The organism is Vibrio sp. 1874 (assembly GCF_033344395.1).
GTDB lineage: Bacteria > Pseudomonadota > Gammaproteobacteria > Enterobacterales > Vibrionaceae > Vibrio > Vibrio alginolyticus.
Window position 1 is genome coordinate 57,672 of the sequence record NZ_JAWPOR010000003.1, and the last position, 57,671, is coordinate 115,342.

Below are 57,671 nucleotides of genomic sequence, written 5' to 3' on the forward strand. Positions count from 1 at the left end.
TGTGCGTCAGCAAACGGCAGTTTAGCAACTGAAGTTAGTGATGCTACAGCACCTTTCTCGTCACGACCGTGCATTGGGTTTGCACCTGGAGCAAATGGAGCACCAGCACGACGACCGTCAGGCGTGTTACCAGTTTTCTTACCGTAAACCACGTTTGAAGTGATAGTAAGAATTGACTGAGTAGGGATTGCATCACGGTAAGTCTTAAGCTTACGGATTTTGCCCATAAATACAGAAACAAGTTCACATGCAATGTCATCAACGCGTGGGTCGTTGTTACCGAATTTAGGGTAATCGCCTTCGATTTCGAAGTCGATTGCTAGACCGTCTTCGTCACGAATTGGCTTAACTTTTGCGTATTTAATTGCAGATAGTGAGTCAGCCGCAACAGATAGACCAGCAATACCACAAGCCATAGTACGTTTAACGTCACGGTCGTGTAGAGCCATTAGTGCCGCTTCGTAGCTGTACTTATCGTGCATGAAGTGGATAGCGTTTAGTGCAGTCACATATTGTTTCGCTAGCCAATCCATGAAGTGGTCCATTTTCTCCCACAGTTCATCGTAGTTAAGAACATCGCCTTCGATCTTAGGCATTTGCGGGCCAACTTGGATTTTTAGCTTCTCATCCACACCACCGTTGATGGTGTAAAGCATTGTTTTCGCAAGGTTCGCACGAGCACCGAAGAACTGCATTTGCTTACCAACAACCATTGGAGATACACAACATGCGATCGCGTAGTCGTCAGAGTTCATGTCTGGACGCATTAAGTCGTCATTTTCGTACTGAATAGAAGAAGTATCGATAGATACTTTCGCACAGAACTTCTTGAAGCCTTCAGGTAGTTGCTCAGACCAAAGAACAGTGATGTTTGGCTCTGGAGAAGGACCCATAGTGTATAGTGAGTTTAGGAAACGGAAGTTTGTACGAGTAACTAGCGTACGACCGTCAAGACCCATACCACCCATAGACTCAGTTGCCCAGATAGGGTCGCCAGAGAATAGATCATCGTACTCAGGAGTACGTAGGAAACGAACCATACGTAGTTTCATTACGAAGTGGTCGATCATTTCCTGAGCTTGTTCTTCAGTTAGCTTACCAGCCGCGATATCACGTTCGATGAAGATGTCTAGGAACGTAGAAGTACGACCTAGAGACATAGCCGCACCGTTTTGAGATTTAACAGCAGCTAGGTAACCGAAGTAAGTCCACTGAATAGCTTCTTGCGCAGTTTCAGCAGGACGAGAAATATCACAACCGTATTTTGCAGCCATTTCTTTGATTTGACCTAGAGCACGGTGTTGCTCTGCGATCTCTTCACGGAGCTGCATTGTCATTTGTAGGTCTTCGCCGTTCTCAAAACGCTCTTGTAGAGAAGAGAACTGCGCGAATTTATCCTTCATTAGGAAGTCAATACCGTATAGAGCAACACGACGGTAGTCACCGATGATACGACCACGACCGTATGCATCTGGAAGACCAGTCAGTACGCCAGATTTACGACACGCCATGATTTGAGGAGTGTAGATATCGAAAACGCCTTGGTTGTGAGTTTTACGGTATTCTGTGTAGATTTTTTTAACTTGTGGGTCTAGCTCGCGGTCGTAGGCTTTGCATGAACCTTCAACCATGCGGATACCACCGTTAGGGATGATCGCACGTTTTAGAGGAGCGTCAGTTTGAAGACCTACGATAGTTTCTAGGTCTTTTTCGATGTAGCCTGCATCGTGAGCAGTGATGGTAGAGATAACTGAAGTATCAAAATCAACAGGAGCGTGAGTCGCGTTCTCTTGTTTGATGCCTTCCATTACCTTAGCCCAAAGCTTGTTAGTCGCTTCAGTACCTTCAGAAACTAGGAAAGATTCGTCGCCTTCGTACGGAGTGTAGTTCTTCTGAATGAAATCACGAACGTTTACTTCGTTTTGCCAGTCGCCTGCAGCAAAACCTTCCCAAGCTTTAGCAAATTGCTCTGCCATGACATACCTACCTTTTTAGTAGAAAAAAATACGTACTGCTTCGCCGTTGAGCCAGCTATCCCCAGATAAAAGAGGGGAACAGTACACTCTTATGAATAACAATATTTATAGTCTTAAATTTACGTATTCGATTTACAAAACTATAAATATTGTCACTAGTTTTAACGTTTCTCTTTTTAAGCAACAGTTAGAGGTTAAACTAAAATTTTTTTGCAAACCTTAAACTAAATCAATAAATCCTCAAAAATTTCGATAAAAATGGGGTAGCGACGAGCGCTACCCACAAATTTCTGGACTGCTAGCTTATAGCCAAGCTTGGATGCCATACTGGCCTTCAAGCATACCAACTGCAAGCATAGCAACTAAACAGATAACAAGTACGCTTACTGGGATCACAATCTTGTCTACAAATGATAGGCGAGACGCGCGCTCTTTATCTCCAATTAAACCGTTGTTATCTAAAAGCATAGTTAGTGCCCAAGCTAGAACTGGGTTAACAACGGCAGAACCAAAGATACAGATACCTGCTGCTTGTGAGTCTTTCGAGTCCTTCACCATCTGCATGCCAGCTTCAAGCAGTGGTAGAGATACACCAACGAGAAGAGCAACGCGCATAACTGGAGGCCATACTGCAACGTCCATAGGAAAACCAAGGATTGCAACAATAATACATAGAGAGCCTAGTAAGATGGCACCAGCAGGAATAGGGCGTTTCGCGATTGCAGCAGGGATCATGTAAGTCCCCCAAGATGATGTGATGTTACCACCACCCACTGCAGTACCGACCATTTGGCGAACGGAACACATTGTCATTGTGTCATCAACGTCCATCAGCACTTTCTCACTCTTACGTGGGTAGTTCATCTCTTGGAAGATACGGTGACCCAAGAAGTCAGGTGACCACATTGCTACCGCAAGAATGGCGAATGGTAGAGAAGCGATGAAGTGTTCCATATTAGGAAGACCAAGCATCCAACCTTCTTCTGTTGAACCCCACCAGTAGATTGGATTTAGGTTTGGAAGGCCTGTCTCGGTTACGAATTTAATATCGAAGCCTGCGCCAAGAGCAAGTGCGATTGCAAGCCCAGTGAAGGCACAAACAGGGATCGCTAGCCAGCGTTTGTTCACTTTAGCAAGGAACGCGTATAAGCCAATGGTAACCGCAAGAACAATTAGACCGATGTAACCCATGCTACCAGCGGCAACCGTATCGGATTGCAAACCAACAGCCCAAGCTTGAATAGAGTTAATTTGGCTCATGGTTCCGGTTAAACCTAAGAAAATAAGAAGGCCACCAGCCGTACCTTCAGAGGTGAGGTTAACCAGTTTTGACCCACCTTTTAAGAGGCTCAAAATCAAACCAAACACACCAATGAGAATTGCTAATGCAAGAGGGTGAGCACCAGCAAGAGCGATGGTACCAATAAGAGGGATCATTGGGCCGTGGTTGCCTGCTAGATTGGCTTTAGGGTTAATAAAACCAGAGGCAAGTACACAGAAAAGAAGTGCAGGGATGAGCATTTCTACACGCGCAACTTCGATAGCAAAGTCCTTGCCTAAGTTTACGTGGTCCCATGCTGCAGTAAGACCTTCAGCCCAAGACATCATTACCGCAGAGTACATTGCGATAATACCGATAGTACCAGCAAGTGCTGGAACAAGGTCTTCAAGCTCAAAGCGGAAGTCACGACCTGGCAAGTTCAAGCCAAAACGACGTGGCTTCATAATTTGTAGTTCGTGGTCTAGGTAGTCTGAACGGCTTGCGAACTCAGATGCTGGACGATGAAGCTCACGGTAGCTCTTGGTCTCGATATCTGAATCAGAGTGCGTTTTGTTAACTGCGTCTGACATAGATTCCTCATATATTTAAAAGTTATGAATTCTTCATTCAATTGTGTTAATCCGCATCCTGCGGCACGCTTATGCTAGCTATTGTTAGATTTGTTACACGTCGACACTGTGCCTAAGCATAGCTAATAACTTATTGTGTTGAGGCGCAAAAAAAAGCCTCATCTTTTGGCAGGAGTCTAGCAAGATAGCCATTTAGGGTGATTGATTTAGATCACTTTAAGAATGGTTGTGAAATAAAACTACAGAAAGTTTCTGGCATGCGAATGAGATGCGGAGATCTTGTGTAATTTCATTACACAAGTTGCATAAAATTAGAACTTTTTGTCCTTTTGCACGAGATGCAGATTAAATGTCAATATTCACGGTGATTATATAAAGCTGGCTTTATTCTTGCTTTGGACAGAGCAAAGACAATTTTTTGGCTAATCATTGCCGCTCAGTTTAGGAAAAAGACATGAAACAGCTTAAAGTACTGCCACTAGTGGCAATCATCTCAGGGTTAATGGTCGGTTGCGGCGGCGGTGGCGGCGGTGGCGGTGGTGCAGCGCCGAAAACTGCCTTTACTTTTGATTTTGCTATACCAGCAACAATGACTGAAAGTGAAGCAACTACGAAAGGTTGTACTGTATATGACCACAAAACTGAGCTGAACGGCGATAAAACGGTTTTAACCTATAGTGCAGCGTCAAAAGAGCAAGTGACCAACTATGTTATCGGTTACTACTCTGATGCCGATGGCAAAAGATCCGGAGACATTATCAAACCTACCACTGATAACTTTAAGTTTTATCTTGAAGATATCCCTGACGGCGGCTTTGTAACGTTTCAAGCAATAGAATTTAACGGCAAAGAAGCTCGCGTAAACACGTTTTCAAAAGAGTTCTTGCAAGATAAGAAACTACGTAATGCTACTTTTGCACTAAACCGAGACTCTTTGAACAAATGCTTTACTGGCGGTAACTTAGCAAGCAATAAGTTTACTAACTTAGATTACCGAAACGCTGAATCAGGTGGCGGAGATTACAACTTTGTCTCGCAAACCGATATTTTCACGTCTCCGAACCCTGATATGTTGCCTACTGATGAACTGATGGGGCTTAAAGGTGAACCAACGGCATTGTTTCAGTATGAATCAGGTTCAAGCGACAAAGCGCTTTACCAGTATGGTATTGGTTCGTGGGGAACTGGTGAGATAGCCTTAGTTAGAGCGGATAATACGTCAAACATTTATTCGTCTTCTGACTATACTTACGACTCGCTCAACATTGGCTTTGTTACTAACGGCTTTGCATATGACGCGTTGAAGCTGGATAAAACGGCCGTTGAATATAATCGCCCTAGTGCAACGAATAAAGAAACTTGGGTATACATGGCGTTCTCAGAGAATCAAGTTAATGGTTGGGAGTCTCTACTTAACGAAACGATCTCTGACGGATGGGATATTGACGTTGATCCGAGTGCTTACTTAAATATTGATAACCTGCCGAACACAAAACCAAGTGTATCAACGCAAGGAAGTGCAGAGTCCGTGATTGATCTGGACATGGGCTTAACATCGTCTACTGAAGGCTTTACTCGTGTCGCTTACTTTGCAACTTCAGGCGACTACAGGGTCACACATCGCATTTTCACAACAAGTGATAGTGATTCTGTTGTTGTTCCAGAATTGCATTACTACAACTTCCCAACATCGGCCGTTAACGGTTTGAAAGTTTCAGCTTCGGACGATTTTAATCGCACTGCTTTGGTAGTGAATGAAGATAGTAATATTGATTCTAAAGTTTTCATGAGCTTCTTCTCCAATGGTGAAGCGTCAGAGCCTGAACTAGATGAAGACCTAGATGGCATCATTACTTCTGAAAAAGAAGGCTTAGAAAATGAGGTGACATTACGTACTTCAAACTCGTTGGTAGTCAGTCGTTTTAATTAATTCATTGCGACCTCGAATAGGTTTCAATTAACACTTTTGTAAATTTACTAAGCCCCTTTGAAAGGGGCTTTTTTATATTTAATATTCAACTTTTGAAGAATATGTTGCTATATATTGCATATTAATTTGTCTATAGTATCTTTCTATTCGAATTATTTAGGTTAATAATTTGTTGCAAGTTTCAAAGGGCGGTGCTAATTTGTTCCGAATTAGAGAGGGCGGAGTCCCTTAATGGCAGTGACAAAAACACAGGGAGTAGGGCGCATGAATGATGTACCAGCGCTAGATATAAAAGACCTGCACAAAACATTTGGACAAAATGAAGTTTTAAAAGGCATTTCACTTGCCGCGCACAAAGGAGATGTTATCTCCATCATTGGCTCTTCCGGCTCAGGTAAGAGTACCTTTCTCAGATGTATCAACTTGCTAGAAACGCCTACCGCGGGCGAAATTTGGGTAAATGGTGAATTAATCCAAATGAAGAACAACAGAGCAGGTGAATCTGTTCCTGCTAATGAAAAGCAAGTCCAACGTATTCGCTCACGCCTGGCAATGGTTTTCCAAGGTTTCAACCTCTGGTCTCACCTAACCGTACTAGAAAACGTGATTGAGGCGCCTGTTCATGTCTTAGGCGTGCCAAAAGCTCAAGCGATTGAAAATGCAGAAGTCTTGCTTAAGAAAGTAGGCTTGTATGAGCGTAAAGATTATTACCCTGGGCACTTATCTGGCGGCCAGCAGCAACGTGCAGCTATTGCCCGTGCGCTAGCAGTTGACCCAGAGGTGATGTTGTTTGACGAGCCAACTTCTGCGCTTGACCCAGAACTTGTAGGAGAAGTTCTGGGGGTAATGAGAGATTTGGCAGATGAAGGGCGAACTATGCTGGTGGTCACGCACGAAATGGCGTTTGCGCGTGACGTATCAAACCATGTGATGTTTTTACATCAAGGCTTAGTGGAAGAACAGGGAAATCCAGCTAAGCTATTTACAAACCCGGATTCAGAACGATTACAGCAGTTTATCTCATCCATTTACTAATATTTGTTAGGCGGCAGACTATTGCCTCCTAAGCCAACACAACAAACAAAACGAAATAAAATAGCAATCACAGGAGTATGGAAATGAAAAAGTGGTTATTAGCAGCAACGATTGCTGCAACGGCAGTATCAGGTGTTGCCCAAGCGAAAGAATGGAAAACAGTTCGCTTTGGTATCGAAGGTGCTTACCCTCCGTTTAGCTGGACAGAAACTGATGGCTCAATAAAAGGCTTTGACGTAGACATGGCAAATGCACTCTGTGAAGAGATGCAAGTGAAGTGCAAAATCGTCGCTCAAGATTGGGATGGTATTATTCCTTCTCTGCTTGCACGTAAGTACGATGCCATCATCGCAGCAATGTCTATCACTGAAGAGCGCAAGAAAAAAGTCGATTTCACTGGCAAGTACGCACAAATTCCAAATAAATTTATCGCTAAGAAAGGTGCTGGTCTAGATTTTGATAATCTTAAAGATGTCAAAATTGGCGTGCAACGTGCGACGACACATGACAAGTACTTAACTGACAACTACGGCGATGATGTTGAAATTGTGCGTTATGGCTCTTTTGATGAAGCGTATCTTGATCTAGAAAATGGTCGAATTGCTGCTGTTTTAGGTGATGCTTCTGCTCTAGAAGAGGGTGTGATCAACAAAGCAGGTGGCGAAGCTTATGAGTTTGTTGGACCATCGTTAACCGATCCAAAATGGTTTGGCGAAGGTATGGGTATCGCTGTTCGTAAACAAGACAAAGATCTAACGAAGAAACTCGACGCAGCAATTATTTCACTACGTGAGAAAGGTGTTTACCAAGAAATTGCTGGTAAATACTTTAACTACGATGTGTACGGTGAATAAACCGTAATTAAGCGACCGTTGGCTTGTTCCTAGAAGTAGTCAACGGTCGATTTTTTGAGTTTAGGGATTAGGAACTCACCTATGCTAGATTTACAAGGATACGAAGCTTCGATTTTGAAAGGAGCTTTAGTAACAATAGAAGTTGCAGTGCTTTCACTCATTCTCGCCATGGTCTTAGGCATGCTTGGCGCATTAGCTAAGTTAGCACCTTACAAATGGGCAAGGGCGATTGCCATTCTTTACACCACCGTCATTCGCGGCATTCCAGATTTGGTTCTGATGATGCTAATTTTCTTTGGTGGACAAATACTTTTAAATAACAGCCTTTACTCCATCAACGAAACGCTCAACGAGTGGTTTGCCTCGAGTGATCCAAACCATGAATGGACGTCTTACTTACCTGATTATATTGATGTCAGCCCATTTATAGCTGGTGTACTCACGATTGGTTTTATCTTTGGCGCCTACATGGCGGAGACTTTTCGTGGAGCGATCATGGCGGTGGACAAGGGTGAATTAGAAGCGGCGAAAGCTTATGGGATGAGTTCTGCTTTATCGTTTAGAAGAATCTTACTTCCTCAGATGATTCGTCATGCATTACCTGGATTTGGTAATAATTGGTTAGTGTTACTTAAGACCACAGCGTTAGTTTCCATTATTGGTCTGGATGACATGGTGAGAATGAGCTCATTGGCAGCAGGTACAACGAAAATGCCGTTCACCTTTTACATGGCTGTCGCGCTCATCTTTCTATTTTTTACCAGCGTTTCGACCGGGCTACTCAAGCTTGTTGAGCGTAAGTTCAGTATTCATGCGAGGTAAGTTATGGACTTTTCTTTGATTATTGAAAGCTTTCCAACTTATCTTCAGGGACTTTGGACAACAGTTTGGTTAGTGGGATTAGCGTTGGTTATTGGCTTGTTTGTCTCTATCCCATTAGCCGTGGCACGCAATAGTACCAATTACGCTCTAAGCTTACCTTCTTGGGGATTCATTTACTTTTTCCGTGGAACGCCGCTATTGGTTCAGCTGTATTTGATTTACTACGGCATGGATCAGTTTTTCCCTGTGAAAGATACCTTGTGGGAGAACGCTTGGTTCTGTGCTTTGGTCGCTTTTATTCTGAATACATCGGCTTACACCGCAGAAATTATTCGTGGTGCGATTAATGGTTTGCCGAAAGGTGAGGTGGAAGCTGCGAAAGCATATGGCATGAGTAAGTTTATGACATATAGACGTATTATCTTGCCGAGTGCATTGCGTCGAGCATTACCAGCTTATTCAAACGAGGTCATATTTATGCTGCACGGAAGTGCAGTCGCGGGCATCGTTACCATCATGGATTTAACTGGTGCTGCGCGTCTAGTTAACTCGCGCTACTATGCACCATTTGAGTCTTTCCTGACGGCGGGGCTGTTCTACATGGCACTGACGTTTATGATCTTGTGGTGTTTCAAAGTGGCAGAGAAGCGTTTCTTAGCTTATCTACGTCCTTTAAGCTAATTATCAATAGAGGTAATAGCACCGGAATGGGTGCTATTGCTTTTGATAATTTTGTTATCTTCATTCCTATTTTTCCAGCCGATGTAAAAGACTCTTTCTTATTATTCATTAACTTACATTAACATTCGGTAAACTCATTGTTTAGTAAGTAAAAATGAAAAAAACAATTCTATCGTTGGGCATTGCCGCCTTAGCCACAGGATGTGGTGGGGGAGAGAGAGAATCACAACCTAATGCTCAAGCAAAACCAACGCCAGCTCCAGTTCAACAAGCTCTGGAAACTGGTAATGCACTGCTCGTTTCTGACCCGAGCGATTTCATTCGTAAAAGTCATCAGGTTGTGGAAGCTCACAAGATGCAGTCGAATACGATCAAGTCTGCAATTGCGAAAAACCTTTCAGGTCTTTATTGGGATCCAACCCATGATGCCGCGATCTTGGCACCTCAGTATGGCTTCAACGACACCATCTTGATGACCAATAAGGCCATGGCAAGCGGTTACAAAGATCAAGCTCTGTCAATTGGCGTTGCCGGGGAAAAGTCTAATGGTCAACGTTACGCACTATTAGGTAGTAACCCATTTAGAACGGCACAACGTTTTCCCGACTCTTCCAACGCAGCGATGACGAAATGGTTAAGTAACCTGGTCACTTGGTTGTCGGGCGGAGTTACTTCAAACGTCGTCATCGCGCAAATGGATCAGTCTTATTACTTTCCGGATGAGCAAGCGACTCGGAATTGGCTGAAAGACAATGTTTCACAAGAGTTGGCGTTTAACGAGGCCAACCTATGCGATGGTTCGAAGCTACTTAGCTGCTTGCAAACCAATACTCCAAACTTATTGATCTTGTCACAGCATCTGCAATCTGGAGATACCAACAAACCAGTACTCGAAGCTTTGGAATACGCTGAGCAAGCCCAAATTCCTGTTCTATACCTGCATTGGGATGGAGGACTAACTGATCTTGGCCAAGACATTTTGGAAAAATTCCATGTTGATTATGTGGGAGATAACTATTGGCGTAAGTTAGGCTTGGTCGACTGGGAACCTTCATCGTTGATGAACGTTGTGCCGGACTCTGTCATCACACAACAAGCGCTGTTGTCTCGTTTTGAATCTCAAAATTTCAACGTTGACTTGTCAAAGTGTGATGACAAATCCTGCCCTGACACTGCGAATATGGACAGTCAATTTTATGCAGGGGCAAACAGCATTCGCCATTGGTTGCAAAAGCTTGATGAACAAAAAGTAGATTTGTTTAATCAAAACGGCTACCAATACGAAAAACTCATGGTATTGCTGGCTGATCATTATCGTCAAACGGTTGTCTTCCCGATGGACAAACAATCAACCCAAACGACCGAATTCCTAAAGTCGTACTTTGCCGATTACGTGCAATACAACAGCCGAAGCGTAAACCCAAAACAACCAAATATGGGGAACTTCAGCCGTAGTGAGTTTAGCCCTGACATAAAGAGAATCAGTGCAACGATTAATATGGAATCAAAGCGTAACTTCCGTTCGGCTGGTGTGTATGCGCTTCCTGGGGAAACCTTTACGGTTAAACGTAATGACAGCAATGATGTGGCGACTAAGATTGTCATCAACACTTTAAGAAGTGGTGCAACTCATGAGTTCAGCAAAGATGGATACACGCGACCAAAACTGCTGACTTCATTCGGCTATGAAGTGAAGCCGGGTGAAACCATCACGCTGACTTCTCCTTATGGTGGTCCAGTACAGGTTCACTTTGACAAAAATGATGTTCCGGTTGAACTGAAATTTAATCATGTGGCACAGCATCCAGTTTGGAGAAGTGAGAAGGACAACGACGCTTTTATTCAACAGTTAGAAGCCAATTTATTCGATTGGGCTGAGCTGATCACTCCTGGGTTTGAAGTACACTCAAAGCGCGACAAAATGTTGGAGTCGGTCAACGATGAAATGTGGTCTACCCCTTCGGAAATGGCGCTTGCAACAGAAGAATATGTTCACAACTACCCGCATGTGCTGGCAGGTTTCCAAGGGCCGGGCATAGATGAAGTGCCTGAAATTATTCAATACGCCCAAAACCAAGGTTGGGAAATCGCCAATATTGATATAGTGAAGCACATGAACGCTGACCAAGCGACGTGTGGTTATGGTTGTTCGGGTAACCCTTACGATGCTTATTGGTCATTCAGCCCACTCGGTCACGGTGATTTACATGAGCTTGGTCATGGTTTAGAAAAAGGTCGATTCCGATTTTCAGGCTGGGAAGGGCATTCAACGACCAATTACTACTCGTATTACAGTAAGTCTCGTTTCTTCCAGAATACGGGAAAAGTTTCAACTTGCCAAAGCTTGGATTTCAAAGGCCAGTTTGAATTATTGCAAGCTAGCCGAACTCAAGCGGATCCAAACGCATACATGGCTGCGCAAAATCAAACCAGTTGGAGTTGGGGCGCTCGTGTTTACATTCAAATGATGATGGCGGCGCAGCATGAAGGTGTGCTTAAAAATGGTTGGCATTTATTGGCGCGCTTGCACCTGATTGAACGTGAGTTTAACCGCTTAAAATCGGACGATGCGCTTTGGGATGAGAGACGATTGAGCATTGGTTTCGCCAACTACTCTCGGGAAGAAGCAAATAGAATCTCGAACAACGACTGGTTGCTTATTGCTCTGAGCTACATCTCTCAGCGAGATATGACTAACTATCTCGATATGTGGGGGTTCTCGTTCACAGAAAAAGCGAAACAGCAGGTTGTGGCGCTGAATCTACCGCCGATGCCGCTCACTTACTTTGCAAGTAGTAATACAGGCTACTGTCTGAACGAATTTGCTCAAACACCGATAACTATTGATGGTCAAACGGTTTGGCCGCTGAATCAGTGATTAACTGGTAATTTGTATGAAAAAGGGAGACTGAGTCTCCCTTTTTATTGGACTAAGCTTAGCGTTGAGTCTCGCTTATAGCTTTGCAATATATTACTTAAATGTTGACCAGATTGGTGCGTGATCTGAAGGCTTCTCGATACCACGAAGCTCATAGTCGATACCAGATTCAATACACTTTTCCGCTAGAGAAGGGGTTGCCAAAATGACATCAATTCGTAGGCCACGGTTATCATCAAAACCGCGAGAACGGTAGTCAAACCACGAAAATTGATCGTTCACCTCTGGGTATAGCTTACGGAAGGTGTCCACAAAGCCCCAGTCTAGTAAGGTTTTCAACCATTCGCGCTCTTCAGGTTGGAATGAACATTTACCTGTTTTTAGCCAGCGTTTACGGTTTGGCTCGCCGATACCGATATCTGCATCAATAGGGCTGATGTTGATGTCACCCATAACAATCAATTGCTCGTCGTTATTGTGATGATCGTTTAGGTAGGTCATCAGATCTTTATAGAATTGGCGCTTGTATGGGAATTTGGTTTCGTGGCTGATGTTATCCCCTTGAGGGAAATAGCCGTTTAGCACAGTGACCTTTTCGCCGTTTTCATTTAAAAACGTTGCCATGATCATGCGCTTTTGATGTTCCTCGTTATCCGTCGGGAACCCTTTTTGTACGTGTAGAGGCTCTTGCTTACAAAGCATTGCTACGCCGTAATGTGCTTTTTGACCATGAAAATACACTTTGTAGCCCATGGCTTCGACAGCTTCAATCGGGAATGCTTCATCGTGAACTTTAATTTCCTGAAGACCAATCACATCAGGTTGGTGTTTGTCGATTAGCGCTTGGAGTTGGTGCAGTCGCGCACGTAGTCCATTGATGTTAAAGCTGATTACTTTCATTATTTATCCTTTTGGGGGCGTACTTTTTTATGAATAGTATCATTGTGTAAGAGCACTGAAAATGAGTCTCGGTGAAAGGATTGAAACGCTCTGAGCTACTTTGCTTTTAATTTGTTTTCTAAGTCGTTTTGCACGATCTTTAAAGCGTTAAGCGCAACTTCTGGATCTATCTCATTGCTCTCAAGCAAATAGATTAAATCGACAGCCAGTTTGATCTCTTCAGGTGCGTCATCTAAAGGCGAGGTTGGTTGATCAGCCATTATTGATGTTTTTCCCTATGTGTAATTTGGTTCTCTAGCTTAAGAAGTGCTGCTTCACAACGCGCTAAACGTTGCTCGGTTGCTAGTAATACTTTTTGAGCGTCGGCACGCATAAAACTCGGAGCGCTTTCGACAGCACGTTCTTTTTCTAACACCATCTCGCGCAAGCGTCTTGCCCACTCTTGGTGTTGAGCGAGTTCCTGATAAAGCACGTTGATAGGCTTGCGGAAATAGCTGCTATGTTTGATTTCATTCTTACGAATTTTAGTGGTAGAAATCTCGCGTTGAATTGCACCGATTTGCGCCACTAACCGTTCAGTGAGGTACTCAGCACGCAAAGCGGTGAGCTTACCTTCATTTTGCTCACGCACAATCGCATCCAGCGTGGCTTTTGCTTCTTTTACGCAAGGAGTAAGTAAGCGAGAGCGGCAACCAAATAAACGCTCATCAAAAAGCGGAACATGATGTTCGCCTCTTTGACGGTCAAGAACAGCGGCTTGCTTCGCCATTTGTTCTAGATTTTCCTGGAGTTGAGAAATGTTCATGACAAACCTACAAACCATGCGTCATAAGCCAATTTAATGGCTAGTATGCTGACGGCAGTAACAAATACAGGACGAATGAATTTAGAACCAAATCTAATAGCGGAGTGCGCGCCAACAAAAGCACCAGCCATTAAACATACTCCCATTGTTAAGCCTAGCACCCAGTTGATATGTCCGAGGAATGCAAAAGTGATCAAAGAGGTAAAGTTACTGGTAAAGTTCATTGCTTTTGCTAAGCCAGAGGCGAGCAAGATATTCAGCCGGTACAGCGCCATTGAACTTACTGTCCAAAAAGCCCCAGTTCCAGGCCCTGCGAGTCCGTCGTAGAATCCTATGGATAAGCCTTGCATGTACTGTTTTTTATGAAGTTTTGGGCAAGGCTCGGGTATTGGACTTTGATGAGCAGAGTGGGGGGTTTTATGAAAAACGGTATACAACGCTGCCGCCAAAATAACAAGCGGCAATCCTTTTTCCAGCCAATCCGTACTAATCGCATCTACAAATAGCGTACCTAATGTCGCTCCGACGAGTGTTGCCACGAATGCACGCCTCCAGCATTGAGGTTTGAATAGACGTTTTTTGTAGTACGTAAATGCTGCAGTAGAAGAAGCAAAGGTAGCGGCAAGTTTATTGGTGCCTAGTGCAATATGAGGCGGCAAGCCTAGCGAAAGTAGAGCAGGTACGGTAAGCATGCCACCACCACCGGCAACTGCATCAATAAATCCTGCGACAAAAGCGACAAGCGCCAACACCAACAGCATGGTTGGCTCAATCATTTCCATAAATGGTGATTCTTCTAATATTCTATTTTACGTTTAAATGGAGGTAGTGAGTCGATTAAGGCTTGTCCGTATCGCTTAGTGACTAGGCGTCGATCAAGAATCGTTACTCTACCAGAATCTCTCTCTTTACGCAGTAAGCGACCTACGCTCTGGATCAGCTTTTTGCTTGCGTCAGGTACAGTTATTTGCATAAACGGGTTTCCTCCTTTTTTCTCGATGTATTCGGAGTGAGCCTGCTCAACAGGGGAGGTTGGAACACCAAATGGAATTTTTGTAATCACCAAGTTTTCAAGTAATTCGCCAGGTAAATCTAGCCCCTCAGAGAAACTGCCAGTACCAAATAAGATGCTGGTTTTATTTGATTCTATTAGCTTTTTATGTTTTTTTAGAATTTCTTGACGTGAGCTTTCACCTTGAACTTGCAACGCCCAGCCTTTTTTTATGAACTCCGAAGAGAGTGCCTTCGCGACTTGGTTCATCTGCCAATAGGATGAGAATAATACTAAGTTGGCTTTCTTGTCTTCCAAGTACTTAGGCAAGATCTCAATAAGATATTCAGTAAATTGAGGCGCTGGTGGTTCATATTTCATCGCAGGGATGAGTAATTCTGCCTGGTTTTGGTAATCGAATGGTGACGCAAGCGCTAAAAACTGTGTGCCTGATTCTGGCTTGCCATCAATACCAACCTGATGGCAAAAGTAATGGAAGGAGTTTAATGCACGCATCGTTGCGGAAACCAAAATGGCGCCAATACATCTGCTCCAAATCTGTTGGTCGAGTTGCCATCCAATTTCAAGTGGCGAAACACTCACAATGAAATCACCCTCGCGATCGGGGTGGGTTTCTAACCAGCGAGCTAAAGGCGCACCTTTTTCACGAGCTGGTTCAGCCATTAAATGCCATACTTGCGCTAGGTTTTCTAACCTTTGAATGTAGAAACCGAGCTCTGCAAGCGCTGGTTCAGCCAACCTTGTCGCAAGCTCCCCGTCTTTTACTCTTTCCGCAATAAGATCGGCAATTTTTGCCACACTCTGATTTGCTTTTTTACTGAACTGTTTTAGTTCTTTGGATTGGTTCTCTAGCCACTCCGGTAGTTCACCGTGTTCGAAGCGGTAGATACCCTCTTCAAATTGAGCTGGGTCGAACTGTTTGGGCAATTGAGTCAGTGCCGGTATCAAGTTCTGAACCGCGTCTTGAAGGTCATTGCGAAATCGAGCTACGCGTTTCTCGTCTGCGAGTGATGAAAACTTACTAATCGACTGATTTAACTTCTCAAGCCATGCTGCCGCACCTTTTAAACTCGCAGATGCTGAAGCATGGTCACGAGCGACGTGAGGTAAGTGATGTGCCTCGTCGAAGACGTATATCGTGTTTTCTGGCTCAGGTAAAATCACGCCGCCACCTAAATCTGCGTCTGCCATGACGAGAGAGTGGTTAGCAATGATGACATCGTTTTTATCCAACTCTGAGCGCGCTTTTTGGAATGGGCAGCCGCGGTGGCCTGGTAAACTGTTATTGCAACTGTGTTTATCACTGACAATCAGTTGCCAAAGCTTATCATCGATGGTTTTAGGCCAAGAATCACGGTCACCGTCCCATTTCCCTTGCGCAAGAGAGCGATGCATTGTTTCCAACAGCTCTATATCTTTTTGCTTAGGTTTGGTTTCAAACATGGCTAACTGGCCACCATCAGCACCGCTAGCAGTGGCGAGCTTTTCAGCGCAACAATAGCGTTGACGGCCTTTTGCCAAAATAAAAGAAAACTCGCGGTCAGTAATCCGACGAAAAAGAGGGAGGTCTTTATTTATGAGCTGCTCTTGCAGAGCGACGGTCGCCGTTGAGATAACCACTTTTCTATTATTATGTACAGCCACGGGAATGGTCGCCATTAGATAGGAGAGCGATTTACCAATTCCAGTCCCTGCTTCTGCAACGAGTATTCGGTTAGATTTGTGATACTGACCGCACAGCGTTTTTGCAATCTCTGCAACAAGGTAGTTTTGTGCTCTTCTAGGCACAAAGTTATCAAGTTGATCTTGAAGGTTTTGATAGCTATTACGAATCGATTTTTGAATGTTACTGGTCAGCATACGGGCCTCAAATGCGTTGGAGGCGAATAGTAGCACACATCACTAGTTGTACAGTAGTTCACAAAACGGAATGCTTTTATAAGGAATGTAGATCTCCTTCACAAAAAAATATTGAACCTTATCTTAATGAAATTAATTTCATTATATGAAAAATATAAAACTCCAACTTGGTCTGATTTGTGGGTTTTTATTCTTTTTTTTGTTTTTTTAAATTTACTTATTGGATTAAAAAACCATTTGTTAATAATTTTGTAAATTACAAATAATAATGGAGATTGGTTAGATGTTCGTCGAATAAATAAAGGTAAACTTATCAAGTTATTGTTTTATAATGGTATTTTGTTTTTTTTACATTGGTATTTAGAAAATTTGACAGCCAGAATAATCTTTTGCACTCTTAGCTCCAGATTTTGAGGAGGTGCTGTATAACGTTTTGTTAACGCTCTACCTCAAACATATAAAAAAAGGGAACCGGACAAGGATATCCCGAACTAAGAAAAGGCAGTGGATTAATTATGAAAAAAACTCTATTAGCACTAGCTGTAGTTGCGTCTGCAACTTCAGTGAACGCAGCTGAAGTATTCAAATCTGAAGAAGGTTCTGTAGATTTCTACGGTCAGCTACGTCCAACTCTTCTATTCACAGAAAAAACTGATCACACAGCAGAGCTAAACACTAGCTCTTCTCGTACTGGTGTGAACGCGGTTTACGTTGTTGACGAAAGCCTAAAAGTTCTGGGTGAAGTTGAAATCGGTGTTGCTCTAGGTGACAACTACGACGCAGGTGCTGATTCAAGCGAGCGTACAGATGACTCTGTATACGTACGTCGCCACATCATCGGTTTTGATATGGGTGATATGGGTACTCTTCGCTTCGGTAAAGAAGGTACTTGGGCTGATGACGTATACTTCGCAGATTACTCTTACTTCTTCGGTGGTAACGCAGCGGAAACTGCATACGGTCACGCTTGGAACAACGATTCTCAAATCAAATACGCTTACGAAAATGACGCGTTCTGGCTAAAAGCTGGTTACGCGCTAGGCGAAAAAGATTCTAACGAAGAAGTACTAGAAGTATTCGTTGGTAAATCTTTCAACGACCTATCTCTACACGCTGGTGTACTTACTGCGAACAACGACATCAACGTAACTAAAGAGAAAAAACTAGTTCTTAATGGTGTAGAGCAAACAGTTTCTCACACAGAGCGTACTGATAACGAAAACCTATCTTTTGAAGTAACTGCTGAGTACGCACTAAACGAGCACACTCTAGGTGCTACGTACTACTACAACGAAAACGAAGATAAGCTAGGTAAATCAACAGTTGATTCACACTACATCGTTGTAGCTGGTATGTTCGCTGTTGCTCCTAAAACAACTCTATACTCTGGTTACGAGTACCTAGCTCAGTCTACTGACGAAGCAGGTAAAGTAGACGCAGACTCTTCTTGGTTCTACGCTGGTGTTGAATACAAGTTCTCTAAATGGGCACGTGTATTCGCAGAAGCGGGTTACACTTTCGAAGGTACTGACTTCGACAACAAAGACACAGACGACGCAACTAACTTCGGTGTTGGTGCTCGTTTCTACTGGTAATCAATACCCAGTTTGATATTGTAAGACCCAGCTATATGCTGGGTCTTTTACTATGAAGATAAGGATGAAAAATTCTATGCAGTTATCATTAAAAGTGGCAATGGCACTGTCTATTTTTGCCAGTACAAACCTCTACGCTGCAACGACTTTAGTGGTTCCAGAAGACGTGAAGTTATTGGCCGTCAACATGGAGAAGCCAGATCTAGAAGGTGGTCTTTTTTCTAGTGAGAAGACAATCGAACTACCTGACGGAACGAATCAAATTGTCTTCAAATATCAACCTACATTCGAAATTAACGAAAACCTTAAGACGGTTTACAGTGATGTAATCGTTGCTAAATTTGATGCTGAAAACGAAAAGCTAACGTTTGAACTGCCAGAGTTTAAAACTCTTCGCCAAGCGCAAAACAACATCTCGCCTCTAGATTGGCAATTACTGGATACCAAAGGCCAACCTATTGCTTTGGTCGAAGATGTATTAGAGTCAGATGGTGTTCAAATTGGTCGTAATTACCCTCAAGAATCTCGCAACTACAATATTGCTGGCGGTATCGCGAGTGTTGCCGTTAGTTATGTAACTGTGAATCAGCATCAACAATCAGTAAGTGATATCGAGCCTCGAGTTGAGACTAGTGATACCCGTTCAACAGCCGCATCGAACGACAGCCCAATGGTTGATGTATTAAAGACGATGTACCAGAAAGCGTCTCCGGCGGAAAAAGAGGCCTTTAAAAACTGGCTTGCTGAGCAGTAATCCCTTAGTTCATTAGATAGGGCTTAACTGAAAAAGTACGAATCTAAAAAGCAGGCTTTAAGCCTGCTTTTATCTTTTCTGCTTATTAGAGAGAGATTTCTCTCCATTCACCAGGCATTAGGTCGTTAAGGACGATATCACCCATCGAATGACGAATGAGGCGCAAAGTAGGGAAGCCAATGTGCGCAGTCATGCGACGCACCTGACGATTTCTTCCTTCAATAATGGTAATGGCTAACCAAGTGGTAGGGATATTTGCGCGAAAACGAACCGGAGGCGTTCTGTCCCAGACTTGTGGTTTTGGAATAACTTCAACTTCGGCTGGTAGAGTCATACCATCTTTTAGCTCTACTCCCTTTCTCAATTTTTCAAGATCTTGCTCCTGAGGAGCGCCATCAACTTGAACCCAATAAGTCTTCGGCGATTTTGACTTTGGCTGCGTTAGCTTCGCCTGCAAGATGCCATCGTTAGTGAGTACCATCAAACCTTCGCTGTCTCGGTCCAATCGGCCAGCCGCATAGACATTTTTGATTGGGATATAGTCCGCTAACGTTTTGCGACCATCGCCATCGGTAAATTGACTGAGCGTATCGTAAGGCTTATTGAAAATAATGACTTTACGATCTTTAGGGGCCACTTTTGGCTTTTGGCTTTTTGTTGGGCGATTAGGGCGGCGGTCTTGCTGAGTACGAGTCTTCGAGCCATTGCGAGCTCCTGAGTGTTTAAAATGGCCCGTTTTAGACTGGTTACGACTGCGACCTTTTTCCTGACCTGTACGAGATGACATGTTAACTACCCTGCAAAAATGTAAATGAACTGTGTTTGAAAGTTTTAAGTTTTCTCATGATCGGATATGATTTGCGCGCCTAAAACTAACAAACGCGCACAGAATGATAGACTAATTCGTGTTATTTGTTTAATTATATCAGTGCACTCATGGATTCAGAGCTTAGAGCTTCAAACTACAACAAAGAGTGCGAACCGCATGTGGCGTTAGTGAGGAGACATGTACTGCTAACGCGCAGCAATGCGTCAATTAAACCAACTCAGACGCTGAGTTGATCAGCCAACAAGTTGATTAAAAAATAGGGAAATTTCATGCCTACAGAAAAACCTACAATTATCTACACCATCACTGATGAAGCGCCGGCGCTAGCAACTTATTCATTACTACCAATCATTCAATCATTCACAGCATCGTCTGGCATCAATGTAGATACTCGTGATATTTCACTAGCAGGTCGAATTATCGCTAACTTCCCAGAGCATCTAAAAGAAGAACAGCGCATTGGCGATGCGTTGACTGAGCTTGGTGAACTAGCTCAAACTCCAGAAGCAAATATCATCAAGCTACCTAACATTTCAGCTTCAGTTCCTCAGCTTAAAGCGGCGATTAAAGAGCTTCAGGCGAAAGGTTACGATTTACCAAACTACCCAGAAGAGCCGAGCACGTACGAAGAGAAAGCGATTAAAGCGGCTTACGACAAAATCAAAGGTAGTGCGGTTAACCCAGTACTTCGTGAAGGTAACTCAGACCGTCGTGCTCCGACTTCGGTTAAGAACTACGCGAAGAAAAACCCACACTCAATGGGTGCATGGTCAGCAGAATCTAAGTCTCATGTTGCGAGCATGTCAGACAATGACTTCTTTGGTAGCGAAAAGTCTACAACTATCTCTGGTGCAACAGAGGTCAAAATCGAGTTTGTCGGTAATGATGGTACAGTTAAAGAGCTTAAGTCTGCGTTCCCATTACTAGATAAAGAAGTCATTGATACTTCAGTAATGAAGAAGAAGGCGTTGGTTGAATTTTTCGAGAAAGAGATTGCTGAAGCGAAAGCACAAGACGTGCTGCTGTCTCTTCATATGAAAGCGACGATGATGAAAGTTTCTGACCCTGTCATTTTCGGCCATGCCGTAAAAGTTTACTACAAAGACGTTTTCGATAAGTACGGTAAGCTGTTTGAAGAGCTAGGCGTTGATGTAAACAATGGCATCGGTGATGTTTACTCAAAAATTGAGTCTCTACCTGAAGCGCAAAAAGCAGAAATTGAAGCGGCCATTCAAGCGGTTTACCAAACTCAACCAGAACTTGCGATGGTTGACTCTGATCGTGGTATCACAAACTTACATGTACCAAGTGACATTATTGTAGATGCTTCTATGCCAGCAATGCTTCGCTCTTCGGGTCAAATGTGGGGACCAGATGGTAAACAAAAAGACACCAAAGCGATGATTCCAGATCGTAGCTACGCAGGTATTTACCAAGCGGTTATTGATTTCTGTAAAGAGCACGGCGCATTTGATCCAACCACTATGGGTAGCGTACCTAACGTTGGTCTAATGGCTCAGAAAGCTGAAGAGTATGGTTCTCACGACAAGACATTCATTCTAGACGCTGCGGGTACTGTTCGCGTTGTTGATGCTTCAGGTAACGTACTGTTAGAGCAAGCGGTTGAAGAAGGTGATATCTTCCGTATGTGTCAGGTTAAAGACGCACCAATCCAAGATTGGGTTAAACTAGCAGTGACTCGCGCACGTGCAACAGGTGTTCCAGCTGTATTCTGGCTAGATGAAAACCGCGCGCACGATGCTGAGCTCATCAAGAAAGTAAACGCCTACCTACCAGATCACGATACTGACGGTCTAGAGATTAAGATCCTATCTCCTGTTGAAGCTTGTAAGTACTCACTAGAGCGTATGAAAGCGGGCCTAGATACTATCTCTGTTACAGGTAATGTTCTTCGTGACTACCTAACAGACTTGTTCCCAATTCTAGAGTTAGGTACGTCTGCTAAGATGCTATCTATTGTTCCATTGATGAATGGTGGTGGTCTATTTGAAACAGGCGCTGGTGGTTCTGCTCCTAAGCACGTTCAACAAGTAGAAAAAGAGAATCACCTTCGTTGGGATTCTTTGGGCGAGTTCCTAGCGCTTGCAGCTTCGTTAGAGCATTTAAGTGTAGCGACAAACAATCCTAAGGCTCAGGTTCTCGCAGATACACTAGATAAAGCGACCGGTGAGTTTTTAGACACCAACAAATCTCCGTCACGCAAAGTGGGTGAGCTAGATAACCGTGGAAGCCACTTCTATCTCGCACTTTACTGGGCGAAAGCGCTTTCAGAGCAAACGGATGATGCGGATCTTGCTGCTGAATTTGCACCAATTGCAAAAGCGCTGTCAGAGCAGGAAGAAACGATCGTTGCTGAGCTAAATAATGCGCAAGGCGTGAAAGGTGAGCTAGGAGGTTACTACTTACTAGACGATGCATTGGTTTCTAAATTGATGCGTCCAAGCGAAACCTTTAACGCAATCATTAACAAGTAAGTTAGTGTAAAAACACGTCGTTTTCGACGTGTTTCCTATCCTGTAAGTGCGTTGTAAGTGTTCCTTTTGTAACGCGTGCTCTAAATAGTAAGAAACCCGCTATCTTGGCGGGTTTATTTTTCTCTTCAAAACATCAACGTGGCGTTTCGAGAGCAATATTTTTATATTTCGACAGCGCTCTAATTATTTGGCTTGGCCTTCAAGAGGCACGACGCTACTCGCGTGACAGCCTTTGGGACCTTTTTCAATCTCGTAAGAGACTTGTTGGCCTGCTTTCAGTGTACGATAACCGTCCATCTGGATAGTTGAGTAGTGGGCAAAGATATCTCCCTCTTCTTCATCTGAACAAATAAACCCAAATCCTTTGGCATTGTTAAACCACTTTACTGTACCTGTAGCCATGCTTTACATCCCTCATGCATTTTTTACTGATGTTGTTACTGCAACCAAGTTATACCTTTAACTTGGTACTACCATTGTCAGCGAATGCCAACAAACGTCAAATCAATGATAAGTCACATTCATCAAACCACTTAAAGAAGAGAGGTTTCAAAATGATGATTTATGCATCGACACTTTCCACTGTAGTCAATGAATTTCGACAGTCAATAGCAGTGAGCAACAAACAGAAACATAATTGAAAACAAATCACTTTTGAGATTAACAAATTTGCAAACAGTTTTTCGTATATACGCAGAAGTTTAGTCAATTTGCCTATGAAGTGGCTCATACTGAAAAAGCCATACTGTCCGTGTTGCTTATGGGAGAAGAATCCTCTGACTGAATAAAAAATGAAGTTTTCGTGATAATTACCGTATTCTCAATGAGGAAGTGTGATCCAGATAGAAGATGATGGGGTGGTTTGCAATAGTCCGAGAGCAATAAATAGAAAGTTCTTTTATAAGAAAAAATGTGTAACTTATCGACAAGCATCTTTTATTTGCGCCGTATCAAGACGTGCATTAGTCTCTATATTAGGTAGCAACTTTTATCGATCAAAGATCGAATTCGGTGCCATAACTCACTACACCGCGCTGCATGCTTGTGGTAGATTGTTTTTATAGGTCGAAAACATCAACCCTTTGATACGATATCTTTAGATTGCCATGAGTAAAAATTTTGAATGGGTCACTCCGGACTCTGATCTTCTGGAGCGAGAAAGTACGAAAGTCCAGCCACCTAAGCTGTACAATGTCGTGCTCAATAATGATGACTATACACCTATGGATTTCGTCATAGAGGTGCTTGAGCGATTTTTCTCACATGATATTGATAAAGCAACTCAAATCATGCTTCAGGTCCACTATGAAGGAAAGGCAATCTGCGGCACATACAGCGCAGAAATTGCCGAGACAAAAGTAGCGCAAGTTACGATGTACGCAAGGGAAAATGAACATCCGCTACTTTGCACTATGGAGCAAGCGTAAACAAAGAAGACTTGCTCGAACAACCCCAGTTGTTTTTTCGGGAGGTACTTATGCTAAATAAAGAACTAGAGTCAAGCCTTAACGGTGCATTTGCTCGGGCGCGAGATAAACGCCACGAGTTTATGACTGTCGAACACCTCCTACTTGCATTGTTGGAAAATGATGCAGCTAAGGAAGCCCTTCTAGCTTGTAAGGCGGATCTTGACGCTTTACGCAACGAACTCGATATTTTCATCGATCAAACTACGCCTCTTATCCCAGATAGTGATGAGACGCGTGAAACGCAGCCGACTTTGAGTTTTCAACGTGTACTACAACGCGCCGTCTTTCATGTACAGTCGTCTGGTCGTAATGAAGTAACAGGCGCCAACGTGCTTGTTGCTATCTTCAGTGAGCAAGAGTCGCATGCCGCTTACCTTCTGAAGAAAAATGACATCTCCCGATTAGATATTGTTAACTTCATCTCCCACGGTATTACTAAAGCATCAGGTGCAGGTGAGGATTCATCATCAGACTCGTTTAGCTCAGAAAGTGTTGAAGAGCCTAATTCTGAAGAACGCTTAGAAAGCTTTGCGACGAATCTTAATCAAGTCGCTAAAGATGGAAACATCGACCCACTCATTGGACGTGATAAAGAGTTAGAGCGCACTATTCAGGTACTTTGTCGACGCCGCAAGAATAATCCACTACTAGTGGGTGAGGCAGGGGTTGGTAAAACAGCCATAGCGGAAGGTCTTGCATGGAGAATTGTCGAAGGGCAGGTCCCTGAGGTTATTCAAAACAGCGTGATTTATTCACTAGATATTGGCTCTTTGCTCGCTGGTACCAAATACCGCGGTGATTTTGAAAAGCGCTTCAAGGCGATTTTGAAACAACTTGAAAAAGAAGAAGATGCCATTTTGTTCATCGATGAAATACATACCATCATCGGTGCAGGCGCGGCATCTGGTGGTCAAGTCGATGCAGCAAATCTTATTAAGCCTCTTTTAAGTAGCGGTAAGTTGCGTTGTATTGGTTCGACGACATACCAAGAATACAGCAACATTTTCGAGAAAGAGCGTGCGTTGTCTCGCCGCTTCCAAAAGATAGACGTTGTAGAGCCCTCATTGGATGATACAACTAAAATCTTGATGGGCTTGAAGCCGAAGTACGAAGCTCACCATGAAGTACGTTATACCAATAAAGCACTGCGTGCCGCGGTAGAACTGTCGGCTAAATACATTAATGAACGCCATCTACCAGATAAGGCCATTGATGTCATTGATGAAGCTGGTGCTCGTAGTCGTCTTGCTCCTGCAAGCCGTCGTAAAAAAACGGTCGGAGTGGCTGATATCGAATCAATGGTTGCCAAAATGGCGCGAATTCCAGAGAAGTCGGTTTCTTCTTCAGATAAAGACATTTTGAAAAACTTAGATAGCAAAATGAAGATGTTGGTATTCGGTCAAGATAATGCGATTGATGCATTGTCCGAGGCGATCAAGCTGACACGTGCAGGTTTAGGTGTAGACAACAAACCTGTTGGTTCATTCTTGTTTGCAGGCCCAACAGGGGTTGGTAAAACAGAGGTGACGGTGCAGTTATCTAAGCTTCTAGGTATCGAGCTACTTCGTTTTGATATGTCTGAGTATGGTGAGCGTCACTCCGTAAGTCGCTTAATTGGTGCGCCTCCTGGTTATGTCGGTTATGACCAAGGTGGTTTGCTAACCGATGCTGTTATTAAGCATCCACACTCGGTCGTATTACTTGATGAGATTGAAAAAGCGCACCCTGATATCTTTAACCTGTTGTTGCAAGTCATGGATAACGGTACGCTAACGGACAACAATGGTCGCAAAGCAGACTTCCGTAATGTCATTCTTGTTATGACAACTAACGCAGGTGTGGCGGAAACCGAGAAGAAATCAATTGGTTTGATTCAACAAGACAACAGTCACGATGCAATGGCGGAAATTAAGAAGGTGTTTACTCCTGAGTTCCGTAACCGTCTTGATAACATCATCTGGTTTAACAGCCTTGATGAAAGCGTTATCCATCAAGTGGTTGATAAGTTCATTGTTGAACTGCAAGTGCAACTTGATGCGAGAGGCGTTTCAATGGAAGTATCGCAAGACGCTCGCCATTGGTTAGCACATAAAGGTTATGACAAAGCTATGGGGGCTCGTCCAATGGGGCGTGTTATCCAAGAACAGCTTAAGAAGCCTTTGGCTAACGAACTGTTGTTTGGATCTTTAGTTGACGGCGGTACAGTGAAAGTAACGCTGGTCAACGATACGCTTGAGTTTGAATACTTAAGTGAGAAAGAGACAGCGATGCATTAATCGTTAGTCGGTAACAAACGCAAAAGCGCACGAGAAGATCGTGCGCTTTTTTATCTGAACTAAATCGGAAAAAATTGTGCAATAAAAAACGGAGCAGCTTGCTCCGTTTTTTATTGCATCCGAAAATCAGAGATTAACGAGCGCGGAAGACGATGCGGCCTTTTGACAGGTCGTATGGAGTCATCTCTACAGTTACTTTGTCACCCGTTAGGATACGGATGTAGTTCTTACGCATCTTGCCAGAGATGTGAGCAGTCACAACGTGACCGTTTTCAAGTTCAACACGGAACATAGTGTTTGGTAGAGTGTCAAGGACAGTGCCTTGCATCTCGATTACGTCTTCTTTAGCCATTTAATCCTCTTTAGAAATTAGGCAATATTAGCGGGCTATATTCTGCCGCTAAATAGTAATTATGTAAAGTTGAGGCGTATTCTACCCTCGCCAACGCTGATTTACTAGCCTTTGGTGGCGTTGAAAGCGTGTTTTGTAGCTCATTGCTGGGCACTCATCAATCTGATATCCCAAATATAGCCACTGTTGTTTGTTTTCTTGGCAGTATTTAATTTGATAAAGCACTGCTAACGTGCCAAGAGATAACTCGTAGTCAGGGTCAAAGAAAGTATAAAAAGCACTCGAGCATTGTGGCATCAAATCTGTCACCGCAATGGCGAGCAATTGATCTGATTCATCGTAAATGTGTAAAAACGACGTTGTCAGCCAGCTAGTTTGAGCAAATCGAGCAAACTCATCACGCTTTGGTGGGTACATAGTGCCGTTTTTATGCCGTTTGCAGATGTACCGACTGTAAAGCTCAAACCATTCCTCATCCATTTCAGGTTTCATTTCCCAGCGTAAAGACTGTGCTTTATTAAGCAGCCTCTTCTGACTTTTTGATAATCTAACGTCTGGAATCGAGACTCGAATTGGCTGGCAAGCGGTGCAATGCTCGCAATGCGGTTTATATATGGTATCTCCGCTACGACGAAAACCGTTAGCCATGAGCAACTGGTAATTTTCTTCAGTATGCAGCCTTTCATCAAGCGCCACCGCAACCCGCTCTTGCCGTTCAGGCAAATAACTACAAGGGTGATTATTCGTCAACCCTATTCGAATATGTTGTATATCCGTACTCATACTGAATCCTGCAAAACTTGGGGCTGATAGGCATCAAATAGTGTTTGCTTTTCTCTTAAAGATAGTAGTTTTTGCATAAATTCGTCACGCTCAAGTTCAAATGCGCCAAGTGATGCCAAGTGAGAATTCATAACTTGGCAATCGATTAATTGACCTTGCTTTGACGCCAAATGGTTGCATAAGTACCACAATGCAATTTTGGATGCGTTATCTTTTAGGCTAAACATCGACTCCCCGCAAAAAAGTTGGCCCACGCAGATGCCATATAGTCCGCCAATCAGGTTGTTGTCATGCCATACTTCTACAGAGTGACAGTGACCAAGTTTGGCTAACTCAATGTAGGAAGCTTGCATTTCCTCGTTGAGCCATGTTTCCTCTGCAGGGCGTGTTGAAGAACATAGTCTAATCACTTCTTCTGTCGCGAAATTGAGTGTTACTTTATAGTTATGTTTACGCTGAAATTTTTTGAGACTTTTAGATGGCTTAAACTGCAATGGGTCAAACACAGCGCGCGGAGAAGGGCTCCACCATAAAATAGGTTCACCAGGACCATACCAAGGGAAAATGCCTTGATAATAACCATTGAGGATTCTCATGGGGTTTAAGTCACCACCAAAAGCCAGCAAGCCATTGGGGTCGCTGAGTGCTTTATAGGGTGAGGGAAAGTTGAACGTTTCATCGAGTTCAGTTAAATAAATAGCCATAAGAAGTCGTTACCAACATTGGAGTCAGAGGAGTTTATGATGACCTGGTTAAGAAATATCGTAAAAGTATGGCTTGGGATCATACTGTTTTTACCACTTGTCGCCAACGCAGCCTATGAAAGAAATGTTGCCAAGCCAGTTAATGAAGTAGTTTACGGGAAGATTGACTCTGTCCGTTATATTACTCAACAAGAGGTTGTTCAATCGAAAAGTAACGGTTGGAAGACACTACTTGGTGCCACTATCGGTGGTTTAGTCGGTAATCAATTTGGTGGCGGTACGGGAAGAGAAGTCGCGACGGCAGTGGGTGCGCTTGCAGGTGCCGCAGTTGCTCAAAACCAAAGTAATTACCAATACACGGTTGAATATAAGTTAGTTGAGCTACTCATCAAAGTGAAGGGTGATAAGCTAATTAATGTCATCCAAGATGTTGATAAAAATATGTTATTTAGTCGAGGGGATGAAGTTCGTATTTTATATTTTGATGATGGAGTCAGGGTTGATATCACTTATTAACCCTAGGTTGTTTTAGCCTAACGAAGCCTAATCAGGCATGTACAGTCGGGCTGGCTTATCGTCAAATAAAGTCGAAATAGTTTGCTGTTTCGCCGTGCTTCTTTCGCTCTGATTTACATCGCTGGCAATGCCTTTAATTCTGTATCTTTAGGCTGCTTGAGGATATTCATAAATTAGCACCGATTTACTCTGGTTTTGTCGTGTTTTTTTGGGTAGTCTGAATTCACGAAGAATTGTTTAGCCCTCATAAAAAATCGTATGTTGAGGGCACAAAGGATTATCAACTTTTAATGGAAAGCCTAACGTTACAACCTATCAATAAAATTCAAGGGGAAGTGAACCTTCCTGGCTCTAAAAGCGTTTCTAATCGAGCTCTTTTACTTGCTGCTCTTGCTAAAGGCAGAACTCGCCTTACTAATCTCCTCGACAGTGATGATATCCGTCATATGCTGAATGCGCTGACTAAACTAGGCGTTCAATACCAACTTTCCGAAGATAAAACAGAATGTCTCGTTGAAGGCCTTGGGCGTCCATTTTCTGTCTCAGAGCCGGTAGAGTTATTTCTCGGCAATGCTGGCACTGCGATGCGACCATTAGCTGCGGCTCTTTGTCTTGGAGAAGGGGAGTATGTACTGACGGGCGAACCTCGTATGAAAGAGCGTCCAATTGGTCACCTTGTCACGGCACTGAAAGATGCTGGTGCGAACGTTGAGTACATGGAAAACGAGAACTTTCCGCCTCTCAAAATAATTGGTACTGGCCTAAAAGCAGGTACAGTTTCTATCGATGGGTCCATTTCAAGTCAGTTCTTGACCGCTTTCTTAATGTCTGCGCCATTGGCTGAAGGTGAAATTCGCATCAACATCGAAGGCGATTTGGTTTCTAAGCCTTATATCGATATCACCCTGCATATCATGAAGCAGTTTGGAGTCGATGTGATCAACAACGACTATCAAGAGTTTGTGATCCCAGCCGGTCAGCAATACATCGCTCCAGGTGATTTCTTGGTTGAAGGTGACGCGTCTTCTGCTTCTTACTTCTTGGCGGCGGCAGCCATCAAAGGTGGAGAAGTTAAAGTCACGGGTATCGGTAAAAACAGCATTCAAGGTGATATTCAATTTGCTGATGCGCTTGAAAAAATGGGTGCAGAAATTGAATGGGGTGATGACTACGTAATTTCACGTGTTGGTCAATTGAAAGGCATCGATATGGATTACAACCATATCCCTGATGCTGCAATGACCATCGCGACAACAGCGCTATTTGCCGAAGGCACTACCGCTATTCGTAACGTTTATAACTGGCGTGTAAAAGAAACAGACCGTTTGTCAGCTATGGCGACTGAGTTACGTAAAGTCGGTGCGGAAGTGGAAGAAGGGGAAGACTACATCATCGTCAAACCTGTCTCTCAGTTAAAGCATGCTGCGATTGATACTTACGATGATCATCGAATGGCGATGTGTTTTTCGCTGGTGGCACTTAGTGATACGCCTGTGACGATTAACGATCCAAAGTGTACGTCGAAAACGTTCCCTGACTACTTCGACAAACTTAAGGCTTTAAGCTGCTAAATATTCTGACCTAAAACAAAAAAGCCAGAGTGAATAACACTCTGGCTTTTTTGTTTCCCAATACTATTTAACCAGCGTAAATTCCTTAGAAAGGTGATGCGCTAAGTATTTGAACATATTGAATACTGCAGTCGTATTTGAAGTTGGTAAACCTTTGTCATCAAGGAAGTATTCACCTTTAAAAACTAAAACACCTTCTTTTTCTTCTACACTTGTTGCTCGCATTCCCTCGATGTAATCATCGTGCTCTTGGATGATTTGGTTAGCGATCAAAAGAAGGTCGAACTCTTCGATAAACGTTCTATCAGACATATTCTTTCTACCATTCTATTTAGTTAAGAATGCTGAGTATACCTACAACTAAAATGGGTTTGCATGATTAATTCAGTCAATCGTTCAGTAAGACTAAACAGATCAATTTTTAGAGTATAAGCATGATGCGGAGGAAGATGGCAGAGCATTGAACCAAACTATTTTGTGATGGGTAACAAAATTTATTGCATTGGATTAGCGGATGCTAAGTTTGCCTGTTTAGATATGCCGCTCAATACCTTTCAGAACCCTGTCTCTTTGAAGTATAAAGACGATGAATTGTCAACCAATCGGATCTGAATTTCAAAAAAGCAGTTGATCTTCTTTTCATCTCGCACAATAGTAAAAAAAGAAGCAATGAAATAGAACATTATGCGGGTGGCCTTTAAACAAGGTTTCTACCCGCATTATTATGAAGGACGTTAGAGTCAGTTATGGGTAAATCACTCGTTATAGTGGAGTCACCAGCCAAGGCAAAGACGATAAATAAGTACCTTGGTAAAGACTTTATTGTTAAGTCTAGTGTTGGTCATGTGCGTGATCTGCCTACGGCCGGTCAAAGCACTGGTGAGAAAAAAGCCGCAGCCATCTCAACTAAAGGGATGAGTCCGGAAGAGAAAGCGCGCGTTAAAAAAGAGAAAGACCGCAAAGCGTTGATCAAAAAAATGGGGATTAACCCATATCATGACTGGGAAGCGAATTACCAAATCCTTCCAGGCAAAGAAAAAGTTGTCAACGAACTACAAAAACTCGCCAAAGACGCAGATTGCGTTTATCTCGCAACCGATTTGGACCGCGAAGGGGAAGCAATCGCATGGCACCTTCGTGAGATCATCGGTGGCGATGAAGAGCGATACAAACGTGTAGTTTTTAACGAAATTACGAAAAACGCGATCCAACAAGCTTTCCAGACACCTGGCGAGCTGAACATGGATGGTGTAAATGCCCAACAAGCACGTCGCTTCATGGACCGTGTCGTTGGTTTTATGGTTTCACCTTTACTTTGGAAAAAAGTGGCTCGTGGCTTATCTGCTGGTCGAGTGCAGTCTGTTGCGGTGAAATTGTTAGTTGAGCGTGAGCGTGAGATTAACGCGTTTGTACCAGAAGAATTCTGGGACATTCATGCGAATACGAAAACGAAAGACAAAGCGGACTTTAAACTGCTTGTTGCGCAGAAAGACGGTTCTGCGTTTAAGCCAGTTAATGAGGCAGAAACCAAAGCAGCGATGTCTGTACTTGAGAATGCAAGTTACGAAGTATGTAAGCGTGAAGACCGTCCTACAAAGAGCAAGCCTTCAGCACCTTACATCACCTCTACGCTTCAACAGGCAGCGAGTACACGTCTGGGCTACGGCGTGAAAAAGACCATGATGCTAGCTCAGCGCCTCTATGAGGCCGGTTACATCACTTACATGCGTACTGACTCGACTAACCTAAGTGCCGAGGCTGTGGACGCTGTACGTGACTTTATTGGTTCTGAGTTTGGTGATAAGTACCTGCCAGCGAAACCATTGACGTACGGTAGCAAAGAAGGGGCACAGGAAGCGCACGAAGCGATCCGTCCTTCAAATGTGGGTGTTAAGGCGGAAGACCTGCAAGGTGTCGATGCTGATGCGCACAAACTTTACGCTTTGATTTGGAATCAGTTTGTAGCGTGTCAAATGACGCCAGCAGAATACGATTCAACAACCATCAGTGTAAAAGCGGCAGAATACACGCTTAAAGCGAAAGGCCGTATCCTTAAATTTGACGGCTGGACTCGTGTACAGCGTCCAATGGGCAAAAACGAGGATACAATCCTTCCTGCGGTACAACTTGGCGATAAGCTAAGCTTAGAGTCACTTGACCCTAAACAGCACTTTACAAAGCCACCTGCGCGCTACACTGAAGCAGCACTGGTTAAAGAGCTGGAGAAACGAGGTATTGGTCGTCCGTCGACTTACGCATCGATCATTTCTACGATTCAAGATCGTGGCTACGTGAAAGTTGATCAGCGCCGTTTCTACGCTGAAAAAATGGGTGAAATTGTTACTGACCGCCTTGATGACAGCTTTAACGATTTGATGAACTACGACTTTACTGCGCGTATGGAACAGAAATTGGACCAAATCGCTGAAGGTGAAGTGAACTGGAAAGCTGTGTTAGACAACTTCTTTGCTGATTTTACTGGCGATCTTGAAAAAGCGGAGCTGGATGAGTCAGAAGGCGGTATGAAGTTAAACCACATCGTCATGACGGATATCGAGTGTCCGACGTGTAGCCGTCCAATGGGCATCCGTACTGCTTCGACAGGTGTGTTCTTAGGCTGTTCAGGTTACGCGTTACCACCAAAAGAGCGTTGTAAGACAACCATCAACTTGGGTGACGAAGAAGGTATTATTAACGTTCTAGAAGAAGACGTTGAAACCGCAGCTCTTCGTGCTAAAAAGCGTTGTCCGATCTGTGAAACAGCGATGGACGCATACCTGATTGATGACAAGCGTAAGATGCATGTTTGTGGTAATAACCCGAATTGTGAAGGCTACCTTGTTGAATACGGCGAGTTCAAAGTAAAAGGCTACGATGGTCCAGTTGTTGAGTGTGACAAATGTGGCTCTGATATGGTGCTTAAGAACGGTCGCTTTGGTAAATACATGGATTGTACGAGCGAAACGTGTAAGAACACTCGTAAGATTCTTAAGAATGGCGAAGTCGCGCCACCGAAAGAAGATCCTGTTCATTTCCCCGAGTTGCCATGTGAAAACTCAGATGCGTATTTCGTACTTCGTGATGGTGCTTCAGGTCTATTTATGGCGGCAAGCAACTTCCCGAAATCGCGCGAGACACGTGCTCCTTTGGTTGCTGAACTGGCACGTTTTGAAGAGCGTTTACCTGAGAAGTTCAAATACCTAGCGACCGCACCGCAAGAAGATCCTGATGGTCGTCCTGCAGTCGTACGCTTTAGTCGCAAAACAAAAGAGAACTACGTTCGTTCGGAAGAGAATGGCAAACCATCTGGTTGGACAGCGCTCTTTGTTGACGGTAAGTGGGAAGTCACTGATAAGCGTAAAAAAGCGAAAGCATAATAACGTACGATCTAAGTAATGTAAAAAGGCAGCGATATCGCTGCCTTTTTTGCGTTTTGTTTTTGCGTAAAGGCCACTGTGTTGTTCGTATAGATCTTTGCTGCTTTGACTGAGTTTTGCTGACGCGAGAAGATCCCAGCATCAATATTTCGTAGTCGCTGATGTATTTTTTATGTAAAAAATATTCGTTGTAACTTTCATTTTGCATTCACATATTTGTTATACATTGGGCTAAAAAATCGGTGGTGTAGTGAATCCGTTCGTAAATTGTTTTCACAATGTAATCGTTTGCTTTTCCATGTGTGATCTAGATATCGTCTTGAGTACGCAAGAGCTGTATGGTACACAGAATGGCGTATTAAAAATTGTAATTTAGAACCCGCTTAGATAATTTATTACAAAAATTAGTGCAACTGTGTGCATTGTTTGCGTCAAAAAATAAGGAAAGAGTGGACGTTGCATACTGGAAGTGCCGTAGCTTTTTTATCCGTGTTGTAAGAGTTCACAGAAACTCAGAGACGGTTGCTAAATGTATTCGCTTGACTCCCCGAGTATGACTCATTCAAGCGAGTACCAAATCCAAGCTATAACGATATGGAGAACAACAAATGGCTGGTGTTTTGGGAATGATTCTTGCTGGTGGTGAAGGCTCTCGTTTGAGACCTTTAACGGAATCTCGCAGTAAACCTTCGGTACCGTTTGGTGGTAGTTATCGATTGATCGATTTTGCTCTAAACAATTTTGTTAATGCGGATCTGATGCGCATTTACGTCCTAACCCAATTTAAATCTCAATCTTTATTCCATCACTTAAAAAAGGGGTGGAACATCAACGGCATTACAGACCGCTTTATCGATCCTATTCCCGCTCAAATGCGTACTGGTAAACGTTGGTACGAAGGGACGGCGGACGCGATCTATCAAAACCTGCGTTTTATGGAATTAGAGGAACCAGAGCAAGTTTGTATTTTTGGCTCTGACCATATCTATAAGATGGATATCAAACAAATGCTGAACTTCCACTCAGAAAAGCAGGCTTCTCTGACGGTATCTGCATTGCGCATGCCACTAAAAGAGGCGTCGCAATTTGGGGTTATCGAAGTGGATAGTGAAGGTCGTATGATTGGCTTTGAAGAAAAACCAGCAAATCCAAAGTCGATTCCTGGTGACCCTGATTACGCTTTAGTTTCAATGGGTAACTATGTTTTTGAAGCTCAGGTACTGTTCTCAGAGTTGGTCGAAGATGCGGATAATGAAGCTTCATCACATGATTTTGGAAAGGACATCATTCCAAAGATGTTCCCTAGAGGTGATGTGTTCGTGTATGACTTCAGTACCAACAAAATCAGTGGCGAAAAAGAAGAGGTGTACTGGCGTGATGTCGGAACTATTGATGCGTACTGGCAAGCGCATATGGATCTGCTAGAAAAAGATGCTCCATTTTCGCTGTACAACCGTAAATGGCCATTGCACACCTACTACCCACCATTGCCACCTGCGACATTTACCGACTCTGATAATGGTCGTGTGCAGATAATCGATAGTTTAGTGTGTAATGGCAGCTATGTTAGAGGCTCAAGAATCGAAAAGTCGGTGCTTGGTTTTCGCAGTAATATTGCTTCTGCTTGCGATATCAGCGAATGTATACTTCTTGGTGACGTAAAAATTGGCGAAGGCTGTGTTTTACGTCGTGTGATTGTCGACAAGGATGCCGATATTGCTCCTGGTACTCAGATTGGTGTGAATCTTCAAGAAGATAAAAAACACTTCCACGTGTCTGAGGAGGGCATTGTTGTTATTCCGAAAGGAGCTCGAGTTGGCTACTAACAACTTATCTATTCTGTTTGTAGCTTCTGAGGTTGAAGGCCTCATTAAAAGTGGTGGCTTGGCAGATGTTGCCAAGGCACTACCGGAAGCCCTTCAAAACCTACAGCAAGACGTAAGAATTACCATCCCTGCGTACAGTAGTATTGATAAACTCGCAGACGCAGAAGTTGTATTAGAAACAGAATTAACATCATGGCCGCATACGGAGTATCGAGTTTTGCGGCTCATGTTAGGTCAAAATCCTGTTTACCTGATTGATTGTCCGCCGTATTTCAATCGACCATCAATGTATGCGGAGAACAACCAAGCGTATACTGATAACGGCGAGCGCTTTGCGTTTTTTAGTGCAGCATGTCTCGATATGTTACCCAAGCTCGCCTTTCAACCTAATATCATACACGCGAACGATTGGCACACAGGTCTTGTTCCATTTTTGCTCAAGCACAGGTATGGCAATGATCCGTTTTTTGCTCATACTAAAAGCGTCATTTCAATTCACAATGCGGTCTTTAAAGGCGTATTTAGTTATGAAGACGTGCAGTGTTTGCCAGAGTTTCATTGTAGAAACGTTCCCGATGCTGCGGTGAGTGCAACGCATATTACGATGCTTAAAGCTGGTGTAATGAATGCAGATAAGATAAACGCGGTTAGCCCTACGTACGCAGAGGAACTAAAAACAGAGCTTGGCAGTCACGGCATGGCTTGGGAGTTTCAGCAACGTGCGCAGGACTTAGTCGGCATCTTGAATGGTTGTGATTACAGCGCTTGGAATCCGGAAACTGATACCTACTTGCCGGTTAATTACTGCGCCGACCAGCAAAGTATGTCGCAAGGGAAGAAAGCTTGTAAAAAAGCATTACAACAACGACTAAATTTGCCCGAAAAAAATGTAGCTATGTTCGGTATGGTTTGTCGGTTGACCCAGCAGAAAGGCGTTCATTACTTGTTGCCTGCTTTGGCCGATTTTTTGAAGCACGATGTTCAGCTAGTTGTCGTTGGGACCGGAGACCCTGTTCTTGCCGCTCAGTTACGAGAGGTTGCCGCGCAGTTTTCTAGCAAATTTGCCTTTGTAGAAGCGTATGACAATGAACTTGCGCATATCGTTGAAGCTGGTTCTGATTTCTTCTTGATGCCTTCTGAGTTTGAACCATGTGGCTTAAACCAAATCTATAGTATGGCTTATGGGACATTACCGATAGTACGCGGTGTTGGTGGCTTAAAGGACAGCGTTAGCGATTATGATGTAAACCCATCTGAAGCAACGGGGTTTGTTTTTTTCGAACCGACACCGCAGGCATTGTTGTTAACGATGCTAAGGGCACTGTTGCTCTACGCTCAAAACGAGCCTGAAGTGAATAAAGTACAGTTGCACGCGATGCAACAAGACTTTTGTTGGCAAAAGGCCGCAGAATCTTATTTGCAGCTTTACCACTCAGCGTTAGTTTGACTTAAAATTGTAACGAAAGGCACCGAATGAGGTGCCTTTATTATCTTGAGTAAGGGGAGTGTGGTAGGATGGCTTTTTACTCAATAGCACGATCTTTTTGATACTCAATATGACCCAGCCGCTACTTTTTCATAAAACCTATTTGCACCCTACTAGTCATGAGTGGGTTGTATTTGTGCACGGTGCTGGTGGTAGCTCTTCTATCTGGTTCAAGCAAATTAAAGCTTACAAGCAACACTTTAACTTATTGCTGATCGATTTAAGAGGTCATGGAAAGTCAAATCAGTTACTTAAAGAGCTCATTGCTAGCCGTTATACCTTTACGGAAGTTACCCAAGATATTTTGAAAGTATTGGACCATTTAAAGATCCAATCCGCTCATTTTGTCGGTATGTCGCTTGGTACTATTATTGTTCGAAACCTTGCTGAATTGTCATCAGAGCGCGTACGTTCGATGGTGCTCGGCGGTGCTGTCACAAGGCTTAACACTCGTTCTCAGATATTGGTGAAATTAGGTAATTTTTGTAAGCATATCCTACCGTACATGTGGCTCTACAAACTGTTCGCTTATATTGTTATGCCTCAAAGAAGCCAACGAGAATCTCGCCACCTTTTTATTCGCGAAGCCAAGAAGCTTTGCCAAAAAGAATTTAAACGTTGGTTTATTCTCGCCGCTGATGTAAATCCGTTAATGAAATATTTTAAAGATCGAGAGTTACCCATTCCGACTCTTTACTTAATGGGCGACAGGGATTACATGTTTATTAAACCTGTCAAAGAAATGGTTGCAGCACATAAGCTCAGCATTCTACGAGAAATCCCGAATTGTGGTCATGTATGCAATGTAGAGCGTCCAGAAGACTTCAATCAACACTCCATCGAGTTTATTAAACAGCAAGCTGTATGTGCTTAAAACTGAGTGCATCCACTGAATAGGAGAGCCGCTATAGCTCTCCTAGTTGATATCCACATTGCCAACATGCACCAAATTGCCCTTCGTTTATTTCATGACATTTTGGGCATTGCCAATCTTGATACTCATGCCTATCGGATTGTTTTCGATATGCTTTTACTATTTCTTCAGCTTTCATCTTTTGTGCAGTGTCAAAAAGCCACACATAAGGATCGGTATCATCACCAAACGGCAGTTCTCCTTTTAAGCCGAAAATACCTTCTCCACGAACTTCACAGTAAATTTGTTCCACTTTAAGCAGCTCACATACAATGTGTGCTTCTGCTGGGTTTTTAGCGATAAATATTTTCATCAAAATACCCACTTCACCAATTACGAGTTTTGCTGACTTGGTGTCGGCCTTACTTTATTCATAACCCATTTAGTGATGATTGGAAATAGTCCCAATAGCGCAAAAGACGCTAATACTGCGGGTGAAACAATGCCCGATAGGCTTTCAATTGTTGCTAATTGAGTACCTGCATTCAGATATACGGCTGTGCCTGGCAGCATACCTATTTGGCTAGTGAGATAAAATCTACCTACAGACATCGGCGTTAAGCCCATCAGTAAGTTGATTAGAAAGAAAGGGAATACAGGGATTAGACGCAAGGAAAATAGATAAAAAGCTCCGTCTTTTTCGACACCTTGATTAATTGCGTTGAGTTTATTTCCGAATTTGTTTTGTACCCAGTCACGCAATAAGTATCGGCTGCTCAAGAAGGCCAGTGTTGCCCCCATAGTGCTAGCGAAAGAAACCAGTAGCAAGCTTGTCCAAAAACCAAATAAGGCTGCACCAAGTAAGGTGACTACTGCCGCTCCTGGGATAGAAAAAGCGGTAATTGCAATGTAGGTAAAAAAGTAAATCGCAGCCGAGAATACAAAATTCTGATCGATGTATGTAGTTAGTGCTTCTTGTTGGGCTTTTGCATTCTCTAAGGTTAAATACTGGCCAAAGTTAATACCTAAAAAGACGATAGCCGCTAGTAGGATGAGACCTAATATCAGTTTCTTATTCATAATTTTGATTCCAATTTGGGATATATGTAATAAGACAGTAGGAAAACCGAAAAAATTTCACAAAAAAACCGCAGATTAGACTGCGGTTTTACAAGATAGTTTTTAGGCCGACTTTTATTGGAGGCCGTTCATCAACTCATCTCGGCGAGCTTGAGGTACCACACTCCAATGAGTGCCGTTGATAGCACCTTCTAGTGCCCATAGCAACTCAATGTTGACGGTTGCAGAGTGCGTATCTCTTATCGCTTTATAGGCGTTAAGCGCACCTTCCTCTTCAAGCTTCTCTACGGATTCGATGCCGGCTTTTTTTAGCATGCGCTCGGTAGCCAGTCGTAAGTTAGGCAAATCTTTCAAACGGTTAGGCTTTGTACTTGCTTGCTGTTCTTTCTCAAGCTTTGCCTTTTTCAATGATTGATTCGCTACTTCGATTAAGCGTTCGCTTGATTCCCATAAATCGCTGGAAATAGCGTAGTACTTTGTAACGACTGGAAAGCCACGTTTTTTATAAACGTAAGGCTTTAGCCCTTGTTTCTCGAAGTCAGATGAAGTTTTTTGGTCTGCTCTGATATGAAGCTGATTGTTTACCACTAGTGCAAACATTGTTTCATCAGCGAATAGTCCGAAGCCACCAAACATTGAGCGCGACTTGATATTACCAAGTGCCTCAAATAGCTTCATAGAGTCTTTGAGTATCGGTTTATCCATGTTTTGTTATCTCGGTGTAATTAATATTACGCCACCAAAAGTCAGGTCCGAGAGAGTAGCAAACATGCGTAAAAACAATGTCATTACAGAGTAAAGTCATTGCTTACACACTTGCCATCGGTAACCCCGCTACCTTCCATATCGTAATATGGTTCAGGCCGGAGGCTTTGCGTCCCACTCTTTCGAATGGTTTGCCCTGTGCGTGACACAATGAGCATACTTCTTATATTGAATTAACATCACGGTTTAGCGTTAAAAGTGTGATTTCGGTTCAATAAAAATGATAGATTGAATGCTCTATTTTGCATATGGAAAGGTGCAAATTGGCCTTTGAAAAGGAGTTCTTAATATATATTACATTTATATAAAACAGGGAGTTAACGTTAGTCAATTGTTATTAGAGTGGTGTGAAGTATTAGAGAATGCTTAATTTTTCCAAAAAAATAAGCGCCCCTGTAGAGCGCTTATTTAACACGGTTAAATACAGTGAAATTTAGTTCATTTTTTTCACAGTATTTCGAATTACAAGCTCAGGTTGCATTTCGAAAATTCGTTTTTCGTGTTCTTTATCTTTGATACGCTCAAGTAGAATTTCGAATGCATTTTTACCAACACGACGTTTAGGTTGGTGGATAGTCGTTAGCGGTGGAGAGAAGTATTCCGCAAGCTCGATGTTGTCGTAGCCGATCACTGAAATATCTTCAGGAATTTTGATCCCGTTTTGTTGCAAGCGGCTCATTAGGCCTAGAGCCATTGTGTCGTTAAAACAGAATACCGCCGTCGGGCGCTTGTCCATTGCGGTAATTTTATCTGCAACTAATACGGCCGTATCACATTCAAAGTTACCTTCAAGGATCCAGTCTTCATTTACAGCTAGGTTCGCTTCGCTCATTGCGCGACGGAAACCTGCAATGCGCTCTTGGCAAGCAAGCTTTTCAAAATGACCGCTTAGACAAGCGATATCCGTATGACCATTGTCAATCAGATGTTTGGTTGCAATGTAGCCACCTTCTTCTGAGTTATCCATGATCTTGTCTGCTTGTGAGCTCTCTGGGCCCCAATCCATGACCACTTTAGGAATGTCCGCATGACGGTCAAGCATCTCTTTTAGTTCTTCGGTTAAGTCAGAACACATCACTAGGATGCCATCAACGCGCTTTTCAGCCAGCATACGAATGTAATCGCGTTGTTTTTCGTAAATCCCGCCTGTGTTACATAAAATCAGAGTATAGCCTTGGCGGTAACAGTAGCTCTCAACGCCATCAATCACTTCTGAGAAAAATAGGTTAGTTGATTGAGTTACTAACATGCCAATCGTACGAGTTGAGTTGCATTTTAGGCTGCGTGCAACGGCACTTGGCGCGTAATTCAGCTCGTCAACGGCTTTCATTACTTTTTCTTGCGTTGCTTCTGCAACGAAACGCGTTTTATTGATAACGTGCGAAACTGTCGTAGTGGAAACGCCGGCTAAGCGAGCAACGTCTTTTATCGTGGCCATAAATGGTGTCCTGTATCGAGCTACTGAAATATGTCGTATTGGATGTACCTGATGCTCTAATGGTTTCACACCTAGCAATATAAAATTGGCGCTAAGTGTCTCGGCAGCGGTTGATCCAAGTGCGACAAAAGGGTACGTAGCAGCATCGGTCGATGAATTTTATCTTTTTTCTATCTGATGAGAAATTGCCATCAACCTGTTAAGAAAACACAAAAACCGCTATATTTCAGCGGTTTACATATAAATCATATTTAATCGTTTGCGCTCACATTTTAGCCCTATGTGGACTGACTAGCAATGTTTTCAGCAAGAGATTTGTGTATTTGAAGTCACATTTTGACTGCTAAATAACCAAGCGTCTTTGCGCTAAGTTAAGGCAAACGAATATTATACCCAAGTTACTTACAATTGGTCACTTTCAGGCATACAGGAAGCCCGATAGGCAGGCTCCCTAAAAATAGGCGGCAATTATTCACCAAGAAGGTAGGCGCTGTCTAGTTTACAAAATGCAACTAATAGTTTCGCGACACTCGAGTAAAATCCAAATTCGTCGAATTGTTTACATTTGTCTGAAAACTGAGGTAACCAAGACATCAATTGTTGCTGGATAAAGTCGTTTTGTTTAACGAAGGCTTCTTCCATGTGTTTTTCTTGTTCAAGCTCGTTTGAGCGGATAATCATGTTCCCGAGAAAGTCGAGCTCAACGGCTAAGTGATCCGCAGGTTCCTTTAGGTTTTCGTCTACTTGAACGCCAAATTCAGCCATCAACTTTTCCATTTCCTCAGCTGGCTTGTCATTCAGTAAACCTGATTCACCAATGTACATGGATGCGTAAGGAAGAGCGCCGTATTTTTCTGTCTTCAAAAACAGTTCACAAAAGTCAGCTGCAAGCTCTAGTTGTGCATCTTCACGATCTTGTAACCGATTCAATGCATCAACTAGGCTATCAACGGCTGGTTTTAGCGACTCATTTTCACCTAAACCTGCGAGAAAACTGCGAATTTCAACACTGTGATAGGCTTCCAATTCTTTCTCTGTTAGTTCTTTTGCGAACAAGCTCGAAAACCACCAGTAAATTTCAGCGCGTTTCTCATTAAAAGCTTTCACTTCTTGCATTTTGGGCTCCTGAATGATGCTTCAAGTCATGCATCACAAAGTCAATTAGGGATATCCCCTAAGTGTAATCAATTAAAATGAATAGCAGTAACTATAATTGTTATGTTTTATGGTCAAAAATGACCGTTTATTAATAGCAATGGGCAAGCTTGTTTTGAATCAATAAAAACGCTAAATCTTGCGTTTTAATGTATCTATGACTAGAAATGTTACTAGTTATGAATAGAATACGTCTTGGATAATAAGAAGACAGAAAAGTGGTGTAAATGAGCTATCACGTATTAGTCGTAGAAGATGATGTTGTAACTCGTAGTAAGCTTGCGGGATATTTCCAAAATGAGGGCTACCAAGTCAGCGAAGCAGAGAGTGGCGCAGAAATGCGTGAAGTTTTGCAAGCGGGCGATGTAGACCTGATCATGCTGGATATTAACCTGCCTGGTGAAGACGGCCTGATGCTTACTCGTGAGTTACGTAGCCAATCGGATATTGGTATCATATTAGTAACAGGACGCACGGATAGCATTGATAAAATCGTAGGCCTAGAAATGGGTGCTGACGATTATGTGACAAAACCTTTTGAACTGAGAGAGCTGTTAGTTCGCGTTAAAAACTTGCTGTGGCGTATTTCAGCAGCGCGCAGTGGCAGTTCGAAAGCGAATGAAACCAGTGAAGAGCACATTGTGCGCTTTGGGGAGTGGACATTCGACATTCAACGTCGCGCACTTAGCCGCAACGGTGAGCCAGTAAAACTAACTAAAGCAGAGTATGAACTTTTGGTGGCATTATCGTCTTACCCTAACCAGGTGTTAAGTCGTGAGCGTATTTTGAACATGATCAGCCATCGAGTGGATGCGCCGAATGACCGCACCATTGATGTTCTTATTCGACGTATGCGCGCAAAAATGGAGTTCGATCCTAAGAACCCACAGATTTTTGTAACGGTGCACGGCGAAGGCTATATGTTTGCTGGTGACTAGTTTGAACATAACTCAATCGTAAAAAGAAAAGGAGAGCTTCGGCTCTCCTTTTTTGTGGCTTCAAGATAATACTAGTTTGCTTCAACCATTGGTGTTTGGCCGACAGTATCACGCAACCTTTGCCAAATACTGCCCAAGTACTCATGCCAATAAAGCTCTGTTTGTTCTAAGTAACGCGCTTTAGGTGAGTATTTATCCCAAGGTTGACTTATCTCGCTAATAGCTAAGAAGTTGGTCGGGGCTGGGATTGGTTTAATGCCTGCTGCGTTGAACTCATACAATGCACGGTTCATGTGACTCGCAGAAGTGACTAACACAATCTCCTTTTGTTGAACGAATGCAGCCGCTTGACGCGCCTCTTCCCACGTATCTTTCGCATCTTCTAATAAAATGATATCGGATTTCGCGACGCCCAACGCAAGGGCAACGTTCGCCATCATTCGCGCGTGGCTAATTTCAGATCCGCCAGCATAGCCGGATAAGATTAATTTCGCGCCTGGATACATTCTTAAAATACGAATGCCCTCAGTTAAGCGCATTAATGCTGCACGGCTTAACTGCGAGGTGGGTGGAATTTCGTCATCGATAACATGACCATTCCCTAAAACCATCACGTAGTCGATGGTGCCAGAAACTGGCAAAAAGGCTTTATGCTCTCGCTCTAACGGCATAAGAAGCTTGGTTGAAACAGGTTGGAAGGCAACAAGAAAAATGCCAACAAAAGAGAATAGAACAACGAAGCAGCCAGTTTTACGTTTTGTAGTAAAACTAATGAGAGCAAGACCCAACAAGCCTATCAGCAGCAATGCCGGAAGGGGCATAAGCATGGCTGACACTACTTTTTTCAGCTCAAACATACATAAATAGTCCGAAAAAACATCAATTGATAATAAAAATGAGGGTATCCCTCTTTATTCCTGCTTTCCTTGTGCCAGAATAGCGGCACAATCCGTTATGATAACTCAGCAGAAGTGACAGAAGACCGCAATTTCGACGATATCGCCCACAAATTTGCAAAAAATATTTACGGCTCCGATAAAGGGGAGATCCGCCAAATCATTGTGTGGGAAGATTTTCTACAGATTCTAAGTGAATTAGATGCTGACCAGCAACCCCTAGAAGTGTTAGACGCTGGTGGTGGTTTGGCACAAATGTCGCAAAAGCTTGCTAAGCTCGGACATCGAATCGCTTTATGTGATCTATCTTCGGAAATGCTGCAGTTGGCTAAGCAGGATATTGAAAAAAACGGTTTGCTTGAGCAGTATCGCCTGATTCATTCGCCTGTCCAATCCATCGGTGAACATATGGATGTACAGGTCGATCTGGTTATGTTCCACGCTGTGATGGAGTGGCTGGTTGATCCTAAGGCCGCACTTGAAACAGTTCTAGAACAAGTAAAACCGGGAGGCATCGCATCAGTCATGTTCTACAACCACCACGGTTTAGTCTATAAAAACGTGGTTTGTGGCAACATTCCTCATATATTAGACGGCATGCCTCACCGAAAAAGATTTAAACTACAGCCGCAAAAAGGCTTAAAACCTGAAGAAGTCTACCAGTGGATAGAAAATTCAGGTTTTAATATTTGTGGCAAATCTGGTATTCGCTCATTTAGTGATTACATAGGCAATATGGAATACATGGGTGATTACGAGTTTGAAGATGTGTTGGCGCTAGAAAAACAACTTTGTCGACAAGAGCCATACCTCTCATTAGGCCGCTACATTCATGTGTGGGCTAAAAAGAACGATAAACAGGAATAACAATGAGTGAGATGACTCTCAATGCTGCAGAGCAACCAATCGATGAGCTGGTTGGCTGGGTTAAGCAGCACGATTTCTCGTTGAACCTGACCACAGAGCGATTGGCATTTTTGATAGCCATTGCCGTACTGAGTAATGAAAGGTTCGATGAAGAACTGGGTGAAGGTGAACTGCATGATGCATTTGCCATCGTCACTCGACTATTTGATGAGACCGGCGAAGCCTCCGCTTTTCGTGCGAACAATGCGATCAACGAGATGGTTAAGCAGCGTCTTATGAGCCGTTTTGTCAGTGAGATTACTGACGGAGCGAGCATTTACCGCTTGTCGCCATTAGCGATAGGAATAACCGACTACTACGTGCGTCATCGTGAGTTCTCAAAACTGCGTCTATCTATCCAGCTATCCATGGTAGCGGATGAAATGGCGAAAGCGATTGAGGCAGCGCAAAAAGGTGGCACACCGGGTCACTGGAAGAAAAACGTATACGGTGTTTTAAAATATTCTGTAGGCGAAATTTTCGATCAAATTGACCTCAACCAACGTGTTATGGATGAGCAGCAACAGTCAGTGAAACAACAGATTGCTGACCTGCTTAACAAAGACTGGCGTGAAGCGATCAACAACTGTGAAGCACTTCTGTCAGAAACATCAAGCACGTTGCGTGAACTTCAAGATACGCTGCAAGCCGCCAGTGATGAACTGCAAACTCAGATCCTCGATATTCAAGAAATTGTTTACGGTGACCCTGAGCTGGAGTTTATCGAAGAAGCCTTGTTTGGTCTGCAAATGAAGCTGGACCGAATCACAAGCTGGGGCCAGCAAGCTATCGACCTTTGGATTGGTTACGACCGACACGTGCACAAGTTTATTCGTACTGCAATCGATATGGATAAGAACCGTGCGTTTAGCTCGCGTCTTCGTCAATCCGTCAAAGATTACTTCGATGCGCCTTGGTATCTGACTTATGCAGATGCGGAGAGGCTTTCTGACCTTCGTGATGAGGCCCTAGTACTGCGTGATGACGAGGTCACGGGTCAAGTTCCGATGGAAGTAGAATACGAAGAGTTTCAACAAGTCAATGATGAGTTGTCTGAACGAATTGGTGACATGCTAAAAGCGCATAAAGATCAAGGCACACCAATCGATTTGAGTGTGGTACTGCGAGATTACCTTGCACAGCACCCTTACACTCATCATTTTGATTTAGCTCGCATTATCGTCGATCAAGCTGTACGTCTAGGGTATTCAGAATCGGATTACCAAGCGATTCAACCAGACTGGAAAGCAATCAACGAATTTGGGGCAAAGGTACAAGCGAATGTCATCGACCGATACTAATGAATACATGTCAGAGAATCTGGCAAAAGCAATTTCTAACCCTCTGTTCCCAGTGCTAGACAGCATGCTTCGAGCAGGGCGTCATATCTCAAGTGAAGATCTAGACAACCACGCGTTGTTGTCGGATTTCGAACTTGAGCTTTCTTCTTTCTACCAACGCTACAACACCGAATTGGTGAAAGCGCCAGAAGGTTTCTTCTACCTTCGTCCACGTTCAACATCTCTGATTGGCCGTAGTGTTCTTTCTGAACTGGATATGCTGGTGGGTAAGGTACTGTGTTTCCTTTATCTAAGCCCAGAGCGTCTTGCGCACGAAGGCATCTTCACTAACCAAGAGCTGTACGACGAACTGCTTGCTCTAGCAGATGAAAATAAGCTGATGAAGCTAGTGACGAACCGTGCTACCGGTTCTGACCTTGATAAAGAAAAGCTGTTTGAAAAAGTACGTACGTCACTTCGTCGTCTGCGTCGCCTAGGCATGATCATCAACATCGGTGAAACCGGTAAGTTCAGCATCAGTGAAGCGGTATTCCGCTTTGGTGCCGATGTACGTATTGGCGATGACATGCGTGAAGCGCAACTGCGTCTGATCCGTGATGGTGAAGCAGTAGTGCACACCAAAGAGCCAAGCCAAGGCAGCCTATTGTCTGAAGAAGATCAAGACGACCAAGCCCAAGAAGAAACGACAGAAGAGGGTGAAGCATGAGCATGATTGAACGCGGTAAATACCAATCGCTGACCATGGTCAACTGGAACGGCTTCTTTGCCCGTACGTTTGACATCGATGGTCTGGTCACCACGCTATCAGGTGGTAACGGTGCAGGTAAATCAACCACAATGGCGGCGTTCATCACCGCATTGATTCCTGACCAAACGCTACTGCACTTCCGTAACACGACAGAAGCAGGCAGCAGCCAATCGTCTCGCGACAAAGGTCTGTACGGTAAGCTACAGCCGGGCGCGTGTTATGCGGCGCTTGACGTGGTTAACTCACGTAACCAACGCCTATTGTTCGCAGTAAAACTGCAGCAAGTTGCAGGTCGTGATAAGAAAGTAGATATCAAACCGTTTGTTATCCAAGGTCTTCCAAGCCATGTGAAACCAACAGATATCTTGGTTGAAAGCGTATCTGCGACTCAAGCTCGTGTACGTCAAATCAATGAAGTAAAAGAATCAATCGCAGAATTTGAAGGCGTTCAATTTAAAGCCTTCTCTTCTATCGTGGATTACCACGCACAAATGTTTGAATTCGGTGTGATTCCGAAGAAACTGCGTAACTCTGGTGACCGTTCTAAATTCTACCGCCTGATCGAAGCATCGCTTTACGGTGGTATCTCAAGTGCGATTACCCGTTCGCTACGTGACTACCTTCTGCCACAAAACGGCGGCGTGAAGAAAGCGTTCCAAGATATGGAATCGGCGCTGCGTGAAAACCGCATGACGCTAGAAGCGATCAAAACTACGCAAGCAGACCGTGACTTGTTCAAACATTTGATTACAGAGTCGACCAACTACGTGGCAGCGGACTATATGCGCCATGCCAACGAGCGCCGTAAAAAACTAGAACAGACATTGTCTTTGCGTTCAGAGTTATTTGGTTCTCGCGAGACCTTGATTGAGCAAAACAATCTGCTTAACCGCGTTCAAGAAGAGCTGGAACTGCTGATCGAATCAGAATCTTCTTTAGAGCAAGACTACCAAGCGGCTTCTGATCACTTGCAACTGGTGCAAAACGCGCTGCGTCAGCAAGAGAAGATCGAACGCTACCAAGAAGATCTTGAAGAGCTGAGCGAGCGTCTTGAAGAACAAATGATGGTAGTGGAAGAAGCGCAAGAACGCGTGATGATGGCTGAAGAGCAAGCTACCGTTGCAGAAGAAGAGGTGGATAGCCTTAAGACGCAACTTGCTGATTACCAGCAAGCTCTTGACGTTCAGCAAACTCGCGCCCTTCAATATCAACAAGCAGTTCAAGCGCTGGAGAAAGCGAAGAAGCTACTTGGCGATGACAGCCTAACGGCGGAATCGGCTCAAGCGCTTGTCTCTGAGCTTAAGAGCAAAGAATCAGAAAACACCAATGCGTTGCTATCGGTTAAGCACAAGCTGGACATGTCTTCTGCAGCGGCAGAGCAGTTTGAAACCGCGCTTAAACTAGTACAAAGCATCGTTGGTCAAGTTGAGCGCAAAGACGCGTCTGAACATGCGAAAACCGCAATTGCGAAAGCGCGTGAGTCACAACAAATCGCGCAAAACGAACAGCAATGGCGAGCACAACACCGTGATCTCGAACGCAGCCTTAACCAGCAGCGTCAAGCACGTGAACTGGTTGCTGAATACAAAAAGCAATATCACGTTGAACTAACCGATGAGGTTACGTTTGAACAAGAACGTGAACGTCATGCGACGCAAATCGAATCACTAGAGATAGCTCAAGAAGAAGTTCGTGATCAGCGTGGTGAACAGCGCCGTCTAGAGCAAAACGCGGTGGCAGAAATCAGTAAGCTTGAAGCAATAGCACCAGCTTGGATTGCGGCGAACGATGCGCTAGAGAAACTGAGAGAGCAGAGCGGTGAAGAGCTTGAGGATCGCCATGCGGTAATGAACCACATGCAAGTTGTCCTTGAACAAGAAAGGGAGCTGTCTTTAGCTAAAGATAAGCTTGCTGAGCGCCGTAGCCAGCTAGACTCTGAGATTGAGCGTCTTGCTTCTCCTGGTGGTTCAAATGACCCTCGCCTGAAAGGTTTGGCAGATACGCTGGGCGGTGTATTGCTGTCTGAGATCTACGATGACATCACGATTGATGACGCGCCTTACTTCAGTGCGATGTACGGGCCGGCTCGTCACGCTATCGTTGTTTCTGACTTGTCAGGCATCGAAGAAAAACTGGTAGAGCTAGACGACTGTCCAGAAGACTTGTACATCATTGAAGGTGACATCGATGCCTTTGATGACAGCTCGTTCGATGCAGAAGAGTTAGAGGGCGCGGTTTGCGTTCGTATGAACGATCGCCAAATGCGTTACTCTCGCTTGCCTGAGATCCCATTGTTTGGCCGTGCGGCACGTGAGCAGCGTCTAGAGTTGCTGCGTAACGAACGAGAAGAAGTGGTAGAGAAACACGCAAAAGCGGCGTTTGATTCTCAGAAAATGCAGCGCTTGTACCAAGCGTTTAACTTATTTGTGTCTAACCACATTCAGGTTGCTTTTGACGCCGATCCAGAACAAGCACTGGCAACTATTCGTGATAAGCGTAACCAAATTGCTCGTGTGCTGGCGGATCTGGATGCGAAAGAGCAACAACAACGTTCTCAGCTTCAAACCAGCAAGCAAGCGTTGTCTTCTCTGGACAAGCTAGCGTCACACATGGTGCTTGTTGAAGATGAGTCATTGCAAGCGCGTTTTGATGAGCTAGAAGAGAAAATCGCTCAGCTTGCAGAGGCAAAAAACTTCTTAAACAACCATGCAAAAGCCGTCACGCAATTAGAGAATATTGCGTCTGCGCTTGATGCTGACCCAGAGCAATTCGATGCACTAGAAGCAGAATACAAAGCGGCAGACGAGCGGCTACAAGATCTTAAGAAGCAAATCTTTGCACTCTCGGATCTCGTTGAACGTCGTCACTACTTCGCTTACTCAGATTCAGTAGACCTACTGAACAAGAGTAGCGAACTGAGTGAGCAGTTAAAAGCTAAACTGGTTCAAGCTGAACAAATGCGTACTCGCTCTCGTGAAGAGTTGAAGCAATCGCAAGGTCAAATGAACCAATACAACCAAGTATTGGCATCATTGAAGAGTTCACACCAAGCGAAACTGGAAACGGTTCAAGAGTTCAAACAAGAACTTCAAGAGTTTGGCGTGAACGCTGACGAAGGTGCGGAAGAGCGCGCAATGCGTCGTCGTGACGAACTGCACGAGCGTCTACACTCGTCTCGCAGCCGTAAGAGCGAATACGAGCGCACGATCACCTCTACTGAACTAGAGATGAAAGGCTTGGCAAAACGTCTGAAGAAAGTTCAGAAAGAATACGTTGAGCTGCGTACGTTCGTGGTTGCTGCGAAAGCTGGCTGGTGTTCAGTACTTCGTCTGGCGCGTGAGAATGATGTTGAGCGTCGTCTACACAAGCGTGAACTGGCTTACATGTCAGCGGATGAACTGCGTTCGATGTCGGATAAATCACTGGGTGCGCTGCGTCTAGCGGTTGCGAACAATGACGACCTGCGTGATGCGCTGCGTCTATCAGAAGGTAATGCACGTCCAGAGCGTAAAGTTCTGTTCTATATTGCTGTATACCAACACCTTCGTGAGCGTATTCGTCAGGATATCATCCGTACTGATGACCCAGTTGAAGCAATCGAAGAGATGGAAGTCGAGCTGGCGCGTCTAACGGAAGAGCTAACGCAACGTGAAAACCGTCTAGCGATCAGCTCTGAGTCAGTAGCGAGCATCATCAAGAAGACGATTCAGCGTGAGCAAAACCGTATTCGCATGCTGAACCAAGGCTTGTCGAACATTTCGTTTGGTCAGGTGAAGGGCGTACGTCTAAACGTGAAGATCCGTGAAAGTCACGAAGTGCTACTGAACGGTTTAGCGACACAACAAGAGCAACATAAAGACCTGTTTGAATCGACCCGCTTTACCTTCTCTGAAGCAATGGCGAAGCTGTTCCAACGTGTGAACCCACACATCGATATGGGTCAACGTTCTCCTCAGGTTCTGGGTGAAGAGCTACTGGATTACCGTAACTACCTAGAGCTAAGTGTAGAAGTGAACCGTGGTACAGATGGTTGGCTACAGGCTGAGTCTGGCGCGCTATCAACAGGTGAAGCGATCGGTACCGGTCAGTCAATCCTTCTGATGGTTGTTCAAAGCTGGGAAGAAGAGTCTCGTCGTCTACGCAGCAAAGACATTGTGCCTTGTCGTCTGCTCTTCTTGGATGAAGCCGCGCGTCTGGATGCGAAATCGATCGCGACATTGTTCGAATTGTGTGACCGTCTGGATATGCAGCTTCTCATCGCGGCGCCTGAAAACATCAGCCCAGAGAAAGGTACGACCTACAAACTGGTGCGTAAGGTGTTTAAAGACCACGAGCACGTACACGTAGTTGGTCTGCGTGGTTTTGGTCAAACGGATAAGCCTAAGACTGAAGCGCAAGAGATGATTGAAGAGTTTGAATCGTAAACTCCGAATCTAATAAAACGCCCGCAATGAACGCGGGCGTTTTTGTATCTGTTTGCGAGGCAGGCTTCGAACTACATAAGATAAGCCGAGACTGTAGGACGGCAGTCTCGGCTTATTAGCGGAACTTCACGAGGAAGCGACGTTTATTCCTCTGGAATATCGTCCCTGACTTCGATCATTTCAGCAAGCTCTTCGAGTGCTTGGACAGAAAGCTCAGACAAGCGTTGTAGGTGTTGGTCTAAGCTCTCTTGTTCTTCAAGCTCTGGTTCATCATTATTTGTTTCTTTTATTAGCATTTCCCAACCTCTCAAGTTGAGTAAGGGGAGCTCTCATCATACTCAAAAGGCAAAGTAGAAAAGAAACGATCTATGTTGATTTTGTTAGCTCGATCATTGATTCAACTTATATATGAGAAGGATGTGTTTAATAAGGAGAGCAAGTGCAAGGTTTTTGGATGCGGGAACAAAAACGCCAGTAATCATGACAATTACTGGCGAGTAATAACGAACATTATGTCGGAGGGTTAGAACAACGGCTTCACACCGAACTGCTCTTCCGCGTAAGCGACGCGTTCAATCGGTTTTGGATACTCAGCAGGTGTGCCAAGGCTCTCTATGTGTTTCAAACGAGGAAGCAAGCCTGCACCATTAGCGATTTGGATTGCCAGACCAGGGCGAGCGTTAAGCTCTAAAACCATAGGTCCTTCATCTTTATCCAGCACCATATCCGTACCCATGTATCCCAAACCTGTCATTTCCCAGGCACTTGACGCAAGCTCCAGCAAGCGCTCCCAATGCGGTACTTGAAGGGTCGAAAGGTCTTTACCTGTATCAGGGTGATGAGTCACTGGATGATCGAACTGCACCGCTCTGACGGCTTTACCTGTCGCGATGTCAATGCCTACTCCTACCGCACCTTGGTGAAGGTTTGCTTTGCCGTCGGAAGCCGCTGTAGAGCAGCGCATCATCGCCATAACTGGATAACCTTTAAATACGATGATCCGAACATCTGGTACGCCTTCATAACTGAAGCCATCAAAACAGTCATCAAACTTGATTAAGTTTTCAACCACAGCAACGTCATTTTTACCACCAAGAGAGAAAAGGCCAGCAAGCGCATTACTAATGTGACGCTCGACCTCATCCCTACCAATTGTAGAGCCGGAGGGTTTGGTATATACCCCGTTTTTGTGAGACGTAACAACCAGAATGCCTTTACCGCCACTACCTTGTGCAGGTTTGATTACAAAACCAGGCCAGTTCTCAACCATTTTGTGGATAGTCTTAACTTCAGCTTGGTTATGAATGACACCGATCAGGGCAGGAACTGTTGCTCCTGCTGCCTGTGCAATAATTTTGGTCTTTAGCTTGTCATCGACAAGTGGGTATTTAGAACGATCATTGTAACGGCCAATATAGCTGTGGTTACGCTTGTTCATCCCCATAATGCCTTTATGGCGAAGCTTAGACGGCGAAGTAAAACTTTCGAACATCGTTTAGTCCTCCGCTAGTGGTTTGAAGCGTCGTAGCTCAGTGAGGCGGTAACCTGTGTAAGTACCTAGTAATAGAATACCGGCCAGAACAATCAACTGTAGACCAATAAAGTTAAAGGTTAAGTGTTGAATGTATGAGTTAGTCATTGCGAGGTAAACTAATACCGCTGTCAGCAACGAACCACCACCTTGCAGAGCAACTTCCTTCGCACCTTCTTCTTCCCATAGGATTGACATACGTTCAATCGTCCAAGACAAGATGATCATAGGGAAGAAGGTAATTGTTAGGCCTTCCGTTAAGCCCATCTTAAACGCAACAACGGTGAACACCGAGATGATCATGATAACGGTAATAATGACCGCAGATATCCTTGCTACCAGCAATAAGTTCAACCTAGACAAATAGCTTCGAATAATCAGGCCTGTACCTACAATTAGCAAGAAACCGACAATACCCGTTAATAGTTGAGTTTGAACAAAAGCAACGGCAATCAACACAGGCATGAAGGTACCGGATGTTTTCAGGCCGATAATCACACGCAAGAACACAACGATCAGAGCACCGATAGGGATGAGCATGATGGTTTTGAACATCGCTTGCTCTTCCAAAGGTAAGCTATGAATTGAAATATTCAGTAATCCATCTGCTTCTATTTTGTTGTTTGTAGCTTGTTGTGGTGTCATTTCTTGCTTAATCATCGAGAAATGCACTTGGCTATTTTTACCACCAACAAGGTCAAGTAAGGATACGTTTGATTCATCCCACACTAACAAGTTGGGTTTCACTGCTTTTTGTTCGGATTTTGGTGAAAACAGTACCCAATCTTTACCTGACCAAACCTGAACCATTGGTTGAATTGTTTGGCGTCGACGACCATCTTCTAGTTCGATAACACCGACGGTTTTGCTCTGTATACCTGCGGTAAGCAAAATGTTATGCAGTGCATCAGTACGGCTGAAATCGTTCAGTAGTAGCGACGAGTTTTGGCTATCAGGGTCATTAAGCGCTTTGATAAGCTCACGAGTAAACGTCACATTATCGGCTGAGCGACTCATCGCACGTTCGATAAGGGCATTTGCCGCTGCTGCTTGTGGCGCTGAAAGCGTTGGTGGCGTAATGTCTTCCGTTGGCGGTAAAGGAGTGACTTTAGCCTGAGGGTCTACTAAGAACTGGGCTTTGTAGTATATGGTTTGTGGCCCTTGAGCTTGGCGAATTGACCATTCTGCACGACGACCTGAATCGTCATTGATGTAGGAAACGCCATAACCTGATGAGGAAGCAGATTCACCGATAAGTGTGTAACCACTTTGCGTATGAGGTGCTGCAAGTGACGCTTTTACTTCGTTGCCGTTAGCATTGAACTCAATACGAGCTTCTACATCCCACACCTGGCGAGTTTCGCCTGGCGTCCAAGGCACGCCGTAGTTTTCATGCCTGAAAACACTCAGAGCAATGCCCGCAATCACCAATAAGATGATAGAAAGGTAAAACGGTATTTTTGACGTCATAATCTACCTTATTATTTTTTATCTTCGTCCGTTTGGATATAGGTACGACTTACATCGACAAGTGCTATGTCGCGCATAAATTCTCTACCCAGTAAAATAGGATGGTTCATATGTGAGCGATCTGCCAACGTAAATTGCGCTTTTTCATGAATTTTTCCAACGCGCACCCAAAGTTCTACCACAGCGCGGCGTTCTAACTCTTCACTGGTAACCTGGCGGATTTTGACGTAGCGAATGACAGGAGCTTCGATCCAAGTACTTTTCTCTTCTTCGGATTTACTGGTGTCTGCTAAGTGGAATCGGACCCATTTTTTGCCATTTCTTTCGAACTCTTCAATATCAACGGCATTTAAAGACGACGTCGCGGCACCAGTGTCGATACGTGCATCAAAAGTTTGCTTAATCGACTCTACCGTGACCTTTTCGATAGAGCCAAGGACAATATCGTGAGTTGGGGTTGGTTCCACAGGAGCGGGAGATTGGACAATAATCGGCTCTTTCGGTTTTTTTACTTCTGCCATTGCTTCATCGCGAAATGTAAGAAGTTCAACCTGTAGTTTATCGACTTGTTCTTCAAGGCTGTCGATATAGTCCGATTGGTTGCTGAGCTGTAGCTCTAGGTTGGTAATGCGATTATTGACATTCGCTTCTGAATTTTGAATCGCCGCTAACGTTTCTTGGTGGTACTGTTCGCCTTTGGTTAGTGAGCATCCAGATAGTAAGGCGATGGCAACAATCGGGGTCAATCGTAATAACATTGAAAACCTTGGGATTGGATTAAGTTGTTTATTTTTTAGGAGTTTAGCTTATATCGATAAAGCCTCACAAGTAAGAATGTTTCTCTATTACTTATTGTTTGAGGAATAGTGATGAAAAGCCAAAAATCAAGGACATAAAAGCGCATCCTTATTTAGAGCGTGCTTATATTTTGACGTGAAAAATGGATTCAAAAAACAAACTCGCTCATTACGAGGAAAGAGGGTAATGTCTTAACTCGTAAAATGAGTTAAGACAATGTCAGGAATCTCAGCGAATTATGATTTGCGAGCGACAAGAACCGCGCGGCGAGGGGCAGGATAGCCTTCTACAGTTTTGCTTGGGTCGTTCGGATCTAAGTAGTCAGGTAGAGAGTTATGCGTCATCCAATCTGTGGTACGTTGTTCATCTACGGATGTGATGTTTTCATCAACGATACGAACATCTTCAAAACCGACCAATTCTAGCCACACTTTTAGGGCTTTTGCTGAAGGGAAGAAATAGACATTACGCATTTGCGCGTAACGAGAAGTCGGGACCAGTACTGCATTCTCATCACCTTCAATCACGAGTGTTTCCAATACGAGTTCACCTCCAGATACCAATTGATCTTTTAGTTGCACTAAATGATCGAGAGGCGAGCGGCGATGGTAAAGCACGCCCATGCTGAATACCGTATCGAACGCTTCTAACTTAGGTAGTTGTTCAATGCCCAATGGCAATAGGTGTGCACGTTGGTCATCGCCCATTAGTTTACGAATTGCTTCGAACTGAATCAGGAACAGGTGAGATGGATCGATACCGACAGTTAAGCGTGCACCTTCGCCTAGCATGCGCCACATGTGGTAGCCGTTACCACAACCTACATCGAGTACGCTGCGATTCTTTAATGGTGAAATATGCGGAAGCACGCGGTCCCATTTCCAATCACTGCGCCACTCAGTATCAATATGGATGCCGTGTACGTGGTATGGGCCTTTGCGCCAAGGATGGAATGTACGAAGTAAGCTTTCTAGCTTTTTAAGTTCCCCTTGAGGCATCGGCTCATTGTTTGAAATCGTGACAGAATCAACAATGTCGATGTTGTCCGGTCTACCCGCTGGGATTTTGTTCAGGGCTTTCAACCAGCGACCAAAGTCACCGTGCTCTGCATTTTGCCAATCCGTTAGCTGTTGCGGAAGCACATTAAGCCAAGGTTGAAGACGAGTGTCTTGGGCAATCAATTGGTAGAAATTTGCAAAGTTAAACATAGTTAGTCAATCGCTGAGTTGATGGGTATAAATTATTAACAAAAGCCGAAATCGGTATGGTTCAGGCTTGGTATGCATGGTCTATTTAATCGCGAACATGGAGCCGAAGTTAAAGCATTGGAACCAAACGTCGTAGCTAGAAAAGCCAATTTTAGCGAAACGCTCTTTATGTTCTTTCTTTGAATCTGGGCGCATTACGTTTTCTATCGCGCTACGCTTTTGGCTGATTTCTAGTTCGCTATAACCATTCGCACGTTTAAAGTCGTGGTGAAGGTCAATTAACAGTTCGTTCGACACTTCATCTTCGAAGACGAACTTCTCCGATAGAATCAAAATGCCGCCTGGACGCAGGCCTGCGTAAATTTTCTCGAGCAAGGAGTAACGATCTTCTGGAGAGAGGAATTGCAAAGTGAAGTTCAACACCACCACTGACGCGTTTTCAATTTCGATATTGCGAATGTCTGCTTCTACTACATCCACAGGAGTGTCACTGCGGTAAGCGTTGACGTGAAGTTTACAACGCTCAACCATCGCTGGAGAGTTGTCCACTGCGATGATTTGGCAACCTTCTTGTTTGATATGGCGACGCATAGACAATGTTGCAGCACCCAAAGAACAGCCAAGGTCATAGATGTTTGAGTGAGGTTTTACAAAACGCTCTGCCAGCATACCGATTGCAGAAATGATATTGCTGTAACCCGGTACCGATCGTTGAATCATGTCAGGAAATACTTCCGCTACGCGTTCATCGAACGTGAAATCCCCAATTTTATCGATTGGAGCCGAAAAAATAGTATCTGGATTGCTCTTAGGGTTCATAACTAAGTCTCTGCATACAAGCCGCCTGAAAATGTCAGGCACCAAAAAAGGCGCGTATTTTATGGGAATTTCGCGCCTCTGTCATGTGTTGCGTTAGAACATCTGTAACTGCGAGTTGCCATCGTCAGCAGGGAAAGGCGCTAACTCAGGGAGCGTGATACGCTTTTGTATGTCTTTATATAGGTTTGCGGCCAACTCTGGCGCAATTATATTGTCTGCGGTATGGATCATGACATATGGCTGTTTACCTTCGGCAATCCATTGTGGCAACTTGTTGAGCCATGGTTTAAAAAACTCGTAATTTTGCTGTTCTTCTGGATGACCAATAAAGCGAATCAAAGGGTGTGAAGCGGTAGCAATGGCGTGAACAGGGACTCGTGGTTTTTTCATTTGTGCATCAATAATCGCCTCATTGTCGGGCTTAGCGGCAAAGACTGGGCGGCTATCCATAATAATGCGGTCAATATTATTCTCTACTAACCATTGGTTAAGTGCTCGCTCTTCTTCGCCTTTGGAGAAAAATGCCATATGGCGAACCTCAACACCGAGAGGGAAGTTAGGTGGAAAGCTCGCACAGAACTTTTTCAGTCGATCAAGGTGCTCAGGACCAAATGCGGCTGGTAATTGAATTGTCCATTGGCCCACACGGTCATGCAAAGGCTCCATGACCTTCATGAAGTCTCTCAGTTGTTCGCTGCAACCTC

General features: G+C 43.9%; 48 protein-coding genes and 1 riboswitch (2 of these 49 cut by a window edge). Of the genes, 22 read left to right on the plus strand and 26 right to left on the minus strand.

Features of this window, described 5'->3' with window-relative positions; translation table 11 throughout:
• Both pflB and R8N46_RS07695 read right to left on the minus strand, forming a co-directional pair.
• Nucleotides 1-1,976, minus strand: the 5' portion of a protein-coding gene (gene pflB, locus R8N46_RS07690; RefSeq protein ID WP_005378442.1) for a formate C-acetyltransferase. The gene continues 301 nt to the left of window position 1, outside the view; only the first 1,976 of its 2,277 coding nucleotides appear in the window; it begins with the start codon at nt 1,974-1,976; its stop codon lies off the left edge, out of view.
• Nucleotides 1,977-2,279: 303 nt separating this feature from the next.
• A complete protein-coding gene (locus R8N46_RS07695; RefSeq protein ID WP_005378441.1) occupies nt 2,280-3,827 on the minus strand; it encodes a DUF3360 family protein in 1,548 nt (515 codons plus the stop codon).
• Nucleotides 3,828-4,281: 454 nt separating this feature from the next.
• Between R8N46_RS07695 and R8N46_RS07700 the strand changes: the two genes are divergently transcribed.
• The 6 genes from R8N46_RS07700 (at nt 4,282) to R8N46_RS07725 (ending at nt 12,027) form a co-directional block, all read left to right on the plus strand.
• A complete protein-coding gene (locus R8N46_RS07700; RefSeq protein WP_017820023.1) occupies nt 4,282-5,757 on the plus strand; it encodes a hypothetical protein in 1,476 nt (491 codons plus the stop codon).
• A 264-nt stretch (nt 5,758-6,021) separates the two neighbouring features.
• Nucleotides 6,022-6,792 carry an ABC transporter ATP-binding protein gene (locus R8N46_RS07705; protein ID WP_005378438.1) on the plus strand — a complete coding sequence of 257 codons (771 nt, stop codon included), beginning with the start codon at nt 6,022-6,024 and terminating at the stop codon, nt 6,790-6,792.
• A gap of 83 nt (nt 6,793-6,875) precedes the next feature.
• Nucleotides 6,876-7,646 (plus strand): ABC transporter substrate-binding protein, encoded by a 771-nt coding sequence (locus tag R8N46_RS07710; protein WP_005378437.1) that lies wholly within the window; start codon nt 6,876-6,878, stop codon nt 7,644-7,646.
• An 81-nt stretch (nt 7,647-7,727) separates the two neighbouring features.
• Complete coding sequence (locus tag R8N46_RS07715) at nt 7,728-8,468, plus strand: ABC transporter permease (RefSeq protein ID WP_318098381.1); 741 nt, start codon at nt 7,728-7,730, stop codon at nt 8,466-8,468.
• Nucleotides 8,469-8,471: 3 nt separating this feature from the next.
• Nucleotides 8,472-9,149 (plus strand): ABC transporter permease, encoded by a 678-nt coding sequence (locus R8N46_RS07720; protein WP_053349436.1) that lies wholly within the window; start codon nt 8,472-8,474, stop codon nt 9,147-9,149.
• 154 nt (nt 9,150-9,303) lie between these two features.
• Nucleotides 9,304-12,027, plus strand: a complete 2,724-nt coding sequence (locus R8N46_RS07725; RefSeq protein WP_115385847.1) for an ImpA family metalloprotease — start codon at nt 9,304-9,306, stop codon at nt 12,025-12,027.
• Nucleotides 12,028-12,120: 93 nt separating this feature from the next.
• Here the strand turns inward: R8N46_RS07725 and xthA are convergent, their stop codons facing one another.
• The 5 genes from xthA to dinG all read right to left on the minus strand — a co-directional run bounded on the left by xthA (nt 12,121) and on the right by dinG (nt 16,604).
• Nucleotides 12,121-12,927 (minus strand): exodeoxyribonuclease III, encoded by an 807-nt coding sequence (xthA, locus tag R8N46_RS07730; RefSeq protein ID WP_005378433.1) that lies wholly within the window; start codon nt 12,925-12,927, stop codon nt 12,121-12,123.
• Between the two features lie 95 nt (nt 12,928-13,022).
• Entirely contained in the window at nt 13,023-13,187 is a 165-nt protein-coding gene (gene rsmS / locus R8N46_RS07735) for a pleiotropic regulatory protein RsmS (RefSeq protein WP_005378432.1), read from the minus strand.
• Nucleotides 13,187-13,732, minus strand: a complete 546-nt coding sequence (locus R8N46_RS07740; protein ID WP_033905048.1) for a primosomal replication protein — start codon at nt 13,730-13,732, stop codon at nt 13,187-13,189. The genes rsmS and R8N46_RS07740 overlap by 1 nt, the downstream gene beginning before the upstream one ends.
• Nucleotides 13,729-14,514: a sulfite exporter TauE/SafE family protein gene (locus tag R8N46_RS07745; protein WP_115385848.1), complete on the minus strand. Its 786-nt coding sequence runs from the start codon at nt 14,512-14,514 to the stop codon at nt 13,729-13,731. The genes R8N46_RS07740 and R8N46_RS07745 overlap by 4 nt, the downstream gene beginning before the upstream one ends.
• A gap of 14 nt (nt 14,515-14,528) precedes the next feature.
• The gene (gene dinG, locus R8N46_RS07750) at nt 14,529-16,604 is read right to left on the minus strand and encodes an ATP-dependent DNA helicase DinG (RefSeq protein WP_115385849.1); all 2,076 of its coding nucleotides are present in this window, start codon (nt 16,602-16,604) and stop codon (nt 14,529-14,531) included.
• A gap of 515 nt (nt 16,605-17,119) precedes the next feature.
• Between dinG and R8N46_RS07755 the strand changes: the two genes are divergently transcribed.
• Together R8N46_RS07755 and R8N46_RS07760 are read left to right on the plus strand one after the other, a co-directional pair.
• Nucleotides 17,120-18,199 (plus strand): porin, encoded by a 1,080-nt coding sequence (locus tag R8N46_RS07755; RefSeq protein WP_005378424.1) that lies wholly within the window; start codon nt 17,120-17,122, stop codon nt 18,197-18,199.
• A gap of 76 nt (nt 18,200-18,275) precedes the next feature.
• Nucleotides 18,276-18,953 (plus strand): DUF2057 family protein, encoded by a 678-nt coding sequence (locus R8N46_RS07760; RefSeq protein WP_017634732.1) that lies wholly within the window; start codon nt 18,276-18,278, stop codon nt 18,951-18,953.
• A gap of 85 nt (nt 18,954-19,038) precedes the next feature.
• Here the strand turns inward: R8N46_RS07760 and R8N46_RS07765 are convergent, their stop codons facing one another.
• Entirely contained in the window at nt 19,039-19,740 is a 702-nt protein-coding gene (locus tag R8N46_RS07765; protein ID WP_017634731.1) for a pseudouridine synthase, read from the minus strand.
• Between the two features lie 311 nt (nt 19,741-20,051).
• Here R8N46_RS07765 and R8N46_RS07770 point away from each other — a divergent pair, with 311 nt between their 5' ends.
• A complete protein-coding gene (locus R8N46_RS07770; protein WP_005378404.1) occupies nt 20,052-22,277 on the plus strand; it encodes an NADP-dependent isocitrate dehydrogenase in 2,226 nt (741 codons plus the stop codon).
• A gap of 183 nt (nt 22,278-22,460) precedes the next feature.
• On the opposite strand, the gene cspD is transcribed toward R8N46_RS07770, so the two are convergent.
• A complete protein-coding gene (cspD, locus tag R8N46_RS07775; protein WP_005378407.1) occupies nt 22,461-22,679 on the minus strand; it encodes a cold shock domain-containing protein CspD in 219 nt (72 codons plus the stop codon).
• Between the two features lie 704 nt (nt 22,680-23,383).
• Here cspD and clpS point away from each other — a divergent pair.
• Together clpS and clpA are read left to right on the plus strand one after the other, a co-directional pair.
• Nucleotides 23,384-23,704, plus strand: a complete 321-nt coding sequence (gene clpS, locus R8N46_RS07780) for an ATP-dependent Clp protease adapter ClpS (RefSeq protein ID WP_005378419.1) — start codon at nt 23,384-23,386, stop codon at nt 23,702-23,704.
• 50 nt (nt 23,705-23,754) lie between these two features.
• Nucleotides 23,755-26,022 carry an ATP-dependent Clp protease ATP-binding subunit ClpA gene (gene clpA, locus R8N46_RS07785; protein WP_005387879.1) on the plus strand — a complete coding sequence of 756 codons (2,268 nt, stop codon included), beginning with the start codon at nt 23,755-23,757 and terminating at the stop codon, nt 26,020-26,022.
• Between the two features lie 133 nt (nt 26,023-26,155).
• Here the strand turns inward: clpA and infA are convergent, their stop codons facing one another.
• From infA to aat, 3 genes are all read right to left on the minus strand, one after another.
• Nucleotides 26,156-26,374, minus strand: a complete 219-nt coding sequence (infA, locus tag R8N46_RS07790) for a translation initiation factor IF-1 (protein WP_001040192.1) — start codon at nt 26,372-26,374, stop codon at nt 26,156-26,158.
• 81 nt (nt 26,375-26,455) lie between these two features.
• Entirely contained in the window at nt 26,456-27,157 is a 702-nt protein-coding gene (locus R8N46_RS07795) for an arginyltransferase (RefSeq protein WP_005378346.1), read from the minus strand.
• The gene (gene aat, locus R8N46_RS07800; protein WP_005387881.1) at nt 27,154-27,861 is read right to left on the minus strand and encodes a leucyl/phenylalanyl-tRNA--protein transferase; all 708 of its coding nucleotides are present in this window, start codon (nt 27,859-27,861) and stop codon (nt 27,154-27,156) included. The genes R8N46_RS07795 and aat overlap by 4 nt, the downstream gene beginning before the upstream one ends.
• Before the next feature lie 39 nt (nt 27,862-27,900).
• On the opposite strand from aat, the gene R8N46_RS07805 reads away from it, so the two are divergent.
• Together R8N46_RS07805 and aroA are read left to right on the plus strand one after the other, a co-directional pair.
• A complete protein-coding gene (locus tag R8N46_RS07805; protein ID WP_005378348.1) occupies nt 27,901-28,377 on the plus strand; it encodes a glycine zipper 2TM domain-containing protein in 477 nt (158 codons plus the stop codon).
• A gap of 290 nt (nt 28,378-28,667) precedes the next feature.
• Complete coding sequence (aroA, locus tag R8N46_RS07810) at nt 28,668-29,948, plus strand: 3-phosphoshikimate 1-carboxyvinyltransferase (protein WP_005387883.1); 1,281 nt, start codon at nt 28,668-28,670, stop codon at nt 29,946-29,948.
• Between the two features lie 63 nt (nt 29,949-30,011).
• On the opposite strand, the gene R8N46_RS07815 is transcribed toward aroA, so the two are convergent.
• A complete protein-coding gene (locus R8N46_RS07815; protein ID WP_005387884.1) occupies nt 30,012-30,260 on the minus strand; it encodes a YciN family protein in 249 nt (82 codons plus the stop codon).
• Nucleotides 30,261-30,694: 434 nt separating this feature from the next.
• On the opposite strand from R8N46_RS07815, the gene topA reads away from it, so the two are divergent.
• The 4 genes from topA (at nt 30,695) to R8N46_RS07835 (ending at nt 37,511) form a co-directional block, all read left to right on the plus strand.
• Entirely contained in the window at nt 30,695-33,325 is a 2,631-nt protein-coding gene (gene topA / locus R8N46_RS07820) for a type I DNA topoisomerase (protein ID WP_005378351.1), read from the plus strand.
• A 608-nt stretch (nt 33,326-33,933) separates the two neighbouring features.
• Complete coding sequence (gene glgC, locus R8N46_RS07825; protein ID WP_017634726.1) at nt 33,934-35,151, plus strand: glucose-1-phosphate adenylyltransferase; 1,218 nt, start codon at nt 33,934-33,936, stop codon at nt 35,149-35,151.
• A complete protein-coding gene (gene glgA, locus R8N46_RS07830; protein WP_017820031.1) occupies nt 35,141-36,598 on the plus strand; it encodes a glycogen synthase GlgA in 1,458 nt (485 codons plus the stop codon). The genes glgC and glgA overlap by 11 nt, the downstream gene beginning before the upstream one ends.
• Before the next feature lie 109 nt (nt 36,599-36,707).
• On the plus strand, nt 36,708-37,511 hold the full coding sequence (locus tag R8N46_RS07835) for an alpha/beta fold hydrolase (RefSeq protein ID WP_005387891.1): 804 nt from the start codon (nt 36,708-36,710) through the stop codon (nt 37,509-37,511).
• A 31-nt stretch (nt 37,512-37,542) separates the two neighbouring features.
• Here R8N46_RS07835 and R8N46_RS07840 read toward each other — a convergent pair whose 3' ends face one another.
• The 5 genes from R8N46_RS07840 to torD form a co-directional block, all read right to left on the minus strand.
• Nucleotides 37,543-37,863 (minus strand): DUF2007 domain-containing protein, encoded by a 321-nt coding sequence (locus tag R8N46_RS07840; RefSeq protein ID WP_017820033.1) that lies wholly within the window; start codon nt 37,861-37,863, stop codon nt 37,543-37,545.
• Nucleotides 37,864-37,883: 20 nt separating this feature from the next.
• The gene (locus tag R8N46_RS07845; protein ID WP_005378366.1) at nt 37,884-38,570 is read right to left on the minus strand and encodes a TVP38/TMEM64 family protein; all 687 of its coding nucleotides are present in this window, start codon (nt 38,568-38,570) and stop codon (nt 37,884-37,886) included.
• A gap of 114 nt (nt 38,571-38,684) precedes the next feature.
• Nucleotides 38,685-39,275, minus strand: coding sequence for a TfoX/Sxy family DNA transformation protein (locus tag R8N46_RS07850; RefSeq protein ID WP_005378367.1), 591 nt, complete (start codon nt 39,273-39,275; stop codon nt 38,685-38,687).
• A gap of 116 nt (nt 39,276-39,391) precedes the next feature.
• Nucleotides 39,392-39,481, minus strand: a riboswitch (cyclic di-GMP riboswitch).
• Between the two features lie 287 nt (nt 39,482-39,768).
• A complete protein-coding gene (gene purR / locus R8N46_RS07855) occupies nt 39,769-40,773 on the minus strand; it encodes an HTH-type transcriptional repressor PurR (RefSeq protein WP_005378368.1) in 1,005 nt (334 codons plus the stop codon).
• Nucleotides 40,774-41,241: 468 nt separating this feature from the next.
• Nucleotides 41,242-41,889, minus strand: coding sequence for a molecular chaperone TorD (torD, locus tag R8N46_RS07860; protein WP_017820035.1), 648 nt, complete (start codon nt 41,887-41,889; stop codon nt 41,242-41,244).
• 266 nt (nt 41,890-42,155) lie between these two features.
• Between torD and torR the strand changes: the two genes are divergently transcribed.
• Nucleotides 42,156-42,866, plus strand: coding sequence for a two-component system response regulator TorR (torR, locus tag R8N46_RS07865; RefSeq protein ID WP_005378370.1), 711 nt, complete (start codon nt 42,156-42,158; stop codon nt 42,864-42,866).
• Nucleotides 42,867-42,937: 71 nt separating this feature from the next.
• On the opposite strand, the gene elyC is transcribed toward torR, so the two are convergent.
• Nucleotides 42,938-43,723, minus strand: coding sequence for an envelope biogenesis factor ElyC (gene elyC, locus R8N46_RS07870; protein WP_213876627.1), 786 nt, complete (start codon nt 43,721-43,723; stop codon nt 42,938-42,940).
• 114 nt (nt 43,724-43,837) lie between these two features.
• Between elyC and cmoM the strand changes: the two genes are divergently transcribed.
• From cmoM to mukB, 4 genes are read left to right on the plus strand one after another with little or no spacing between them, the layout of a single operon-like run.
• On the plus strand, nt 43,838-44,629 hold the full coding sequence (cmoM, locus tag R8N46_RS07875) for a tRNA uridine 5-oxyacetic acid(34) methyltransferase CmoM (RefSeq protein ID WP_025998624.1): 792 nt from the start codon (nt 43,838-43,840) through the stop codon (nt 44,627-44,629).
• A gap of 2 nt (nt 44,630-44,631) precedes the next feature.
• Nucleotides 44,632-45,969 (plus strand): chromosome partition protein MukF, encoded by a 1,338-nt coding sequence (gene mukF / locus R8N46_RS07880; protein WP_017634722.1) that lies wholly within the window; start codon nt 44,632-44,634, stop codon nt 45,967-45,969.
• On the plus strand, nt 45,950-46,675 hold the full coding sequence (gene mukE / locus R8N46_RS07885; protein ID WP_213972288.1) for a chromosome partition protein MukE: 726 nt from the start codon (nt 45,950-45,952) through the stop codon (nt 46,673-46,675). Before mukF ends, mukE begins: the two co-directional genes overlap by 20 nt.
• A 2-nt stretch (nt 46,676-46,677) precedes the next feature.
• Nucleotides 46,678-51,141: a chromosome partition protein MukB gene (gene mukB, locus R8N46_RS07890; protein WP_213972330.1), complete on the plus strand. Its 4,464-nt coding sequence runs from the start codon at nt 46,678-46,680 to the stop codon at nt 51,139-51,141.
• 143 nt (nt 51,142-51,284) lie between these two features.
• On the opposite strand, the gene R8N46_RS07895 is transcribed toward mukB, so the two are convergent.
• The 7 genes from R8N46_RS07895 to R8N46_RS07925 form a co-directional block, all read right to left on the minus strand.
• The gene (locus tag R8N46_RS07895) at nt 51,285-51,437 is read right to left on the minus strand and encodes a hypothetical protein (RefSeq protein WP_005378381.1); all 153 of its coding nucleotides are present in this window, start codon (nt 51,435-51,437) and stop codon (nt 51,285-51,287) included.
• Between the two features lie 227 nt (nt 51,438-51,664).
• Nucleotides 51,665-52,633 (minus strand): alpha-L-glutamate ligase-like protein, encoded by a 969-nt coding sequence (locus tag R8N46_RS07900; RefSeq protein WP_318098380.1) that lies wholly within the window; start codon nt 52,631-52,633, stop codon nt 51,665-51,667.
• Between the two features lie 3 nt (nt 52,634-52,636).
• Nucleotides 52,637-54,142: an inactive transglutaminase family protein gene (locus tag R8N46_RS07905; protein WP_005378389.1), complete on the minus strand. Its 1,506-nt coding sequence runs from the start codon at nt 54,140-54,142 to the stop codon at nt 52,637-52,639.
• A gap of 11 nt (nt 54,143-54,153) precedes the next feature.
• Entirely contained in the window at nt 54,154-54,900 is a 747-nt protein-coding gene (locus R8N46_RS07910; protein ID WP_005378391.1) for an ATP-dependent zinc protease, read from the minus strand.
• 276 nt (nt 54,901-55,176) lie between these two features.
• Nucleotides 55,177-56,148: a tRNA 5-methoxyuridine(34)/uridine 5-oxyacetic acid(34) synthase CmoB gene (cmoB, locus tag R8N46_RS07915; protein WP_005387902.1), complete on the minus strand. Its 972-nt coding sequence runs from the start codon at nt 56,146-56,148 to the stop codon at nt 55,177-55,179.
• Between the two features lie 81 nt (nt 56,149-56,229).
• Nucleotides 56,230-56,967 (minus strand): carboxy-S-adenosyl-L-methionine synthase CmoA, encoded by a 738-nt coding sequence (cmoA, locus tag R8N46_RS07920; RefSeq protein ID WP_017635063.1) that lies wholly within the window; start codon nt 56,965-56,967, stop codon nt 56,230-56,232.
• Between the two features lie 93 nt (nt 56,968-57,060).
• Nucleotides 57,061-57,671, minus strand: the 3' portion of a protein-coding gene (locus R8N46_RS07925; RefSeq protein ID WP_033905053.1) for a DUF72 domain-containing protein. It continues 256 nt past the right edge of the window; 611 of the gene's 867 nt are visible here — the last part of the coding sequence; the start codon falls outside the window, past its right edge; it ends in the stop codon at nt 57,061-57,063.

What these genes read in the sequence shown, in the direction of transcription:
- R8N46_RS07695 (WP_005378441.1), bottom strand. Translation starts at nt 3,827, where the DNA reads ATGTCAGACGCAGTTAACAAAACGCACTCTGATTCAGATATCGAGACC.
- R8N46_RS07700 (WP_017820023.1), top strand. Translation starts at nt 4,282, where the DNA reads ATGAAACAGCTTAAAGTACTGCCACTAGTGGCAATCATCTCAGGGTTA.
- R8N46_RS07705 (WP_005378438.1), top strand. Translation starts at nt 6,022, where the DNA reads ATGAATGATGTACCAGCGCTAGATATAAAAGACCTGCACAAAACATTT.
- R8N46_RS07710 (WP_005378437.1), top strand. Translation starts at nt 6,876, where the DNA reads ATGAAAAAGTGGTTATTAGCAGCAACGATTGCTGCAACGGCAGTATCA.
- R8N46_RS07715 (WP_318098381.1), top strand. Translation starts at nt 7,728, where the DNA reads ATGCTAGATTTACAAGGATACGAAGCTTCGATTTTGAAAGGAGCTTTA.
- R8N46_RS07720 (WP_053349436.1), top strand. Translation starts at nt 8,472, where the DNA reads ATGGACTTTTCTTTGATTATTGAAAGCTTTCCAACTTATCTTCAGGGA.
- R8N46_RS07725 (WP_115385847.1), top strand. Translation starts at nt 9,304, where the DNA reads ATGAAAAAAACAATTCTATCGTTGGGCATTGCCGCCTTAGCCACAGGA.
- xthA (WP_005378433.1), bottom strand. Translation starts at nt 12,927, where the DNA reads ATGAAAGTAATCAGCTTTAACATCAATGGACTACGTGCGCGACTGCAC.
- rsmS (WP_005378432.1), bottom strand. Translation starts at nt 13,187, where the DNA reads ATGGCTGATCAACCAACCTCGCCTTTAGATGACGCACCTGAAGAGATC.
- R8N46_RS07740 (WP_033905048.1), bottom strand. Translation starts at nt 13,732, where the DNA reads ATGAACATTTCTCAACTCCAGGAAAATCTAGAACAAATGGCGAAGCAA.
- R8N46_RS07745 (WP_115385848.1), bottom strand. Translation starts at nt 14,514, where the DNA reads ATGGAAATGATTGAGCCAACCATGCTGTTGGTGTTGGCGCTTGTCGCT.
- dinG (WP_115385849.1), bottom strand. Translation starts at nt 16,604, where the DNA reads ATGCTGACCAGTAACATTCAAAAATCGATTCGTAATAGCTATCAAAAC.
- R8N46_RS07755 (WP_005378424.1), top strand. Translation starts at nt 17,120, where the DNA reads ATGAAAAAAACTCTATTAGCACTAGCTGTAGTTGCGTCTGCAACTTCA.
- R8N46_RS07760 (WP_017634732.1), top strand. Translation starts at nt 18,276, where the DNA reads ATGCAGTTATCATTAAAAGTGGCAATGGCACTGTCTATTTTTGCCAGT.
- R8N46_RS07765 (WP_017634731.1), bottom strand. Translation starts at nt 19,740, where the DNA reads ATGTCATCTCGTACAGGTCAGGAAAAAGGTCGCAGTCGTAACCAGTCT.
- R8N46_RS07770 (WP_005378404.1), top strand. Translation starts at nt 20,052, where the DNA reads ATGCCTACAGAAAAACCTACAATTATCTACACCATCACTGATGAAGCG.
- cspD (WP_005378407.1), bottom strand. Translation starts at nt 22,679, where the DNA reads ATGGCTACAGGTACAGTAAAGTGGTTTAACAATGCCAAAGGATTTGGG.
- clpS (WP_005378419.1), top strand. Translation starts at nt 23,384, where the DNA reads ATGAGTAAAAATTTTGAATGGGTCACTCCGGACTCTGATCTTCTGGAG.
- clpA (WP_005387879.1), top strand. Translation starts at nt 23,755, where the DNA reads ATGCTAAATAAAGAACTAGAGTCAAGCCTTAACGGTGCATTTGCTCGG.
- infA (WP_001040192.1), bottom strand. Translation starts at nt 26,374, where the DNA reads ATGGCTAAAGAAGACGTAATCGAGATGCAAGGCACTGTCCTTGACACT.
- R8N46_RS07795 (WP_005378346.1), bottom strand. Translation starts at nt 27,157, where the DNA reads ATGAGTACGGATATACAACATATTCGAATAGGGTTGACGAATAATCAC.
- aat (WP_005387881.1), bottom strand. Translation starts at nt 27,861, where the DNA reads ATGGCTATTTATTTAACTGAACTCGATGAAACGTTCAACTTTCCCTCA.
- R8N46_RS07805 (WP_005378348.1), top strand. Translation starts at nt 27,901, where the DNA reads ATGACCTGGTTAAGAAATATCGTAAAAGTATGGCTTGGGATCATACTG.
- aroA (WP_005387883.1), top strand. Translation starts at nt 28,668, where the DNA reads ATGGAAAGCCTAACGTTACAACCTATCAATAAAATTCAAGGGGAAGTG.
- R8N46_RS07815 (WP_005387884.1), bottom strand. Translation starts at nt 30,260, where the DNA reads ATGTCTGATAGAACGTTTATCGAAGAGTTCGACCTTCTTTTGATCGCT.
- topA (WP_005378351.1), top strand. Translation starts at nt 30,695, where the DNA reads ATGGGTAAATCACTCGTTATAGTGGAGTCACCAGCCAAGGCAAAGACG.
- glgC (WP_017634726.1), top strand. Translation starts at nt 33,934, where the DNA reads ATGGCTGGTGTTTTGGGAATGATTCTTGCTGGTGGTGAAGGCTCTCGT.
- R8N46_RS07835 (WP_005387891.1), top strand. Translation starts at nt 36,708, where the DNA reads ATGACCCAGCCGCTACTTTTTCATAAAACCTATTTGCACCCTACTAGT.
- R8N46_RS07840 (WP_017820033.1), bottom strand. Translation starts at nt 37,863, where the DNA reads ATGAAAATATTTATCGCTAAAAACCCAGCAGAAGCACACATTGTATGT.
- R8N46_RS07845 (WP_005378366.1), bottom strand. Translation starts at nt 38,570, where the DNA reads ATGAATAAGAAACTGATATTAGGTCTCATCCTACTAGCGGCTATCGTC.
- R8N46_RS07850 (WP_005378367.1), bottom strand. Translation starts at nt 39,275, where the DNA reads ATGGATAAACCGATACTCAAAGACTCTATGAAGCTATTTGAGGCACTT.
- purR (WP_005378368.1), bottom strand. Translation starts at nt 40,773, where the DNA reads ATGGCCACGATAAAAGACGTTGCTCGCTTAGCCGGCGTTTCCACTACG.
- torD (WP_017820035.1), bottom strand. Translation starts at nt 41,889, where the DNA reads ATGCAAGAAGTGAAAGCTTTTAATGAGAAACGCGCTGAAATTTACTGG.
- torR (WP_005378370.1), top strand. Translation starts at nt 42,156, where the DNA reads ATGAGCTATCACGTATTAGTCGTAGAAGATGATGTTGTAACTCGTAGT.
- elyC (WP_213876627.1), bottom strand. Translation starts at nt 43,723, where the DNA reads ATGTTTGAGCTGAAAAAAGTAGTGTCAGCCATGCTTATGCCCCTTCCG.
- mukF (WP_017634722.1), top strand. Translation starts at nt 44,632, where the DNA reads ATGAGTGAGATGACTCTCAATGCTGCAGAGCAACCAATCGATGAGCTG.
- mukE (WP_213972288.1), top strand. Translation starts at nt 45,950, where the DNA reads ATGTCATCGACCGATACTAATGAATACATGTCAGAGAATCTGGCAAAA.
- mukB (WP_213972330.1), top strand. Translation starts at nt 46,678, where the DNA reads ATGATTGAACGCGGTAAATACCAATCGCTGACCATGGTCAACTGGAAC.
- R8N46_RS07895 (WP_005378381.1), bottom strand. Translation starts at nt 51,437, where the DNA reads ATGCTAATAAAAGAAACAAATAATGATGAACCAGAGCTTGAAGAACAA.
- R8N46_RS07900 (WP_318098380.1), bottom strand. Translation starts at nt 52,633, where the DNA reads ATGTTCGAAAGTTTTACTTCGCCGTCTAAGCTTCGCCATAAAGGCATT.
- R8N46_RS07905 (WP_005378389.1), bottom strand. Translation starts at nt 54,142, where the DNA reads ATGACGTCAAAAATACCGTTTTACCTTTCTATCATCTTATTGGTGATT.
- R8N46_RS07910 (WP_005378391.1), bottom strand. Translation starts at nt 54,900, where the DNA reads ATGTTATTACGATTGACCCCGATTGTTGCCATCGCCTTACTATCTGGA.
- cmoB (WP_005387902.1), bottom strand. Translation starts at nt 56,148, where the DNA reads ATGTTTAACTTTGCAAATTTCTACCAATTGATTGCCCAAGACACTCGT.
- cmoA (WP_017635063.1), bottom strand. Translation starts at nt 56,967, where the DNA reads ATGAACCCTAAGAGCAATCCAGATACTATTTTTTCGGCTCCAATCGAT.